This is a genomic window from Ralstonia chuxiongensis (genome assembly GCF_024158925.1).
Taxonomy (GTDB): Bacteria; Pseudomonadota; Gammaproteobacteria; order Burkholderiales; family Burkholderiaceae; genus Ralstonia; species Ralstonia chuxiongensis.
Window position 1 is genome coordinate 617859 of sequence record NZ_JAMYWC010000003.1, and the last position, 57671, is coordinate 675529.

The window sequence follows — 57671 nt, forward strand, 5'->3', positions numbered from 1 at the left end:
ACGACCGGCCGGCCCCGCATAGAGGTAGATGCGAGAGGCCAGCTTTCAACGTGACATGATGAGCGATACACAAAAACAACGCGTGCAGAAGATCGCCGGCGTCAAAGGCATGAACGACCTGCTGCCCAGTGACGCCCCCCTGTGGGAGCACTTTGATAACGCGGTGCGCAGCATGCTGCGCGCCTATGGCTACCAGCAGATTCGCACGCCGATCGTCGAGCAGACGCAATTGTTCGTGCGTGGAATCGGCGAGGTGACGGATATCGTCGAGAAGGAGATGTACACCTTCACCGATGCGCTGAACGGCGAGCAACTGACCATGCGCCCGGAAGGCACCGCTGCCGCCGTGCGCGCCGTGATCGAGCACAACCTGCTGTACGACGGCCCGAAGCGCCTATGGTACACCGGCCCGATGTTCCGCCACGAGCGTCCGCAGCGCGGTCGCTATCGCCAGTTCCATCAGGTGGGCGTGGAAGCGCTGGGCTTTGCGGGCCCGGACATCGACGCAGAAGTCATCCTGATGTGCCAGCGCCTTTGGGACGATCTCGGTCTGGTCGGCCTGAAGCTGGAGTTGAACTCGCTCGGTCAGGCGGAAGAGCGCGCTGCGCATCGCGCCGACCTCATCAAATATCTGGAAGGCTTCCAGGACATTCTGGATGAGGACGGCAAGCGCCGCCTGTACACCAACCCGCTTCGCGTGCTTGACACGAAAAACCCGGCGCTGCAGGAAATGGCCGCCGGCGCGCCGAAGTTGATCGACTACCTGGGCGACGAATCGCGCGCGCACTTTGAAGGCGTGCAGAAGCTGCTCAAGGCGAACAACATTCCGTTCACCATCAACCCGCGTCTGGTGCGGGGGTTGGATTACTACAACCTCACCGTCTTCGAGTGGACGACGGACAAGCTGGGCGCGCAGGGAACCGTGGCCGGCGGCGGCCGCTATGACCCGCTGATCGAGCAGATCGGCGGCAAGCCTGCCCCTGCATGCGGCTGGGCGATGGGGGTAGAACGCATCATCGAACTGTTGCGTGAGGAAAAGCTCGAGCCCGAAGCGCAAGGCTGTGACGTCTACATCGTCCACCAGGGCGATGAGGCGCAGGTGCAGGCGCTGATCGCGGCAGAGCGACTGCGCGATGCCGGCCTCGATGTCATCCTTCACGCCTCGCCGGAAGGCCGCAACGGTAGCTTCAAGTCGCAGTTCAAGCGCGCTGACGCAAGTGGTGCATCCTATGCGGTTATCATTGGCGACGATGAAGTCACCCAAGGTGTTGCGCAGATCAAGCCGCTGCGTGGCGATCCCGCCGCGGATGCCCAGCAGACCGTGCCGTCGGACCAACTGGTCGACCGCCTGATCGATGCCATGGTGGCCAACAACGACTAACCGCGACAGTGCGTTCGGCAGCGAACCACCGCGATTCACTTCCAATATTCAAGCTCTGCAAAGCATGGCCTACGATCTCGAAGAACAGGAACAAATAGAGAGCCTTAAGCACTGGTGGCGTGATAACGGCAACGTGATTACGTGGATCGCCATCGTGGTGCTGCTGGCTGTGGCCGGTTGGTTCGGCTGGAAAAATTGGCAGCGCAAGCAGGCCGGCGAAGCGTCCGTGCTGTACGAGCAGGTGCAGAAGGCCGTTGATGGCAAGGACGCTGAGAAGATCAAGCGCGCCGCAACTGACATGGAAGACAAGTTTGGCGGTACGGCCTACGCGCAGATGAGCGCGCTGGCCGCTGCCAAGGCGCTGTACGAAGCCAACGATGCGGCTGGCGCCAAGGCGCAGTTGCAATGGACGGTTGATCATGCGCGCGACGATGAATACAAGGCGCTCGCCAAGCTGCGCCTGGCTGGACTTTTGCTCGACGAGAAAGCCTACGATCAGGGCATCGCGCTAGTCTCCGGCGACGTTGCGCCGGCGTTCACCGCGCTGTACGCCGATCGTCGCGGTGATCTGCTGGCCGCGCAGAAGAAGAACGAAGATGCCCGCGCCGCCTACAAGCTGGCGCTGGAAAAATTCGGTCCGGCCGATGCTTCGGCGCGCCAGATCGTGCAGTTCAAGCTGGATGCCCTGGGCGGCGCCTGATTGGCGCACCCCGTGCAATTCAACGCATAACAAAAGGATCCCGATTTCATGATTCACGCACTTGAGCAGGGTGGTGTCGCGCGCGGTGTCGCACAGGCGGCACGCGTGGCAGTGCTGGCACTGGCAGCGACGGCTGTCCTTGGTGGTTGCTCGCTGTTCAGCAGCAAGAACAAGCATGAGCCGGCCAAGCTGACGGAAGTTCAGCAAGTGTTGGCTGTGCGCCAGGTGTGGAGCGTGAGCGTCGGCAAGAGCGGCCGCTACGTGATGCAGCCGGCGGTGGCGGGCAACAACGTCTATGTGTCGGCCGCCGGCGGTACTGTGACCGCCCTGGATGGCGCCACCGGTCGCACGGTCTGGCAAGGTAAGGCGGACGTCGACCTGACCTCCGGCCCTGGCAGCGATGGCACGCTGACAGCGGTGGCAGGTGAGAAGGGCGCGGTCATCGCGTTCGACGAAAAGGGCGCGCAGAAGTGGAAGATCGCCGTCAACGGTGAAGTCCTGACGGCGCCGCTGGTGGGCCAAGGATTGGTGATCGTCCGTACGACCGATGGCCGCGTCATGGGTCTGGATCCCAGCAATGGCGAACGCAAATGGATTTACCAGCGTTCTCCGTCGGCGCTGAACCTGCGCAGCAGTCTGCCGATGATTTTTTCCGGCGATAACATCATCCTCGGATTTGCAGGTGGCAAGCTGGGCGCGCTGTCGGCCAGCAACGGCGCCTTGCGCTGGGAAGCTGCCGTGTCGTATCCGCGTGGGGTATCGGAAATCGAGCGCCTGAACGATGTGACCGGGGCACCGTCGATCAACGGTTCGCAAGTCTGTGCAGCCAGCTTCCAAGGGCGCGTGGCGTGTTTCGATACGAGCACCGGCGCTCCGCGCTGGGGTCGTGATTTCTCGTCGCCGACCGGTGTGACGCAAGATGATGACGGGCTGTTCGCCGCTGACGAGAAGTCGGTGGTCTATGGTTTTAACGCACAAAATGGCGCCGATCTCTGGAAGAACGACGCGCTGCTGTGGCGCGACCTCGGTACGCCGCTGGCATTTGGCCGTGCGGTCATCGTGGGCGATTCCGAAGGTTGGCTGCATTTCCTGTCGCGTGATGACGGCAAGTTCGTCGCCCGCGTGAAAACCGATAGCAGTGCCATTGGTGCAGCACCCGTGGTGGTTGGCCAGACGCTGGTCGTGCAAACCCGCGGTGGCGGTGTCTACGGCTATCTGCCGAAATAACATTGGCCGCCGCGGCCCGGATGGGCTGTGGCGGCACACGCATCACATCGGGGCGGCATCGCCGCCTTGGACTTGCGCCCGCGTACTCCGCGGGCGTCTTGCATCTGTGTCATCAGGCATTCAGCCGTGCAGATGCCAACCGCAGTTGCAGCAATCAGAATTTGCCGTGGCGCCATTCGCGTGCGGCACACAAGCATGAAACCAGTCATTGCCCTCGTAGGGCGGCCGAATGTCGGCAAATCGACCCTCTTCAACCGTCTGACGCGCTCGCGTGACGCGTTGGTGGCGGATATTCCTGGCCTGACGCGCGATCGCCACTACGGTGAGGGCCGCGTGGGCGACCGTCCGTTCATTGCCATCGATACGGGCGGCTTCGAACCCGTCGCCAAGGACGGCATCGTTGCAGAGATGGCCAAGCAGACGCGCCAGGCCGTGGTCGAAGCCGATGTCGTGATCTTCATCGTCGATGGTCGTCTGGGGCTGGCGCCGCAGGATCGCGTGATTGCCGACTACCTGCGCAAAACCGGGCGCCGCATCCTGTTGGCCGTCAACAAGGCTGAAGGCATGCGCTACACCGCCGTCGCCAGCGATTTCTACGAGCTTGGCCTGGGCGATCCGGCTGCCATCTCGGCCGCGCACGGTGATGGGGTCAATGATCTGGTGGCCGAGGCGCTCGACCTGGCGTTTGCCGAGCGCCCTGAACTTGCCGAGGCAGCGGACGCGCACGGCCACGGCACCCGCATTGCCATCGTTGGCCGTCCGAACGTGGGCAAGTCGACGCTGGTGAACGCGCTCATCGGCGAAGAGCGTGTGATCGCGTTCGATATGCCGGGCACCACGCGCGACGCCATCTATGTGGATTTCGAGCGTAACGGCAAGCCTTACACGCTCATCGATACGGCCGGCTTGCGCAAGCGTGGCAAGGTGTTCGAGGCAATCGAGAAGTTCTCGGTGGTGAAGACGCTGCAGTCGATTGCCGACGCCAACGTGGTTGTGCTGATCCTCGACGCGCAGCAGGACATTTCCGACCAGGATGCACATATCGCCGGGTTCATCGTCGAGTCCGGACGCGCGCTGGTAATCGGCGTGAACAAGTGGGATGGCCTGACCGGCCATGCACGCGATCGAATCAAGCACGATATGGAGCGCAAGCTGCAGTTCCTGTCGTTTGCCAACGTGCATTACATCTCCGCCAAGGAGGGCACGGGCATTGGCGCGCTGATGAAGTCCGTGGATGCCGCTTACGCCGCCGCCATGGTCAAGCTGCCGACACCTAAGCTCACGCGCGTGCTCATGGAGGCAGTCGAGTATCAGCAGCCGCGTCGTGCCGGCGTCTCGCGCCCGAAGCTGCGCTACGCGCACCAGGGCGGTTCCAACCCGCCAATCGTGGTGATTCACGGCAACGCGCTGTCGAATATCCCCGAGACCTATCGCCGCTTCCTGGAGGGGCGTTTCCGAGAGGCGTTCCAACTGAAGGGCACACCGCTGCGGATCGAATTTCGTACGAACAAAAACCCGTACGCACAATCGAACGATTGAGCATCGCGCGGGCGGTGCTCGACGGCGGGGGCGTGTGACGCGGGGGCAGTCGAACGGGGGATCACCAAAAAGGCCGAGCCATTTCATATGGCGGGGTCATCGGTTTTCCGTTTGCTTTCCCTGATTTCTAAGGCTAAATTCTCGAGACATGGCGCTTGGTGTCTGCAAACCCAGGCGCCATTGGCGTCATTTGGACGCGTCTGGCCGACTCTTTTGACGAACTTTTTTTGCGTCGACTGCTTGAACCCGGGCTTCCTAGCCCCATAACCCACCACTAAACCTATAAATCTGGAGTGTGCCATGAGCAACAAAGGGCAATTGCTACAAGACCCGTTTCTGAATGCGCTGCGTAAGGAGCATGTGCCGGTGTCGATCTATCTCGTCAACGGTATCAAGCTGCAAGGCAACATCGAGTCGTTCGACCAATACGTCGTGCTCCTGCGTAATACCGTGACGCAGATGGTGTACAAGCATGCGATCTCCACCGTGGTGCCGGCCCGTGCCGTGAATTTCCGCGTGGACGAAGCGCCTGACGCCTGAGTCTGCTTCGCTCCCGCCGCCGTCCGCGCGGCGGGACGCACCCACCCCGTTTTTCCTTTCTCTATTCCCCCGTTTGGCATCTCATCCCACCTCCAGCTCGGAGCCGACGCGCGCCATCTTGGTCGCTGTCGATTTCGGCAAACATGATTTCCAGGAAAGTCTGAGTGAACTGGCGCTGCTGGCCTCCACAGCTGGCTCTGAACCTGTGCGCGCGGTTACGGGCAAGCGTTCCCGGCCTGATGCAGCGCTGTTCATCGGCGCAGGCAAGGCCGAAGAGGTGAGGATTGCCGCAGACGAGGAAGACGCGGAAATCGTCATCTTCAACCATGCGCTGAGTCCTGCTCAGCAGCGTAACCTCGAGCGCTTTTTCGGGCGCCACGTGGTGGACCGGACCGGCCTCATCCTCGATATTTTCAGCCAGCGCGCGCAAAGCCACGTCGGCAAGGTACAGGTGGAACTCGCTCGCGTGCGATATCAGGCGGCGCGTCTGGTGCGGGCGTGGAGCCACTTGGAGCGCCAGAAAGGCGGGGTCGGCCTGCGCGGCGGCCCGGGCGAGCGTCAGCTCGAGCTGGACCGGCGGATGTTGGACGAACGCGCCAAGCGGCTATCGTCCGAGTTGGACAAACTGCAGCGTCAGCATGACACGCAGCGCCGTTCGCGCAGCCGCAACGACGCGTTTTCCGTATCCCTGGTCGGCTATACCAACGCCGGCAAATCGACGCTGTTCAACGCGCTGACCAAAGCGCGCGCATACGCAGCCAACCAGTTGTTCGCCACGCTGGATACGACATCGCGCCGGCTGTACCTCGAAGGGCTGGGCAACGTGGTGCTGTCGGATACGGTCGGCTTCATCCGCGATTTGCCGACGCAACTGGTGGCGGCTTTCCGCGCGACACTGGAAGAGACCGTCCACGCCGACGTGCTGCTGCATGTGGTGGACGCCGCCAGCACCGTCAAGCACGAGCAGATGGAGCAGGTGGATCGCGTGCTGGATGAAATCAACGCCAGCGGCATCCCGCAGATTCTGGTGATGAACAAGATCGACGCGGCGGAGGAGTTGCGTGCGGCTGGCCCGCGCATCGAGCGCGACGAAACCGGCGCCGTGCGGCGTGTGTTCGTTTCTGCCATTGAAGGTACCGGGCTTGATCTATTGCGCGAGGCGCTGGTCGAGACCGCGATCCGCCTGCGGGAGAACCCTGCGTCGCATGGCGGCGATTTCGATCCGCGTTTCGATACCCGCCGTGATTCGCTGCCGGCGCACCGTGACGAACTGTCGCAAAGCTTGCCGAACAGCGGTTCTTCAGCCAAAGGTGACGAAGAGGGCTGATAGAATGCCCCGTCACTCCTTCGCAGTCAGCCAATCAGGACAAGCCCGACCGCTCATGCCCGAGATTTCGACCCAGTCTTCTTCCATAGCCTCGCCGCGTAACGTGCGAGGTTTGTGGCACCGCTTGCGTGTGCTGCTTTCGCTGAACGATCCTCGCTGGGGTCGCGGCGATGACAACAACGCCGAGCGCGAAGGCAAAGACGAGCCAAAGCGTCAAAGCAAGCCGCCTCAGGACGGCCCCCCCGACCTCGACGAGTTGTGGCGCGACTTCAATCGCCGCCTGAATAACCTGTTCGGTCGCAAGGATAGCGGTAACGGTAACGATGGCCCCACGCCACTGCGTCCGGGTAACGGCCGAAGCGGTTCAGGCCTGGGCGTCGGTGTGCTGCTGGCGGTGCTTGTTGGCCTGTGGCTGGCCAGCGGTTTCTTTATCGTGCAGGAAGGCCAGACGGGCGTGATCCTGCAGTTTGGCCGCTTCAAGTATCTGGCAACGCCAGGTATCAACTGGCGCTTGCCGTATCCGATCGAATCGCACGAGATCGTGAACCTGTCGGGTGTGCGCACGCTCGAAATCGGTCGGACTACCCAGATCAAAGACACGAACCTGAAAGACTCGTCGATGCTCACGCAGGACGAAAACATCGTCGACGTGCGATTCTCGGTTCAGTACAACATTGCCAACCCCGTCGACTACCTGTTTTACAACCGTACGGACCGCGGCGGCGATGAAGAACTGGTGACGCAGGCGGCTGAGACGTCGGTGCGCGAGATCGTCGGCCGCAACAAGATGGACGCGGTGCTGTACGAAGGTCGCGATGCCGTTGGCCGCAACCTAGCCGAGTCGATTCAACGCATCTTGTCGGCGTACAAGACCGGCATCCGAATCCTTAGCGTCAACGTGCAGAGCGTGCAGCCGCCCGAGCAGGTGCAGGCCGCGTTCGATGACGTGACCAAGGCGGGCCAGGACCGCGAGCGTGCCATCTCCGAAGGTCAGGCTTATGCCAACGACGTGGTGCCCCGCGCCAAGGGTACGGCCGCACGTCTGGGTGAAGAGGCGCAAGGCTACAAGGCACGGGTCATCGCACGTGCGGAAGGTGATGCGGCTCGCTTTGCGTCGGTGCAACGCGAATACGCGAAGGCGCCGCAGGTCACGCGCGACCGTATTTATCTGGAAACCATGCAGGACATTTACGCCAACTCGACCAAGGTGCTGGTCGATCAGAGCAATGGCAGCCTGTTGTATCTGCCGCTGGACAAGCTGATCGCGCAAACGCAGGGCGATACATCGCGTTCGGCTGCCGCGCCTGGTGCGTCGCCCCAGGATAGTGGGTCTGCGCAAGGCGTGCCGACTCCCTCCAACCCGTCACCGGCCAATGACGCAGACTCGCGCTCGCGCGAAGCACTGCGCAACCGTGACCGTGATTCGCGCTAACAGGAGGGCACTATGAATCGTCTGATTTCTGCCTTCGTGGCGCTGGTCATTGCCCTGGCGGTGTTCTCGTCGGTGGTGTTCGTGGTGGACCAGCGGCAGTACGCCGTGGTGTTCGCCTTTGGTGAGATCAAACAGGTCATCAAGGAGCCGGGGCTGCATTTCAAGCTCCCGCCGCCGCTGCAGAACGTGGTGTTCATGGATAAGCGCCTGCAGACCATCGATGTGGCCGGCGCCGATCGTTTCATCACGGCTGAAAAGAAGAACCTGCTGGTCGACTGGTTTGTGAAGTGGCGCGTGTCCGATCCGCGTCTGTTCTACGTGAGCTTCAAGGGCGATAATCGCCTCGCGCAGGACAGCATGACGCAGAAGATCAACTCCATCGCTCGCGATGAGTTTGCGCGCCGCACCGTGTCTGACGTGGTATCGACGGATCGTGAAGCGGTGATGCAGAGCATCCTCAAGGGCGTGCAGGAGTACGGCAAGTCGGTCGGTGTAGACATCATCGACGTGCGTCTGAAGCGGGTGGACCTGCTGGCCAGCGTGACCGAATCGGTCTACCGCCGCATGGAAGCCGAGCGCAAGCGCGTGGCCAACGAGCTGCGTTCGACGGGTGCTGCAGAGGGCGAGAAAATCCGCGCCGATGCCGATCGTCAGCGCGAAGTCGTCCTTGCCGATGCCTACCGCGATGCGCAGAAGATCAAGGGTGAGGGCGACGCTCGCGCCGCTGACATTTACGCCGATGCGTTTGGCCGTGATCCGCAGTTCGCCGCATTCTGGCGCTCCATGGAGGCGTATCGCGCATCGTTCCGCGATCGGAAGGACGTGATGGTGCTGCAGCCGAACAGCGATTTCTTCAAATACATGCGCAGCCCGAACGGCGGCGGTTCGGCGCCAGCGCCGGCTGCCCAGACGGGGCGCCATCGCTAGTACAATGCGTCGCTGATCATTTGAGGCGGACAAACCCCGGCTTGCCGGGGTTTTGTTCGTTCGCCAACCGCACCCCATGGAAGAGTCACTCCCCACCGTTTTGCTGGCAGCGTGCGCGCTGGTGCTCGTAGTCGAGGGCATCTTGCCGTTCGTGGCACCACGGGCTTGGCGGCGCGCTTTCCAGACGCTGACCGAGCTGCCGGACGAAAAGCTTCGCGTGATCGGCCTAGTGTCGATGGCGATTGGCCTCATCCTCCTGCGGTTGCTGCATCGCTAGCGCACTGCCTGCGTTTTTACAAATTTCTGCTGTACCAAGACTCCCGAGCGAGACCGCCATGCCGACCAATTGGCTGCTGCCTGAATCCATTGCTGATGTGCTGCCTTCCGAGGCGCGCAAAATTGAAGAGTTGCGCCGCCGCATGCTCGACCTGTTCCGTACTTACGGCTACGAACTGGTCATGCCCCCCATGCTGGAGTACATCGAGTCGCTGCTTTCGGGCACCGGTCACGATCTGGACCTGAAGACGTTCAAGCTGGTCGATCAACTTTCGGGCCGCACCATCGGCCTGCGCGCCGACATCACGCCGCAAGTCGCCCGTATTGATGCCCACTTGCTGAACCGCGCTGGCGTGACGCGTCTTTGCTATGCGGGATCGGTATTGCATACGCGCCCGAGTGGATTCCACGTCACGCGCGAGCCGCTGCAGATTGGGGCCGAAATCTATGGCCATGCAGGCCTGGAAGCCGATCTGGAAATTCAGGAGCTGATGCTCGCCGCGCTATCGGGCGCGGGGCTGGCCGATGTACGCCTGGACCTTTGCCACGTTGGGGTGGTGGCGGCGTTGCTGGAACAATCGCCGGTTGCTGTCGGCCTTCAGGACGACCTCTTCACGGCGCTCGCAGCCAAAGATGTGCCTGCTCTGCGTGCCATCACGGCTGATCTGCCGCCGGTGCAGCGCGACGCCATCAACCTGCTGCCGGCACTGTACGGTGGTGTTGATGTGCTGGGCCGTGCGCGTAAGAAGTTGCCCGCGTTGCCCGCCATTGGCCGCGCGCTGGACGATTTGGCTACGCTGGCCGAGCGCGCAGGCGGTGCGACCGTCAATATTGACTTGGCCGACCTGCGCGGCTACCACTACCACAGCGGTGTGATGTTTACTGCCTATGTGGCCGGTGTGCCAAATGCCGTGGCGCGTGGCGGTCGGTATGACAAGGTCGGAGAGGCTTTCGGCCGTGCTCGCCCGGCGACCGGCTTTTCGCTGGACCTGCGTGAGGTCGCCGGCATTTCGCCGGTGGAGGCGCGCGCCGCTGCCATCCACGCACCCTGGTCGGGCGATGCCAAGCTTCGTGAGGCGATCGCTGCGCTGCGCGCGGCGGGCGAAATTGTCATCCAGTCGCTGCCGGGCCACCCGGAAGATCTGGAGGAGTTCGCTTACGATCGGCAACTCGTTGAAGAGGGCGGTCGCTGGATCGTCAAGCCCCGCAACGCTTCGGTCTGAAGTTGTTGCATAACGTTGTGTAAATACCCGGTAATTCCAGGGAAGGCCCTGGCAACAAGGGTAGAATACGTTTTTAACCCATCTGCAAATTCAACATGTCCGCACCAGCAGTGAGCCAAGGACGCAATGTCGTCGTCATCGGCACCCAGTGGGGTGACGAAGGTAAAGGGAAAATCGTCGATTGGCTGACCGATCATGCGCAAGGCGTGGTTCGTTTCCAGGGCGGACATAACGCAGGCCATACCCTCATCATCGGCGGCAAGAAGACGATTCTGCGTCTGATTCCGTCGGGCATCATGCGCGATGGCGTCGCGTGCTACATCGGCAACGGCGTCGTGCTCTCGCCTGAAGCGCTGTTCAAGGAAATCGACGAGCTGGAATCGGCCGGCGTGCAGGTGCAGAACCGCCTGCGCATTTCGGAAGCAACCAACCTGATCCTGCCGTACCACGTGGCCATCGACAAGGCGCGCGAAGCCAAGCGCGGCGCCGCCAAGATCGGCACTACCGGTCGCGGTATCGGCCCGGCATATGAAGACAAGGTGGCCCGCCGCGCGCTGCGTGTGCAGGACCTGTTCGACCCGGCTTACTTCGCCGAGCGTCTGCGCGAGAACCTCGACTTCCACAACTTTGTCCTGACGCAGTACCTGAATCACCCGGCGCTGGATTTCCAGCAGACCCTGGACGAGATGCTGTCGTATGCAGGCCGCATTGCCCCGATGGTGACGGATGTGTCGGCCGAACTGTTTGCCGCTAACGCTGCCGGCAAGAACCTGATGTTCGAAGGCGCGCAAGGCACGCTGCTCGATATCGACCACGGCACGTATCCGTTCGTCACGTCGAGCAACTGCGTGGCAGGCAATGCCGCTGCGGGTGCGGGCGTTGGTCCGGGCCAGCTGCATTACATCCTTGGCATTACCAAGGCGTATTGCACGCGCGTGGGTTCCGGCCCGTTCCCGAGCGAGCTGTATGACGCGGACAACCCGGCGCGCCAAGATCCGATCGGCGTGCGTCTGGCCAATGTCGGCAAGGAATTCGGCTCGGTCACGGGCCGGCCACGCCGCACTGGCTGGCTGGATGCCGCCGCCCTGCGTCGTGCGATCCAGATCAATGGTGTGTCGGGCCTGTGCATGACCAAGCTCGATGTGCTGGATGGCCTGGAAACCCTCAAGCTGTGCGTCGGCTACATGCTCGATGGCAAGCAAATCGACATCCTGCCGCGTGGCTCCGATGCCGTGGGGCGTTGCCAGCCGATCTACGAAGAATTCCCGGGCTGGAACACCTCGACGTTCGGACTGAAGGAGTGGGACGCGCTGCCCGAGACCGCCCAGGCTTACCTGAAGCGCGTCGAGGAAGTGGCTGGCATTCCGATCGCCATGATCTCGACCGGTCCTGACCGCGACGAGACCATCCTGCTGCGTCATCCCTACAAGGACTGACGCGGTGCTCTCAGATTCGCCCGGTGATTCGCCGGGCGAATTTGCATGGAGCGCCGTTTTTCATAGAACACGATAGCGGCAACTCACGCCGCATTCACGATACGAAGAGGTACACCATGAACCAGCCGATCAACGACGACTCGCACCTGTGGGTGTCTTGGGATGACTACCACGGCCTGATCGAGCGCCTGGCGCTCGTCGTGCACGAGTCGGGCTGGAAGTTTGACAAGATCCTGTGCCTGGCGCGCGGCGGCTTGCGCGTTGGCGATCAGCTTTCGCGCATTTACGACCTGCCGTTGGCCATCCTGGCGACCAGCAGCTATCGCGAAGCCGCTGGCACACAGCAGGGAGATCTCGACATCGCGCAATACATCACCATGACCCGTGGCGAGCTGTCGGGCCGCGTGCTGTTGGTGGATGATCTGGTGGATTCGGGCATCACGCTGGAGCGCGTTGGGCGTCACCTGAAGGAGCGCTATCCGGCCGTGACTGACGTGCGTACCGCTGTGCTGTGGCACAAGGCATGCTCGAAGATCAAGCCTGATTATGCCGTGCAGTTTCTTGCGACCAATCCGTGGATCCATCAGCCGTTCGAGGAGTACGACACGCTGCGCCCGCATAACTTGGCGGCCTGGATCAAGCGCGGCAAGTCACGTTCAGCCGGCAACGGCGAGGCGCCGGCAGTTTGAGACGTTGGTCGATTGCGTCGAGGCGCGAATGGAGTGGCGTGTGCGGCTTGCGTCGTGCGTGCCACTTCGGTAACCTGCTGTCACGGGCTGCAATATTGGCCCGAAACCCGCGTACGGATTGGCTTTGCAGGAGTTGCCCAATGCCAGGTACGCGGTTGATCGAAGCGAGGTGTGTCTTTGTGGATGCACTGGGCTTCGAGCCCACCCAGCGTTTGGGGCAGGTGAGTCCGGTGATTCTGGCTCAGCCCTGGCGCGATAGCCAAGACACAATGCACGTCGCACTTCGCGGAATGTCGCATCAGCAACTGAACAACGGCAATCCGGCCGCGGAAAAGAAAAACGGCGCAACTTGCGTTGCGCCGTTCCTAAACTCTGGTGCCCAGGAGAGGACTCGAACCTCCACGGAGTTACCCGCTAGTACCTGAAACTAGTGCGTCTACCAATTCCGCCACCTGGGCAGGTGTGCGTGTACCGAAGCTGTAATTATTACGGGGTCCAGCGATCCTGTCAACACTCTAGAAGAAAAAATTGAATCAACCGACTTATCCGATCCCAAGCCGCGAGGAAATCCTCGGTGTGCTGCGCACGTCGGGGTCTCCGCTGTCTGCTACCGATATTGCCAAGACGCTGTCTGTCACGCGCAAGGAGCATGACGGCTTTATCAAGCGTCTGACCGCCATGGAGCGGGATGGTCAGATCGAACTCAACCGCAAGGGGCGCTACGAACTGGCGCACCAGCCCAACTTCATCGAAGGGCGCGTGATTGGCCATCGCGATGGCTTCGGCTTCTTCGTGCGCGATGACGGCGAGCCCGATATTTTCCTGCCCGAGCGCGAGATGCAGAAGGCCATGCACGGTGACCGCGCCTTGGTGCGTGCCGTCGGCTATGACCGCCGCGGTCGCTCGGAAGGGCAGATCGTCGAGATCCTGCAGCGGGCCAACAAGCGCGTCATCGGGCGGTTGCTGTCGGAAAGCGGCACGCTGGTTGTGGCGCCGGAAGACAAGCGCCTGGGCCGCGACATCCTGATCGCCCCTAAGGGGCAAGGCAAGGCCAAGGTCGGCCAAGTGGTAAGCGTTGAGATCCTGGAATATCCGGACCGCTACGTACAGCCGATCGGCCGCGTGGTCGAAGTGCTGGGTGAGATTGACGATCCTGGCATGGAAATCGAAATCGCCGTGCGCAAGTACGGCGTGCCGCACGAGTTTTCTGAGCCGACGCAGCGCGAGGCGGAAGCGCTGCCCGACGTGGTCCGTGATGCCGATCTGGCTGGTCGCATCGACTTGCGCGATGTGTCGCTCGTCACCATCGACGGTGAAGATGCACGCGACTTCGATGACGCCGTCTACGCGGAGCCTGTCAAGATCGGCCGCACCAAGGGCTGGCGTCTGATCGTGGCGATTGCCGACGTGTCGCATTACGTGCGGCCCGGACATCCGCTGGATGCAGACGCCATTGATCGCGCGACCTCGGTCTATTTCCCGCGCCGCGTGATCCCGATGCTGCCGGAGAAGCTCTCCAACGGCTTGTGCTCATTGAATCCGGAAGTGGACCGTCTGTGCATGGTCTGCGACGCGGTGATCACGGCCAAGGGCGAGATCAAGGCTTATCAGTTCTACCCGGCGGTGATGCATTCGAAGGCACGCCTGACCTACAACGAGGTCTGGGCGATTCTGTCGAACGTGAAGGGTCCGGAGGCTGCCAAGCGGGCGCCGCTGGTGCCGCATCTGCAGGACCTGTACGAGCTGTATCAGACGCTGCTCAAGGCGCGCCGCGAGCGTGGCGCGATCGACTTCGACACCACCGAGACGTACATCGTTTGCAACGCGCAGGGCAAGATCGAGCAGATCCTGCCGCGCACCCGCAACGACGCGCACAGGCTGATCGAGGAGTGCATGCTGACGGCCAACGTCTGCGCGGCCGAGATGCTGGAGAAGTACAAACATCCGGCGCTGTACCGCATCCACGCTGGGCCGACGGAAGAAAAGCTGCAGGCGCTGCGAGCCTTCCTGAAAACGAGCGGCTTGACGCTGGGCGGTGGCGACAAGCCGCAGGCTGCCGATTACGCCGAACTGATGGAAAAAGTGGCAGCGCGTCCAGACGCGCCGATGCTGCAGACCATGCTGCTGCGCTCGATGCAGCAAGCGGTTTACAGTCCGGACAACATCGGCCACTTTGGCCTTGCGTATGAGGCATATGCGCACTTCACCAGCCCGATCCGCCGCTATCCGGATTTGCTGGTACATCGCTCCATCAAGGCGATCCTGCATCGCACGCGCTACGTGCCGGCGATGGCACCGGGCGTTCAGTTGAATAGCGCGCTGTCGCCCAAGGCGCGCCGTTTGCAAGCCGAAGCCGAGAAAGGCGTGCCGGCTGCGGTCGTCAACAAGGCCAAGACAGAAGCGATCTGGAATGAACTGGGCGTGCACTGTTCGACCAACGAACGTCGCGCCGACGAAGCCTCGCGCGATGTCGAAGCCTGGCTCAAGTGCTATTTCATGCGCGACAAGCTCGGCAACGAGTTCTCGGGCACCGTCAGCGCTGTCACATCGTTCGGCATCTTTGTGCAGCTCGACGAGCTGTACGTGGAAGGCTTGGTACACGTGACCGAGCTGGGCAGCGATTACTTCCAATACGACGAAGCCCGCAACGAACTGCGCGGCGAACGCACAGGCATCCGTTATCGCCTGACCGACCGCGTGCGCGTGCAGTTGCTGCGCGTGGATCTGGATGCCCGGAAGATGGATTTCCGCCTGATCCAGGAGCCTTCAACCAAGGCGCTGCGCCCGGCCAAGGTGACCGGTGCGCCGGAAGCCGCGACCGCGCGTCAGCCCGCCGGGGCAACGCCGGCGCCCTCGGTTGGCCGCAAGAAACCGCGCCAGTTAGCCGCATTGCTGGGCGGTACGGCCAAACCGGAGGAGTCGTTCGACGAGACGCTCGATCGCGTTATCGAAGAGCAGCCGGTGTTCGAGCCGGGTGGCCGTGCGCTGCCCCCGGGCCATGCCCACGCCAAGCCAGCGCGCAAGAAGCAGCCGGCGCGCAGCACGAAGCCCAAGGGCGGCGCCAAGACCGCCGCGCCGCGCAAGGCAGCAGGCCAGGCCCCGCGCAAGACCAAGGGGCGTTAAAGCGGGCGGGGAGCGTGGGTAGACGGGTACAATCGCGCCATGTCTAAATCCAAGCTCCTCATCGGCTTTCATGCCGTTACCGCCCGACTGCGTCACGGCGCCAAGTCGATCGACGAAATCTACTTCGAGGCCAACCGCCGCGACCGCCGCATGCAGGATTTCCTGAAAGTGGCGGAAGCAGCGGGCGTGCGTCTCATCCCCGCTGACGCCGACCGCCTGCGCGGCATCGCCGGCACCGACCGCCACCAGGGCGTGGTTGCCAAGGCAGAGTCACTGTCGCTGGCGCTCAATCTCGATGAACTGCTCGACGGCATTGAAGGTACGCCGCTGCTGCTGGTGCTCGACGGTGTGACCGATCCGCATAACCTGGGCGCGTGCCTGCGGGTGGCCGATGCTGCCGGCGCGCATGCCGTGATTGCACCGAAGGACCGCAGCGTTGGCATCAACACGACGGTCGCCAAGGTGGCCAGCGGCGCGGCCGAAACTGTCCCGTACATCACCGTGACCAACCTGGCGCGCACGCTGCGCGAGCTGCAGGAACGTGGCGTGTGGGTGATCGGCACGGCAGACGAAGCCGAACAGGATCTCTATCAGGCAGACTTCAAGGGCCCCATTGCCATCGTGATGGGCGCCGAAGGTGAGGGCATGCGTCGCCTCACGCGCGAAACGTGCGACGCGCTGGTCAGCATTCCGATGGCGGGCAGCGTGGAAAGCCTGAACGTGTCGGTGGCCAGCGGCGTGTGCCTGTTTGAAGCTGTGCGCCAACGCGCAGCGGCACCAGCCAAGAAGTAATGCGTGTCGAACCCACGGCCGCATCCGATGCGGCTGCATTGGCCCAGGCCCACGCCTGGGTCGAGGCCGCCCAGCACGTCATGGTGCTGACGGGGGCTGGCGTTTCGGCCGAGTCCGGCGTGCCCACGTTTCGTGATGCATTGACCGGCCTGTGGTCGCGCTTCAACCCCGAAGACATGGCCACCGAGGCCGCGTACCGCAAGCACCCGCGCATGGTGTGGGACTGGTATCAGGAGCGCCGCGAGCGCGTGCTGCAGGCGCAGCCGAATCCCGCCCATCTGGCGGTTGCCGCGCTGGCCAAGCGCAAGAAGGTGACGCTCGTCACGCAGAACGTCGATGGCTTACATCAGCGCGCCGGCAGCGAAGGCGTGATCGAGCTGCATGGCAACCTGTTCGCCAACAAGTGGCTTGGCGGCTGCGGCAAATGCGATGTCGCCACGGCCGAGCCGGGCCGGCCGCCGCGTTGTGCGACGTGCGGCGCGATGTTGCGCCCCGGCGTGGTGTGGTTTGGCGAGCAACTGCCGCTCGTGGCGAACTACCGCGCTGAAGAGGCCGCCAACACGTGTGACGTATGCCTAGTGGTGGGCACGTCCGGCATGGTGTATCCGGCGGCCGGGCTGCCGGGGTTGGCAAAGGACCACGGCGCCAAGGTGATCGTCGTGAATCCGGAGCCTAGCGCGCTGGATGCAACGGCCGATCTGGTGATCCACCAGCCGGCGGGCGTGTGCTTGCCCGCCATGCTGGGATAAAGCGCGCGTTCTTCTTACGCTGCCACGCGCAGCGGCTCAATCAACGCTTCCAACTTGACTGCGTCCGCCGCAAACAGGCGGATGCCTTCGGCCAACTTTTCGGTGGCCATGGCATCGGCGTTCATCTGCCAGCGGAACGATTTCTCGTCGGCCGGCAGGCGCACGATGTTGGCGGCGTTGGCATTGTCCGGCGAGAGCTTGCGTTCGACCGGCGCGTCGGACTGCTGCAACTGGGCGAGCAGATCCGGGCTGATGGTCAGGAGGTCGCAGCCGGCCAGTTCAACGATCTGCGAGATGTTGCGGAAGCTCGCGCCCATCACTTCGGTCGGGTAGTCGAACTTCTTGTAGTAGTTATAGATGCGCAGGACAGACTGCACGCCCGGGTCGTTCGCTCCGCCTTGCGCGACCGGGTCCCAGTTGGCGCCGGCGTCCTTTTTGTACCAGTCGTAGATGCGGCCGACAAAGGGCGAGATGAGCTGCACGCCCGCTTCCGCACATGCCACCGCCTGGGCCAGCGAGAAGAGCAGCGTCATGTTGCAGCGGATGCCTTCGGTGCGGAGCTGATCCGCCGCGCGGATGCCTTCCCACGTCGACGCGATCTTGATCAGCACGCGTTCGCGCGCCACGCCCCGCGCCTCGTACAACGAGATCAAATGTTTGGCCTTGGCGACCGTCGCCTCGGTGTCGAACGACAGGCGCGCATCGACTTCGGTCGACACGCGGCCCGGGATGATCGACAGGATTTCGCAGCCGAATGCCACGAGCACGGCATCGATGATGTCTTCCACACTGTCGCTGCGGGCGTCGCGCACGGCTTGTTCCAGCAGCGGGCGGTATTCGGCTTTCTGCACGGCTTTGAGGATCAGCGACGGATTGGTCGTTGCATCGTGCGGCGCGTAGGCGCGCATGGCCTGGAAATCGCCTGTGTCGGCGACGACGGTGGTGAACTGCTTGAGTTGATCGAGCTGAGTCATGAAGCGAGTCCGAAGTACGTTCCAGCGTTGCGCTGGAGGTGGAAAGGTGAATCGATTGTACTCCGCAGGTTTGGCTCCGCCAGCCGGCCGAGAGCCATCGAATTGATCCGGTACACTACCGGGTTTTCCGATCCCGACCGAGTTTTGCGATGACGCAGGATGAACTGAAGGCGCTGGTGGCGCAGGCTGCAGCGGATTACGTATTGGCCAACGTGCCCGAGGGCGCCGTGCTGGGTGTCGGCACCGGCTCGACGGCCAACCTGTTCATCGACGCCATGGCGCCGCATAAGGCGCGCTTTGCTGGCGCGGTGTCCAGTTCCGAGGCGTCGACGCGTCGGCTGCAGGGCCATGGCTTCACGGTGCTCGATTTGAACGAAGTCGATGTCATTCCCGTCTACGTGGACGGCGCTGACGAAATCGACGCCTCGGGCGCCATGATCAAGGGCGGTGGCGGTGCGCTCACGCGTGAAAAGATCGTTGCCTCGGTTGCCAGCGTGTTCGTCTGCATTGCTGACGGCAGCAAGCTTGTTGAGGCGATGGGCACCTTCCCGTTGCCGGTTGAAGTGGTGCCCATGGCACGCGCCGCCGTGGCCCGCCAACTTGCTGCGCTGGGTGGCCAACCGCGTCTGCGCATGACCAAGGAAGGCCAGATCTACAAGACCGACAACGGCAACGTGATCATCGATGTGGTGGGCCTGCGCATTGCCGATCCGAAGGGTCTCGAATCGATCGTCAACGATATTCCGGGCGTGGTGACGGTCGGCCTGTTTGCAAAGCGCGGCGCCAACGTGCTGCTGCTGGGAACGGAAGCGGGTGTGCAGCGGCGCGATTTCTGATCGCTAGCCATTTCTCAGCGAAAGGCTGCTCATGTAAATGGGCAGCTTTTTTTTATGCTTGTTGCGGCACTTTGGATTACCGTTGACCAAACAAAAAGCCGTTCAGTTTGCGCTGAACGGCTTTGTTTTTGATCGCGGCAAATCAGGCCGAGGGCGGCGGCACGTAGCCGGCAGCCTCGTCTGCGCCGTCGCCAAAGAAGTACTTCTCGGTCTGCTTGAGCAGGTACTGGCGTGCGCGCGAATCGGCCATGTTCAGGCGGTTTTCGTTGATCAGCATGGTCTGGTGCTTGAGCCAGCCAGCCCAGGCTTCCTTCGAGACGCTTTGCCAGAGTTTCTTGCCCAGTTCGCCGGGCAGGGGCGGGAAGTCGAGACCTTCGGCTTCCTTGTTGAGCTTGACGCAGTGGACCATGCGGGCCATGGGGATTCCTTTTGTGTGGCGGGAGCGCCGCTCAAACGCGACGCAGGTGCCGCTATTGTAAAGGCCGCGCGCCGCCGGGCTTGGATTCCACGACGCGCGCCAAGGGTTTAGAGCTTCTTCATCAGCACCATCGATCGCCGCTGCCAGTTGTAGAGCTTGCGGCGGTCTTCCGGCAGATCGTCCACGCCGGCACGCACGAAACCGCGCTTGAGGAACCAGTGTTCCGTCCGCGTGGTGAGCACGAACAGGCGCTTGAGGCCCAGCGCACGTGCGCGCACTTCGGTGTGCTTGAGCAGACGCTCGCCGTCGCCGGTGCCTTGGCTGTCTGGGGAGACGATCAGACAGGCCATTTCGGCCATGCCGTCCTTCGGATACGGATACAGCGCCACGCAGCCAAAGATGATGCCGTCGTGCTCGATGACCGAGAAGTTGGCGATGTCGCGCTCCAGCAGACGGCGTTCGCGCGGCACCAGCGTGCCGTCAGCTTCCAGCGGCTCGATGAGCGAGACGATGCCGCCCACGTCGTCCAGCGTGGCCTCGCGCAGGTATTCCAGATCGGTGTGCGACACCATGGTGCCCACGCCATCGTGCAGGAACAGCTCCAGCAGGATGCTGCCGTCCAGCGCGAACGGGATTACGTGTGCCCGGCGCACGCCGCCGCGCATCGCCTTGACGATGTGCTGCAGGTAATAAGCCGTGTCGTGCGACAGGCTGCCGTCGCGCAGGCGCTCGATGGCCGTTTCCATCGACAGGTCCTGCTGCAGCTTGCCCACGCGGTCCGTGATGCCGGGCAGCTCCGTGATGAAGATGAGCTTGTCGGCCTTAAGCGCCGTGGCGGTGTTGGCGGCCACGTCTTCCATCGACAGGTTGAACGCCTGGCCCGTGGGCGAAAAGCCCAGCGGCGACAGCAGCACGATCTTGCGGTTGGACAGGGAGTGCTGGATCGACTCCGCATCGATCTTGCGCACCAGCCCCGTGTGTTGGAAATCCACGCCGTTGACGATGCCCACCGGCCGCGCCGTCACGAAGTTGCCGGATACCACCGACATGCGCGCGCCGGCCATCGGAGTGTTGGGCAGGCCTTGGCTGAAGGCCGCTTCGATATCCAGACGCAGTTCTCCGGAGGCCTCCTTGGCGGATTCCAGCGCGGCGGCGTCCGTCACGCGTACGCCATCCACGAACTGGGTTTTCACGTTGCGCAGGGCAAGCTGTTCTTCCACCTGCGGGCGCGAGCCGTGCACGAGCACGATGCGCATGCCCATCGCATGCAACAGCGCGACGTCGTTGACGAGTGCGCCCAGCATGCCGGCCTGGACCAGCTCGCCACCGAAGCCGATCACGAAGGTCTTGTCGCGGAAGGAGTGAATGTAAGGCGCCACCTCGCGCAGCCAGTCCACGAACTGCTGCTGTTCGGGCGTGGGCGGAATTGGGGCGACGTCGACAGGGGCGGGCGTGTGCGCCGCCAGCGAAACGCCGGAGGCGGGGGCGGAGGAGCGAGCGGTCACGGACGGAGGAGGAAAAGCGGCACGGGGCGCGGGCCGGCGTAGGAAAGATGCGCGGATTATAATCCCGCCCGATGTCAGATTCCCACGCCCAGCCGCCCCGGCCACGCCCGGCGGCGCCTTCCCCGAAATCGCCGAAAGACACGCAGCCGCCCGAGCGCAAGCCCGGCGGCAATGGTCGTCCGCCGCGCCGCCAAAAGCCCACGCCGGAAGAGCTCGCCGCGGCGCTGGAGGCGCGCCGCGCACGTGCCAACCGCGTACCCCCGATTACGTTTCCCGAAGCGCTGCCCGTGTCGGCCCGGCGCGACGAGATCGCCCAGGCCATCGCCGCCAACCAGGTGGTGATCGTCTCGGGTGAGACCGGCTCGGGCAAGACCACGCAATTGCCGAAGATCTGCCTGTCGATCGGGCGAGGCATTGGCGCGGGCGGTACCGGGCTGATCGGCCATACGCAGCCGCGCCGGATTGCAGCCACGTCTACGGCCAAGCGTATCGCGCAGGAAATCGGCACGCCGGTGGGCGAGCACGTGGGTTTTCAGGTGCGCTTCAACGACACGCTCTCTGCGGGGGCGTCGGTCAAGCTGATGACTGACGGCATCTTGCTGGCCGAGACGCAGAACGATCCGCTGCTGCGCGCCTACGACACGATCATCATCGACGAGGCGCATGAACGCAGCCTCAACATCGATTTCCTGATCGGCTATCTCAAGCAGCTTCTGCCGCGCCGGCCCGACCTGAAGGTGATCATTACCTCGGCGACCATCGACGCGCAGCGGTTTGCCGAGCACTTTGCTGGCCCAAAGGGGCCAGCGCCTGTCATCGAAGTCAGCGGCCGGTTGTATCCGGTCGAGGTGCGCTACCGGCCGATTCAGCGCGACGAGAAGGACAAGGAGCGTGATCTCTACGAAGCGCTCGTCGATGCGGTGGACGAACTGGCCCGCGAAGGCTCGGGCGACGTGCTGATCTTCCTGCCGGGCGAGCGCGAGATTCGCGAGGCGGCCGAGGCGCTGCGCAAGCACCATCCCGCGCATACCGAGATTTTGCCGCTGTTTGCGCGCCTGTCGGTGCAGGAGCAGGAGCGTGTGTTCCGGCCGTCCAACGCGCGTCGCATCGTGCTGGCGACGAACGTGGCCGAGACCTCGCTGACGGTGCCGGGTATTCGCTATGTGGTCGATACGGGGCTGGCGCGTGTCAAGCGCTATTCGTATCGCAACAAGGTCGAGCAACTGCAGATCGAGCCGGTGTCGCAAGCTGCGGCCAACCAGCGTGCTGGTCGATGCGGCCGGGTGGCCGATGGCGTTTGCATCCGCTTGTATGAAGAAGCGGATTTCATTGCGCGGCCGCGTTTTACCGATCCGGAGATCCTGCGTTCTTCGCTGGCGGCGGTCATTCTGCGTATGAAGGCGCTGCGGCTGACGGACGTCGAACAGTTTCCCTTCATCGAGCCGCCGCTCGGCCGCGCGATTGCCGACGGCTACCAGCTCCTGCAAGAACTCGGTGCCGTCGACGACGAAAACGCGCTGACTCCGCTGGGCAAGCAGGTCGCTCGCCTGCCGCTGGACCCACGCGTGGCGCGGATGATCCTGGCCGGCCGCGACCACCAGTGCCTGCGCGAGATGCTGATCATCGCAAGCGCCTTGTCCGTGCAAGACCCACGGGAGCGCCCGCAAGAACTGCAGCAGCAGGCGGATCAGGCGCATCGCCAGTTTGCCGATGAGAAATCGGAGTTCCTCGGCTGGGTGAAGCTGTGGAAGTGGTTTGAAGAGGCCGTCGCGCACAAGAAGTCGAACAAGCAGCTGCAGGACCAGTGCCGCTCGCATTTCCTGTCGCACGTGCGATTGCGTGAGTGGCGCGACGTGCATTCGCAGCTGCACACCACGGTGGCGGAGCAGGGCTGGAAGCTCAATGAATCCGATCCGACCTATGAGCAGTTGCACCTGGCGCTGCTGACGGGGCTGCTCGGCAATATCGGTGTGCGCATCGAAGAGGCGGATGGGAAAGGCCGCGAATACCTCGGCGCGCGCGGTATCAAGTTTTTCCTGTGGCCGGGTTCAGTCATTGCGCGCAAGGCGGGCAAGTGGGTCGTTGGTGGCGAGCTGATCGAAACCAGCCGCCTGTTCGGCCGCACACTGGCACGCATCGAGCCCGAATGGGTGGAGAAGGTCGGCGCGCACCTCTTGAAGGTGTCGTGGAGCGATCCGCACTGGGAAAAGAAGGCCGGACAGGTGATGGCCTTTGAGCGTGGCACGCTGTACGGCCTGCCGATCTATCAGCAGCGTCGCGTGCACTTTGGGCCGATGCAGCCGAAGGAAGCGCGCGAGATGTTCATCCGCCGCGCGCTGGTCGATGGCGAATTCGAAACGCGTCTGCCGTTCTTCACGCACAACCAGCGCCTGGTGCGTGAGATCGAAAACCTCGAACACAAGTCACGCCGGCAAGACGTGTTGGTGGACGACGAGCTGATCTACGCGTTCTACGACAGCCAGATTCCGGCGGACATCTACAACACCGTATCGTTCGAGCGCTGGTATGCCGAAGCCGCCAGCGCAAGCGGCAAAAGCGGCCAGAAGCTGCTGTACCTGAATCGCGATGACCTGATGCGGCACGAAGCGGCCGGCATCACGACCGACCTGTTCCCGAAGGTGCTGCCGATTGCCGGCATCGACATGGGCCTGACGTATCACTTTGAGCCCGGCAGCCCGCGCGACGGCGTAACGCTCACAGTGCCGCTGTACGCGCTCAACCAGGTGCCCGCGCAGCGCACCGAATGGCTGGTGCCGGGCATGCTAAAGGAGAAGGTGCATCTGCTGCTGAAGAGCCTGCCGCAGAAGCTGCGCCGCCATTGCGTGCCGCTGCCGGACTACGCCGCCGGATTCGTCTCGCGCGTGCGGTTGGGGGATGGCGACCTGCTCGACCGCTTGATCGCCGACGTGCGCGAGCAGACCGGCATCGCGCTCAAGCGCGCCGACTTCAAGCTCGAAACGCTGCCCGCACATCACTTCATGAATTTCAAGGTGATCGACGAGCACGGCCGCCAGCTCGACATGGGTCGCAATCTGGCCCAGTTGCGCGCGGAACTGGGCGGGCGCGCGCAGCAGACATTCCAGTCGATCGCCGCGCAGGATGCTGCCGTGGCTGGAGCCCAGAACGAGGGTGCTAAGCCCGGCAAGGCAGGCAAGTCGGAAGCCCCGGCAAACGCCGCGCTTTACTCGGGCCTGACCACCTGGAATTTTGGCGAGCTGCCGGAACTGCTGGAGGTGCGCAAAGGCAGCCAGACGCTGTTCGGCTATCCGGCACTCGTCGATGCCGGTGACCACTGCGATGTGGAAGTCTTCGATGATCCGGCGGAAGCCACGCGCATCCATCGCCTGGGCTTGCGGCGGTTGTTTGCAATTCAGCTGCGCGAGCCGTTGAAGTACCTGGAAAAGAACATCCCGGGCCTGTCGCAAATGGCAATCCAGTTCATGAACCTGGGCACGCAGGATGATCTGCGCGACCAGATCCTGGATGCCACGCTGGAGCGCGCCTGCCTGCAAGACCCGCTGCCCACCGATGACGCCAGCTTCGGTGCCCGTAAGGACGAAAGCCGCGCGCGCCTGACGTTGCTGGCGCAGGAGATCGCGCGGCTGGTTGGCGCCATCCTGGCCGAATATGCGCAACTGCCGCGCAAGCTGCAGATCGCCAAGCCGTTTGCCGCCGCCACCGCCGATATCGACGCGCAGATCAAGACGCTGATGCACAAGCGCTTTATCGAGGCGACGCCGTACGCGCAGTTGACGCACTTTCCGCGATACCTGAAGGGCATCGCGCTGCGCATCGACAAGCTCAAGGCTGACCCGACGCGCGACACCCAGCGGATGCAGGAGATGGCGCCGCTCGTCCAGCAATACCAACGCGCGGAAAAGGCCCTGCGGGTGCAAGGGCAGGGCGGCAATGATCCACGCATGGAGGAATTCCGCTGGATGCTGGAGGAGTTGCGCATCGCCCTGTTTGCACAGGAGTTGCGCACGCCGGTGCCGATGTCGGTCAAGCGCCTGCAGAAGGTGTGGGAATCAATGCAGCGATAGCTGCAATGCGTTGTTGGGAGCGGGGAAAGTTCCCGTTTTCTTTTTTTGATTTGTGTCAGCGACGGCGTAAATGCGAGCGTTAAAATGGCTGGCTAAGTTGCTGAATCTTCTCGATATGTCTGCCTTGCGCGCCTCGTTTGCCTCCCGTTGGTTTTCCACGCTTGTCGTGTCGGCCGCTGCTTTAATGGCAGCGCATGCGGCGCGTGCTGAAGTCGTCACCGTGCTCAACTCGGGCGACGCAAGCGTCTCTCTGATCGACAAGGACACCCGCAAGGTGCTCGAGACGTTCCCGATCGGCAAGGAGCCGCACCACCTGATCGCCACGCCTGACGAAAAATCGTTGATCGTCGCCAACGCAGTCGGCAACGAACTGGTGTTCCTCGATCCCGTGACCGGCAAGATTCAGCAGCGTGTGCCGCGCATCGACGATCCGTATCAGATCGGCTTCTCGCCGGACCAGAAGTGGTTCCTGACCACCGGCAACCGGCTGGACCGCATTGATATCTACCGCTGGGACGGTCACGCGCTGACCATCGCCAAGCAAGTGCCCGCGGCCAAGACGCCGAGCCACATTGCCTATACCGCCGACAGCAAGATCGCGTTCGTCACCCTGCAGGATTCCAACGAGGTGATGGCCATCGACCTGCCCACGCAGACCGTGATGTGGCGCATGACCATTGGCTCCGCACCGGCCGGGGTGTGGGTCACGACCGACCAGAAATACCTGCTGGTTGGCATGACCGGCGCCGATTACGTCGAAGTGATCGACTGGCACAACCGCACCAGCGTCAAGCGCATCCCGACCGGCAAGGGCGCGCACAACTTCCGCGCGCTGGGTGACAAGCGCCACTTGTTCCTGTCGAACCGCGTGTCGGGCACGATCAGCATCATTGATCAGCAAACGCTGACCAAGGTGGGCGACATCACCGGCCTGCCGCCTGGCCCCGACGACATGGAATTGACCGCCGACGGCAAGCAGCTTTGGGTGACCTGCCGCTGGGCTAAACGCGTGGCGATCGTCGACGTGGCAAGCCGCAAGGTCGTGGAAGAGATCAAGGTCGGGCGCTCGCCGCACGGCATTTACTTCCGCACGCGCGCTCCGCTGATTTGAGCATCACGACGATGAAATCCCGCCTGTCGATGTTGCGCACGTTCGCTGCCACGGCAGCGCTGGGCCTGTGCGCGCTCGCCACGGCCGCACCCGGTGGTGTGAATGCCGGTGCGTGCAAAGGTACCGTCTACCTGACATTCGACACCGGCAGCATGAGCCAGGCGCAGTTGATTGCTGACACACTGCGCCGCCATCGCATCCACGCCACGTTCTTCCTTGCCAACGAGAAGACCATCCACGGCGACAGCACGCTGGACGACGGCTGGGCGCCTTACTGGAAATCGCTTGCCGCCGACGGCCACGCATTCGGTACGCACACCTTCGATCACGTCTACTACAAGGGCGAGGCGGGTGCGGGCAAGGTCCGCTTCCGCCCTCAGTTTGGCGAGCAGGGCGGCCGCAATGTCTTGTGGGGCGAGCCTGAATTCTGTGCGGAACTGAAATACAGCGCCGCGCGCTTCAAGGCCATGACCGGTCAGCCGATGGACCCGTTGTGGCGCGCGCCGGGTGGTCACCTTTCGGCAACGACCGAGGCCTGGGCCAAGCAATGCGGGTTTGCCCACGTGGCATGGGCGCCCGCCGGTTTCCTGGGCGATGAGTTGCCGTCCGAGCGTTATCCGAACGACGCGTTGCTGCAGAAGGCGCTGTCCAACTTGCGCGATGGCGACATCACCATGGCGCATCTGGGCATCTGGTCGCGCAAGGATCCGTGGGCGCCAGCGGATCTGGAGCCGCTGATCACCGGCCTGGAGCGCAAGGGTTTCTGCTTTGCCACGCTGCGCGATCATCCGCAGTACAAAGCCTGGTTTGCTGCTCACCCGGCACACACGGCAGCCCGCTGACATGTTTGACTGGATCGCCGACACCTTCACGCAGGCCCAGGATGTGCTCTTCCAGCACGTCGTGATGCCGATCACTTATGCGGTCGGCCTGGGTGGTTACGTTGAAGATGCGTACCCCGGCACTGAGTGGTTGCTGATGGGGCTCGTGCAGATCGCCGTGCTGCTGCTGATTTTCCGTCCGCTGGAGCGCTGGCGCCCCGTGGAGCCGATGCATGACCGCAAGGCCGTGCGCGCCGATATCTTCTACACGCTGTTTCACCGCCTGGGATTCTTTCCGCTGCTGCTGTTCTTCACGCTGCAGCCGTTGATCGACGGCCTCGACGGCAGGCTGCGGTTCTGGGGCTGGGCGCATCTGAATGTGGAAGACTGGTGGCCAGGCGTCACGTCGGTTTCCATCGTCAGCTTTCTGATCTATCTGGTGTTGTTCGACCTGCTCGACTACTGGTATCACCGCCTCTCGCACAAGTTTCACTGGTGGTGGAACCTTCATTCGCTGCATCACAGTCAGCAACAGATGACGCTCTGGTCCGATGACCGCAACCACATCCTCGACGATGTGCTGCGCGGCGCGGTTTTTGCCATCGCGGCGCTGGCCATTGGGGTGGAACCCTCGCAGTACGTGTTGCTGGTCGCCATTTCGCAATTGCTGCAAAGCCTGCAGCATGCCAACGTGCGGCTGCATTTCGGCTGGCTGGGCGACCGGCTGCTGATCTCGCCGCGCTTTCATCGTATGCATCACGCCATTGGGCTGGGGCACGAGGTGCCAGGTAAACCCGGCGTGCTGGGTGGCTGCAATTTTGGCGTGCTGTTCCCGTGGTGGGACATGCTGTTCGGCACCGCCATCTTCTCGCCGGAGTACCACGCCACCGGTATCCGCGATCAACTTCCCGCACCGCAAGGGCGCTCGCGCGACTACGGGCGCGGCGTGCTGCGTCAGCAGTGGCTCGGCCTCAAGCGCTTGTTCGGCCGAGCGTAAAGCGCACGTGCGGCGGCACCAGCGTCGTCTCTGCGCGCTGTGCTAGGCTGTTCGCTCCCTGATTTCCCGATTTCTGCATGAACGACCTGATTCGCTCATTTGGCCGGGCGCTGCTCTCGCAACTGCATCCGCGCATGCTGTTCCTGACAGTGCTGCCTTTCGTCGTGGCCGTGGTGGTCTGGGGCGGAGTGCTGTATTTCGGCTGGGATGCCATGAACGGCATGGCCCGCAACGCTGTGGAAGGCTGGGCCTTCATGGGCTGGATCAAGAGCGGCCTCAACGCCATCGGCATGGCCGGGTTGTGGTCGGCCATTGCGCCGTTGCTCGTGATCACCTTGTTGGTGCCGGTGATCGTCGTATCGATTCTCGTGCTGGTGAGCGTGGCGTCGGTGCCGGTGGTTATGCGTTTTCTTGATCGCAGCTATCCGCAGTTGGAGCGTCACAAGGGCGGCTCGGTGTTGGGCAGCCTGATGCATGCGCTGCTATGCACGCTGGTGGTCATCGTGGTGGCCATCGTCACTCTGCCGCTGTGGCTGATTCCACCGTTTTTTGCACTGATTCCACCCTTGTTGTGGGGTTGGCTCACGTACCGGTTGATGACGTACGATGCGCTGGCTGACCACGCTACAGCCGAAGAGCGCCGCGCGATCATGCAGCGCTACCGGCTGCCGCTCCTGGGCATTGGCGTGGCGGTTGGCATGCTGGGCTCGGCGCCGACGCTGCTGTGGGTATCGTCGGTGGTGACGATTGTGCTGTTCCCGATCATCGCCATCGCCGTCATCTGGTTGTATGTGCTGATCTTCATTTTCTCAGCACTCTGGTTCGGTCATTTCTGCTTGCGTGCGCTCACGCGCCTTCGCGCTGAAGCGCCGCCTGCGCGCATGGTCGAGGCCAGCGTGATCGAAGTCACTACCATTGAACTACCTCGCGAATAATCAGAAACCATCGGAACTGACATGGCTTTCGGCATGATCATCATCGGCGACGAGATTCTCTCCGGCCGCCGCGAAGACAAACACCTGCGCAAGTTGATCGAAGTGCTCGGCGAGCGCGGCCTAGCGTTGGAGTGGGCGGAATACGTCGGCGATCAACCCGCGCGCATCACGAGCGTCCTCAAACGTACCTTCGCCAGCGATGACGTGGTGTTCTGCACTGGCGGTATCGGCGCAACACCCGATGACCACACACGCCAATGCGCAGCTGCTGCGCTGGGCGTACCGTTGGAGCTGCATCCGGAAGCGCGCGAGCAGATCACGTTGCGCATTTCCGAGTCGGCCAACGGTGACCCGGTCAAGGGCGATGTCTCCACGCCCGAAAACCAGCACCGCTTCAAGATGGGCGAGTTTCCGCAGGGCGCACGCATCATCCCGAACAGCTACAACCGTATCCCCGGTTTTTCGGTGGTGCATCACCATTTCATGCCGGGTTTTCCGGTGATGGCGTGGCCGATGATGGAGTGGGTGCTTGACACCTATTACGCCGACCAATTCCACCGCGCGCCGCGCGAGGAGCGCTCGTTCCTGGTGTTCGGCTTGCCGGAGTCGCGGCTTACGCCGCTGATGGAACGCATCGAAGCTGAGTTCGATGGTGTGAAGGTTTTCAGTCTGCCCAGCGTGGGCGATGCAGCGCGCGGTGAGCGCTATGCCCGCTCGCACATCGACCTGGGCGTTAAGGGCTCACCGGACGCTGTGGTGCGCGCCTATGTGTTGCTGCGAGAGGGCGCGTTGGCGCTGGGTGGCGAGATTTTCGAGGCGGACGCCCCCCCGGCGTCCTGACGCCCAGCAGCGTGCCTCAAGCGCCGTGCCAGGGCAGGCCCCGGAAGCACCAGCCTTCCACGGTCTTGCGATGGCCTTCGGTGTCTTTTGCGCCCTCAAAACCTTCCAACACATCCATCGCTGCCGCATAGCCTGCTTGCGCAGCCGCTGCTGCCGCGTGCTTGGAGCGCGCGGCGCTGCGGCACAGGAACAGCACCGGCGCATCTTTCGGCACGGCGGCTTCCAGCGCGCTCAGGAAGTTGGCGTTGCGCACACCGCCCGGATACTGATTCCACTCCACATGCACAAACTGGCTTGGCGAAATGTCCGGCGTGCCAACCCAGTCGAGTTCGGCACGCGTGCGCACATCCACGAGTCGCGCTTGCGGGTCGGCGGCCAACAATGCGGCAGCCTCTTGCGGCGACAGTGCGCCGAAGTACGGCAGTTGGTCTGCCTCGCGGCGGGCGGCAGCAGCCTCGAGCAGGGACTCGCGGGTCAGCGTGATGGCAGTCATGATGGGCAGGAACGGGTGAAAGGGTAAACGATCATTCTAGCGCGGCCGTCACATGACGCGGGCGAAAATCCCCGTAGTGGTGCGCGCACATCCCATGTGCACACAAATAGTGCAGCTTGGGGCGATATGCACCGTTGTGGTGCGTTGACTATGCTGCTTGAACAGCGTTAGCTCGATCAGCGGGCAGCGCGAGCATGAGGTCGGCCGGATTGCCGGCGCGCGCGCACCGTGTCCCGGCATGGGCTGGCGCGGCGCTGCACTGTTTGCGGGAGTGGATGCCCGATGTCGGACCGGAATTGGCATAGTTTCTGCTAAGATTCCCGCGGTCTTTTTCGGGGGCGTCCGTTCGTGTCGGACGACCTTGCTGGAAAGAAGATGTTTCGGAGTGAGGACGAATTGCAGCCGATGTGCAGCGATCCGTCACACAACCGGCTCACAATACTTTGCGTTATTGCGCTACCAGGAGAATGGCATGTCCCAAAGCATTGCAGACGTGATGAAGCTCGTGAAGGAAAACGACGTCAAGTTCGTCGATTTCCGCTTCACAGATACCAAGGGTAAGGAGCAGCACGTCTCGGTCCCCGTTTCGCACTTCGACGAAGACAAGTTCGAAAGCGGTCACGCATTCGACGGCTCGTCGATCGCCGGCTGGAAGGGCATCGAAGCGTCGGACATGCTGCTGGTGCCGGATGCAAACACCGCACACGTCGACCCGTTCTACGAAGAGCCGACCCTGGTCCTGACCTGCGACGTGGTCGAGCCGTCGGACGGCAAGGGCTACGACCGCGACCCGCGCTCGATCGCCAAGCGTGCTGAGGCCTACCTGAAGAGCACCGGCCTGGGCGACACCGCCTACTTTGGCCCGGAACCCGAATTCTTCATCTTCGACGGCGTGACCTGGAACATCGACATGCAGGGTTGCTTCGTGAAGATCGATTCCGAAGAAGCTCCGTGGTCGTCGGGCAAGGAGTTCGAACACGGCAATTCGGGTCACCGTCCGGGCAAGAAGGGTGGCTACTTCCCGGTTGCTCCGATCGATACGTTCCAAGACATGCGCTCGGAAATGTGCCTGATCCTGGAATCGCTGGGCATTCCGGTTGAAGTGCACCACCACGAAGTGGCAGGCCAAGGCCAGAACGAAATCGGCACGAGGTTCAGCACGCTGGTGCAACGCGCCGACTGGACCCAACTGCAAAAGTACGTGATCCAGAACGTCGCACACACCTACGGCAAGACCGCAACGTTCATGCCGAAGCCGGTCGTGGGCGACAACGGTTCGGGCATGCACGTTCACCAGTCGATCTGGAAGGACGGCCAGAACCTGTTCGCAGGCAACGGCTACGCAGGTCTGTCGGAATTCGCGCTGTACTACATCGGCGGCATCATCAAGCACGCTCGCGCGCTGAACGCCATCACCAACCCGGGTACGAACTCGTACAAGCGTCTGGTGCCGGGCTTCGAAGCTCCGGTCAAGCTGGCCTACTCGGCACGCAACCGCTCGGCTTCGATCCGTATTCCGTACGTTGCGAACCCGAAGGGCCGTCGTATCGAAACGCGCTTCCCGGATCCGCTGATGAACCCGTACCTGGGCTTCTCGGCACTGATGATGGCCGGTCTGGATGGCGTGCAGAACAAGATCCACCCGGGCGAAGCTGCCGACAAGAACCTGTACGACCTGCCGCCGGAAGAAGACGCAAAGATCCCGACCGTGTGCTCGAGCCTGGATCAGGCCCTCGAATACCTGGACAAGGATCGCGAGTTCCTGACCCGCGGTGGTGTGTTCTCCAACGCCATGCTGGACGCCTACATCGAGCTGAAGATGGAAGAAGTCACGCGCTTCCGCATGACGACGCACCCGCTCGAGTTCGAGATGTACTACTCGCTGTAATCTGCGAGCGCCCCGGGCAATGTGTCGGGGCGAAGAGACGGTTGTGAGAGGAGGGGCGGCGCAGGTCGCCCTTCCTTTTTATGAGCGGAGTTTTGTGGCTAGAATGAGCGTCCGCCGGACTCCGGCGCCCGATCGACGTATCCGCCAGGTTCCACTCATGTCCCGTCCTTCCCCACGCATCGCATCCGGACTGTTTGCCGCGGCTGCGGCGGTGTTTGCCACGCTGTCCGTGCAGGCGCCCGCGTACGCCGATGATGTCTATTTGTGCACCGGCCCGAACGGCGTGCCGGAGTACCGTAACAGCGGCAACGTGAAAGGCTGCAAGAAGTTGACGCTGCCCGATGTGGTGACCGTCCCAGGCACGCGCAGCCCGCGCAGTGCAGGAGCCGCGCCCGCGCCGGCACAAAATAATGCAGGCGGTGGTTTCCCCCGCGTGGACAACGCCACGCAGAAGGCGCGTGACGGCGAACGCCGCCAGGTGCTGGAGGCCGAGCTGGCAGACGAGGAGCGCAAGCTCCAGGCGTTGAAGACCGAATACAACAACGGTCAGCCCGAGCGCCAGGGCAACGAACGTAACTATCAGAAGTATCTGGACCGCACCGCGCAGTTGAAGGGCGACATCGAGCGCAGCCAGGCCAATGTCGATTCCATCCGCCGGGAGCTGGGCAATCTCAAGGACTAGATAAACCATGCGTCGACTGATCCGCAAAGCGGCACGCCGCGATGAACAGGAACAGACGACGCCATCCGCGCCGTCAGCCTCCGCCCTCGGGCTGGAGGTCTCCGAAGGCGAGCCCCTCGACGGGCCGCCGCTGATTCCGTTCTCACATGGTGCACCGCCGTCGTTCCCCGGGCTCGATGCGGTGCCCAATCCCATCCTCTTCGTCCGCCATCCGGCGCTGACGATCTTCTACGCCAATCCCGCCGCTGAAGCCGCCCTGGCCGTGTCCCGCCGCCAGTTGGTGGAGATGTCGCTGTACGAGCTGTTTGCCGATCCGTCGGAGTTGGCCGAGATGATCGCCACCGTGGCAGCGCGCCAGTTCGACGCCAAGCGGCGCGACGTGTCGCTCGACCGTGTAGGCCATGAGCCGCTGCATGCGCATGCCGTCGTGGGCGCGCTCGATTTTGCGCCGGGCTCGGTGCTGCTTGAGCTGCTGCCCAACGAGCAGAAGATCCGCAGCGAGCGCGAAGAGCGTCTGCTCGATCTGACCTCCGCCAACAAAGAGCTGATCCGCAACCTTGCGCATGAGATCAAGAACCCGTTGGGCGGCATTCGCGGCGCGGCGCAGCTGCTGGAGTTCGAGCTGCCGGAGCGCTCGCTGCGCGAGTACACGCAGGTGATCATCAAGGAATCGGATCGGTTGCAGACGCTGGTCGACCGCCTGCTGGAGCCGCACCGGCATCCGCATATCGTTGGCGATGTGAACATCCACGAGGTGCTGGAGCGGGTGCGCTCGGTGGTGCTGGCGGAGTTTCCGCAGGGCTTGCGGATCGTGCGGGACTACGACGCGAGCCTGCCGGAGTTTCGAGGTGATAAGGAGCAACTCATCCAGGCCGTGCTCAACATCGTTCACAACGCGGCGCACGCGCTGGGCCCTCGCATCGCGCAGGGCGACGGCGAAATCATTCTGCGCACGCGCGTGGCACGCAAAGTTACGATTGCGAAACGTCTTTACAAGCTGGCATTGGACTTGCATGTAGTGGACAACGGTCCTGGTATCCCGGACGACATCCGCGAGCGAATCTTCTTCCCGCTGGTGTCCGGAAGGGAGGGGGGAAGTGGGCTGGGCCTGACACTCGCGCAGACGTTCGTGCAGCAGCACGATGGTCTGATCGAATGCGAGAGCAGGCCGGGTCAAACGGATTTCCGCATTCTCGTGCCGCTGCACTGAAGCGTCGCAGCTTCAACAACGCAGCGCGAGACGGCCCAGGCGAGACGAAGTCAAGCAGACGAACCAACACATGAAGCCAATCTGGATAGTCGACGACGATCAATCCATCCGCTGGGTCCTTGAGAAGGCGCTGGCGCGTGAGAGCCTGCTTTCGCGCAGCTTTACCAACGTGCGCGACGCGCTCAACGCGCTCGACGAAGAAACGCCGCAAGTCCTGATCTCCGACGTCCGCATGCCGGGCGGCTCGGGGCTGGATCTGCTGCAGGCTATCAAGGCCAAGCACCCGGGGCTGCCGGTCATCATCATGACCGCGTATTCGGACCTGGACAGCGCCGTGGCGGCGTTCCAGGGCGGAGCGTTTGAATACTTGGCTAAGCCGTTCGACGTGGATCGCGCGGTCGAGCTGATCCGCCGCGCGCTGGAAGAGAGCCTGCGCGAGGAGGAAATCGACGACCGCCTGAGCGATGCGCCTGAGATTCTCGGGCAGGCGCCGGCCATGCAGGACGTGTTCCGCGCGATCGGGCGGTTGTCGCAGTCCAACGTGACGGTGCTGATCACCGGCGAATCCGGCACGGGTAAAGAGCTGGTGGCCCGGGCGCTGCATAAGCACAGCCCGCGCGCGAGCGGTCCCTTTATCGCGCTGAATACAGCAGCAATTCCGAAAGATCTGCTGGAATCCGAACTGTTCGGCCATGAGCGTGGCGCCTTCACGGGCGCGCAGACCATGCGCCGCGGCCGCTTCGAGCAAGCCGAGGGCGGCACGCTGTTCCTCGATGAAATTGGCGACATGCCGTTCGATCTGCAGACGCGGTTGCTGCGCGTGCTGTCGGACGGACACTTTTATCGCGTGGGCGGTCACAACCCGCTCAAGGCCAACGTGCGCGTCATTGCGGCCACGCACCAGAATCTTGAAACGCGCGTCAAGGACGGCCTGTTCCGCGAGGACTTGTTCCACCGCCTGAACGTGATCCGTCTGCGCTTGCCGGCGCTGCGTGAACGCCCGGAAGACATCACGCTGCTGGCGCGCCATTTCCTGCAGAAGAGCGCCAAGGAGTTGGGCGTGGAGCCCAAGCGTATGTCGGACGATGCGCTGGCGCATATCGCCACGCTGCCGTTCCCGGGCAACGTGCGGCAACTGGAAAACCTCTGCAACTGGCTGACCGTGATGGCGCCGGCGCAGACCATTGAAAGCAAGGATCTGCCCACCGATCTGGTGCGTGGCAACGCGCAGATGCTGCCTGCCATGGGCGATGCCCAGGCGCGCCCGGCCTTCATCGGCGAGCCGTCGCATGGTGGCGAACAGTATGGCGTTACGCCGTCGGTCGATGCGTTGCTTTCGACGACTTCAGTGGGCGCATCCATCTCCGCAGGCTGGGAGCGCGCGCTCGCGGGTGAGGCCAAGGCCATGCTCGAAGCAGGTCAGCCTGACGTGATGGACGCGCTTACGCGTCGCTTCGAGAAGGCGATTCTGGAGGCTGCGCTTGGTGTCACGCGCGGGCGCCGCGTCGAGGCGGCAACGCGCCTTGGCATCGGCCGCAACACCATCACACGCAAATTGCAGGAGCTTGGCTTCGACTGACGCGCTGTCAGCAGGGCCAGTCCACCGAATATCGTCGAGCTTGGCGATTGGGATTGGGCGGATTTCCGATAAGGGAGTCCGCCCTTTTTTTGTGTGCCGCGAATGCGTGCCGCGCTTAGTGCAGCTTGTGCTTCAGCTGCGACAGTTCTTCATGCGCGCGCATCACGGCAGATTCCACGGAGTGGTCGACCTTTCCGGTGGCGTTTTGGCAGGCCATCTTCGCGCGGTCGGAGCAGGCTTCGAGCTTGTCGATGGCCTCGACGAAGGTCTGCTGATCTTCAGCACCTTCGAGCCGCGAGTGGCACTGGCGGGCCTGGTCGTCCAGTTGCTGGATCGATTGCTTCAGCGAGTCAGGCACGTCCTTGTGCGAGGCGCAGGTCCGGGCCAGTTCGGCGATGGTGCTTTCCGCATGTTCAAAACGCTGGCGCAGTTTCTCTGTTTGCATGGAGGGCTCCTGTCGGTTGCGTAAAAAAGGGCGTTGGCACCGTATGCACCGTTATGAGGCAGTCACATGGTGCAAAGCGGTGCAACGCCCAATTTCGGCGCAAGCGGCGTGCCGCGTGCGGCAAGCGACACCGGATCTCCAGGTCGTGTTGCGGTGCGAGGATGCCGCGTCAGTCGCGTGGCGCGGGCAGGGCCAGGGAGCGCGCTTCCAGGATGCGTTCAGCGACTTCGGCAAAGCCGCCACCCCCCTCGGCCTCTGTAAGGTAAGCGGGCGGCACGGGCAGCGTATCGATCACGTCCAGCACATTGGCCACACCCACCGAGAGCGGGAAGAACTCGAACATTGCAGCATCGTTGGCCGAGTCGCCCACGAACACCCAGCGTTCATGCTCGGCATGCAAGTCGATACCGAATGCACGGCGCGCGAGCGACACGCTGGCGCTCAGCTTGTCGTGCTTGCCGAACCAGCCGTTGACGTGAATCGAACTGACCGTGGCATGCATGCCGTGCGTGCGCATGATGTCGACGATGTGTTGCACGGCGTGTTGCGGCAGCGGCGGGACTTGCTCGGCATGATCGACAGCGAGATCCGCTGCGTGCCAAGCCTGGTCCGTCGCCAGCGCTGACCCCGGCACGGCACGCCGGATCTCCGCAGCGACTTCACGGATGCGCTCCAGATTGCGCGCGCGCGTTTGCGCGTCGTCCACAAAGTCGGTGGCCAGATGTCCACGCGAATCGACACGCATGGCAAACGCACCGTTCTCGCCGATCACCGCATCAACAGGCCAAAGCCGCGCGATGACTTCGCACCAGGCAATCGAGCGGCCGGTGACCGGCACGACCTTGACGCCGGCACGATGCAAGCGCTCCAGCGCCGAGTACGTCTGCGCGGGAAGCTTCCCCCTCGTGGTGAGGGTGCCATCCACGTCGGTGAAGACGCCGGTGATATTGCGCAGTGCATCATCCGAGAGTTGATGCAGGGCCTGCGGAACACGCCGCTCAGCAATGACGGGCGTGGTTTCAGGCGAGTCGGGAGCGGCAGGAGTGGTGGGTGGGGCGAGCATGCTGCGGGTGCAAAAGAGAGTGTCTTGAATCCATTCTAACGGCCGTTGCAAGCCAAACCTTGGAGGGATTTCCCGATTTCTTTGTGACAGAAAGGGAAGTAACATCCCGCTGTCATAAAAATGACCGACCGTGCATATACAGTCGGCGCACCGTGGGCGGAGCGAGGGAGCCCGCCGGGTCGAAACCAGGAGAAATCATGTCGATCAAGAAGATTGCGGGGGCCGCAGCAGTACTGGCCGCGTGTACGTTTGCGCAAGGCGCGTACGCGGTGACGGAAATCCAATGGTGGCATTCGATGGAAGGCGCCTTGAACGACAAGGTGAACGAGATCGCCACCAAGTTCAACGCGAGCCAGTCCGACTACAAGATCGTGCCGGTCTACAAGGGCCAGTACGATGAATCGCTGGCTGCGGGCATCGCGGCATTCCGCGCCGGCAACGCACCGGCCATCCTGCAGGTGTTCGAAGTTGGTACCGCGACGATGATGAACGCCAAGGGCGCCATCGTGCCCGTGGCCAAGGTCATGAAGGACGCCGGCGAGAAATTTGATCCGAAGGCCTACGTGCCTGCTGTGGCTGGCTACTACACGTCGAACAAGGGCGAGATGCTGTCGTTCCCGTTCAACAGCTCGACGACGATCATGTATTACAACAAGGACGCCTTCAAGAAGGCCGGCCTTGACCCGAACAAGCCGCCCGCAACGTGGCAGGAAGTGGCCATCGATGCGGCAAAGCTCAAAGCCGCCGGCGTGCCCTGCGGCTACACGACCGACTGGCAATCGTGGGTGCATCTGGAGAGCTTCTCGGCCTGGCACAACGTCTCGTTCGCCACAGAGAACAACGGTTTTGGTGGCGCAAAGGCTCGCTTGAACTTCAACGGCCCGGTGCAGATCAAGCACATCCAGAACCTGCTCGACATGGAGAAGAAGGGCTACTTCACCTACGCCGGCCGCAAGGACGAGCCGAAGGCGAAGTTCATCGCGGGTGAGTGCGCCATGCACACGGGTTCGTCGGCAGCGCTGGCGAACATCCGCAAGAACGCCAAGTTCAACTTCAGCCCCGCTCCGCTGCCGTACGAAGCCGGCGTGCCGGGTGCCCCGCAGAACACGATCATCGGCGGCGCTTCGCTGTGGGTGATGGGCGGCCACAAGGCCGAGGAGTACAAGGGCGTCGCGAAGTTCTTCTCGTTCCTGTCGCGTCCGGACGTGCAAGCCGACTGGCACCAGTCGACGGGCTATCTGCCCGTTACCCTGGAAGCGTATGAGCTGACCAAGAAGTCCGGCTACTACGACAAGAACCCGGGCGCTGACGTTGCCGTCAAGCAGATGATCGTCAAGACGACCGACAAGTCGCGCGGCATTCGTCTGGGCAACTTCCCGCAGATCCGTCAGGTGATCGACGAAGAGCTGGAAGCCGTCTGGGCCGGCAAGAAGACGCCGAAGGAAGCGCTGGACACGGCTGTGTCACGCGGCAACGAGCTGCTCGTCCGCTTCGAGAAGACCGTCAAGGAATAAGCGCCTATTAGGCGCTCGTCTAAACCGCCGGCCTCGTGCGCTCGCACAGGCCGGCGGTGCGTTTTTGGAATGTCGCATGGAAAAACGCGTCGTTTTCCGGTCGCGCTGGCTGCCGTATGTGCTGGTGGCCCCGCAGATCGTCATCACTCTGGTGTTCTTCTTCTGGCCCGCAGGGCAGGCGTTATATCAGTCGCTGCTGCGCCAGGATGCCTTCGGCATCAACCTCGAATTCGTGGGGCTGGAGAACTTTCGTGATCTCTTCAATGATCCGACGTACCTCGGGTCGTTCCAGACCACAGCGGTGTTCGCCATTGGCGTCGCGCTGGTGGGTCTGGGCACCTCGCTGGCGCTGGCGTACTTTGCCGATCGCGCGCTGCGTGGCGCCACGTTCTACAAGACCCTGCTGATCTGGCCGTACGCCATTGCGCCGGCCGTGGCGGGCGTGCTGTGGAGCTTCCTTTTCAACCCCTCGCTGGGCATCGTGTCGTTCGTGATCCGCAAGATGGGCGTGGACTGGAACTTCGTGCTCAACGGCGGGCAGGCGCTGACGCTGGTGGTCATCATCGCGGCGTGGAAGCAGATCAGCTACAACTTCCTCTTCTTCCTGGCGGGGCTGCAGAGCATTCCGAAGTCGCTGATCGAAGCGGCCGCCATTGACGGTGCCGGACCCTGGAAGCGCTTTTGGTCGATCGTTTTTCCGCTGCTGTCGCCCACCACGTTTTTCCTGATGGTGGTGAACGTCGTGTACGCGTTCTTCGACACCTTCGCCATCATCGATTCGGTCACGCAGGGCGGCCCGTTCAAGGCGACGGAGACGCTGGTGTTCAAGGTCTATCAAGACGGCGTGCGCGGTCTCGATATCGGTGGATCGGCGGCCCAGTCGGTGATCCTCATGGCCTTGGTGATCGTGCTGACGATCGTCCAGTTCCGTTACGTTGAACGCAAAGTCCAATACTGACAGGAGGGCATACGCACCATGATTGAACGCCGTCCATTCCTGGACTTCCTCACCCACGTCGTGCTGATTCTCGGTGTGATCGTCGTGGCCTTTCCGGTGTACGTCGTCTTCGTCGCGTCGTCGTTGACGGCCGAAGACGTGCTGCAAGCACCGATGACGCTGATCCCCGGTCCGCACCTCATCGAAAACTACCGCACGGTGCTCACGTCGGGCATGGGCAACTCGGCTACGCCGGTCGGCACCATGCTCATGAACAGCCTGATCATGGCGCTGGGCATTTCGCTCGGGAAGATCGCGATTTCCATCATCTCGGCGTTTGCGATCGTCTATTTCCGCTTTCCGATGCGCAAGACATTCTTCTGGCTCATCTTCGTCACGCTGATGCTGCCGGTGGAAGTGCGGATTCTGCCTACGTACAAGGTGGTGTCGGATCTCGGCATGCTGAACAGCTACCTTGGTTTGACGATTCCGATCATCGCGTCGGCCACGGCCACGTTCCTGTTCCGGCAGTTCTTCCTGACGATTCCCGACGAACTGGCGGAAGCCGCGCGCATCGATGGCGCCGGCCCGCTCAAGTTCTTCTGGGACGTGGTGCTGCCGCTCTCGCGCACCAGCATCGCGGCGCTGTTCGTGATCCAGTTCATTTACGGCTGGAACCAGTACCTCTGGCCGCTCCTGATCACGACCGAAAAGAGCATGACGCCCATCGTGCTGGGCGTGACGCAAATGATCTCCCGCTCCGGCGATTCCGCCACCGACTGGAACCTGCTGATGGCCACCGTGATGCTGGCCATGTTGCCGCCTGCGGCAATCGTGATCGGCATGCAGCGGTGGTTCGTGAAGGGCCTCGTCGAAACCGAAAAGTAAAAGAAGCAAGATGGCAAAACTTTCGTTACGCAACGTCCAGAAGCACTACGCCAACCTCCAGGTCGTGCACGGCATCGATATGGAAATCGGCGACGGGGAGTTCATCGTCATCGTCGGGCCGTCGGGCTGCGGCAAGTCCACGCTGCTGCGCATGGTGGCGGGGCTGGAGCCGATCACCGGCGGCGAAGTGTGGATTGGCGACCGCGTCGTCAACGAACTGGAGCCGGCCGAGCGCGATATCGCGATGGTGTTCCAGAACTACGCGCTGTATCCGCACATGAGCGTGTTCGACAACATGGCCTACGGCCTGAAGATTCGGGGCTTGCCCAAGAGCGATATTCAAGCGCGTGTTGAGCAGGCCGCGGGCATTCTCGAACTCGGCAAGCTGCTCGATCGCAAGCCGCGCCAGCTCTCGGGCGGTCAACGCCAGCGTGTGGCCATGGGCCGCGCGATCGTGCGTGAGCCGGCTGTGTTCCTGTTCGACGAACCGCTCTCCAACCTGGATGCCAAGCTGCGAGTGCAGATGCGCTTGGAGCTGAAGGATCTGCATCGCCGTCTGCGCACGACGAGTCTTTACGTCACGCACGATCAGGTCGAAGCGATGACGTTGGCCGATCGCATGATGGTGCTCAACGGCGGCCGGGTCGAGCAGATCGGCACACCGCTCGAGGTGTACTCGCGTCCGGCCAGCACGTTCGTGGCGGGCTTCATCGGCTCGCCGCCGATGAACCTCGTGCCCGTGTCGCGCAATGCTGGTGGCGGCACGCAGATCCGCGTGGATGGTGCGAAGGAGGGCGATGCTGCCGCCACGCTAGGCCATCTGCCGATGGGGCTGCACCTGCCCGAACACGCGCTGATGGGATTGCGCCCCGAACATATCGAGTCGTGCTCGGCTGATCAGGCCATCGCCTTCATCGACGTGCGCGTGGTCGAGGCCCTCGGTGCGGATGCGTTCGCGTACGGCACGCTGGCTGGTCATCCTGTCGTGGTCCGCCTGGAACCGCACGCCAGCGTAAAGGCCGGTGACAAGCTGCCGATCACCGCGGCGGCCGAGCACTTGCACTGGTTCGACCCGCAAACCACGCGCCGCATCGAGGCTCTGGCATGACGGGCGCACACGCCTTGCCGGCATGGCCGTATCTGCGTGCCATTGCGCACCGCGGTGCGGGCAAGCTGGCGCCGGAGAACACGCTGGCAGCCTTCCGCCATGGCGCATCGTTCGGCTATCGCATGTTCGAATTCGATGTGAAGCTCTCCGGCGACGGCGCGTCGGTCCTGTTGCACGACGCCACGCTGGATCGCACCACGAACGGCGCAGGTCGCCTCGATGCGCTCACGCTTGGCCAGATCGCGCAACTGGACGCAGGCAGTTGGCACAGTCCCGCCTACGCCGGCGAGCCGGTGCCGACGCTGGCAGCCATCGCGCGCTACCTTCGCGCCAACAACTTCCTCGCCAATATCGAGATCAAACCGGTGCCAGGCGCAGAGTGGCGCACGGGCGCCGCTGTTGCGCTCGACGCCCGCACGCTGTGGGCCGGCGCCGACGTGCCGCCGCTGCTGTCTTCGTTCTCCGAAGAAGCGCTGGCCGCCGCGCGCGAAGCTGCGCCGGAATTGCCCCGCGCGTTGCTGCTCGACAAACTGCCCGCCGATTGGCTCGTTCGCCTGCGCGCATTGGATTGTGTTGCTCTCGACGCCAACCATCGCGAACTCACGCCAGAGATCATTGACGAGGCACACGCCGCAGGGTTTCGCGTCTGCTGCTACACGGTCAACGACCTGGATCGCGCGCAGTTGCTCTGGAGTGCGGGACTGGACGGCTTGATCACCGATTGGGTCGACCGTATTTCGCCCGCCTGAATGTGATCAAAGCATGGCTTTGACGTGGCATAACAACGGTCCTTTGTCACGTCAAAGAATCAGAATATTGCTTATAAACATGCTATGCTTCCCACCCGTGAAGACTTAGGTCCTTCCCGCACAACTTGTCTGTAAAAGCTGTCTCGGTACCTCCTTTCTGCATTACGCGATCCGGTCCGACCAGGTGATTTCAGGCGATTTAGTTTGCGATCCGCTAACCGGTCAAGCCGTGTCGCGGAAGGTTGATGAACCCGCTGAACTCCGGCAGACCCGGAGAAAAGTGAGCGCCCCATGACAGAGCTGTATAAGCAGTACCTGGACACTTCGTACCTGTCCGGCGGTAACGCCGCCTACGTTGAAGATCAGTACGAAGCGTACCTTCAAGATCCCACGTCCGTTAGCGAGGCATTGCGCGCGTACTTCGATGCGCTGCAGAACGTCCCCGCTGTCGACGGTTCCAACGCCCGGGATATCCCCCACGCCCCCATCGTCACGTCGTTTGCTGAGCGCGCCAAGGCTGGCCCGATCAAGACGATTGTCGCGTCTGCCGATTCCGATATGGGTCGCAAGCGCGTGTCGGCCACGCAGCTGATTGCCGCGTACCGCAATGTGGGCCTGCGTTGGGCTGATCTTGATCCGCTTAAGCGTCAGGAGCGCCCGCCGGTGCCGGATCTGGACCCGGCTTTCTACGGTTTCACCGAGGCCGACCAGGACATCATCTTCAATGCCAGCAACACGTATTTCGGCAAGGAATCGATGAGCCTGCGCGAGCTGGTCAACAACCTGCGCGAAACGTACTGCGGCTCGATCGGTGCCGAATTCATGTACATCAGCGACCAAGCCCAAAAGCGCTGGTGGCAGGAGCGTCTGGAAACCATCCGCTCCAAGCCGACGTTCTCCGCTGAAAAGAAGAAGCACATCCTGGAACGCCTGACGGCCGCTGAAGGCCTCGAGCGCTTCCTGCATACCAAGTACGTCGGTCAGAAGCGTTTCTCGCTTGAAGGCGGCGAAAGCTTCATCGCGGCCATGGACGAACTGATCCAGCATTCCGGCGCCAAGGGCGTGCAGGAAATCGTGATCGGCATGGCCCACCGCGGCCGTCTGAACGTGCTGGTCAACACGCTGGGCAAGATGCCCGCAGACCTGTTTGCCGAATTCGAAGGCAAGCACGTGGACGATCTGCCCGCTGGCGACGTGAAGTACCACAAGGGCTTCTCGAGCGATGTGACCACGCCGGGCGGCCCCGTCCACCTGTCGCTGGCGTTCAACCCGTCGCACCTTGAGATCGTCAATCCGGTCGTGGAAGGTTCGGTCAAGGCGCGTCAGGAGCGCCGCGGCGACAAGCACGGCGCGCAAGTGCTGGCTGTGCAAGTCCACGGTGACGCAGCCTTCGCTGGCCAGGGCGTCGTGATGGAAACACTGAACCTCGCGCAAACGCGCGGTTACGGCACGGGCGGCACGATCCACATCGTCATCAATAACCAGATCGGTTTCACGACGTCGGACCCGCGCGACTCGCGCTCGACGCTGTACTGTACCGACGTGGTCAAGATGATCGAAGCGCCGGTCCTGCACGTGAACGGTGACGATCCGGAAGCCGTTGTGCTCGCCATGCAACTGGCCGTGGATTACCGTACCGAGTTCCAGAAGGACATCGCGGTCGACATCATCTGCTTCCGCAAGCTCGGCCACAACGAGCAAGACACGCCGGCGATGACGCAGCCGCTGATGTACAAGAAGATCGGCACGCACCCCGGCACGCGCAAGCTCTACGCAGACAAACTCGTCACGCAGAACACGCTGAAGACCGAAGAGCCGGACACCCTGGTGCAGGAATTCCGCGCCGCCATGGACGCGGGCAAACACACGGTCGACCCGGTGCTGTCGAACTTCAAGAACAAGTTCGCTGTGGACTGGATGCCGTTCCTGAACCGCAAATGGACGGATGCGGCCGACACCGCTGTGCCGATGGCGGAACTCAAGCGTCTGGCCGAGCGCATCACCGCCATCCCCGATCATTTCAAGCTGCACCCGCTGGTTGAGAACGTCGTTAACAACCGCGCCAAGATGGGCAAGGGCGAGCTGTCGCTGGACTGGGGCATGGGCGAGCACCTGGCCTTCGCATCGCTGGTGGCGTCTGGCTACCCGGTGCGTATCACTGGCCAGGATGCTGGTCGCGGTACGTTCACGCACCGTCACGCAGTCCTGCATGATCAGAATCGCGAGCGTTGGGACGCTGGCAGCTACATCCCGCTGCAGAATGTGTCGGAGAGCCAAGCTCCCTTTACGGTGATCGACTCGGTGCTGTCGGAAGAGGCCGTGATGGGCTTCGAGTACGGCTATTCGTCGGCTGAGCCGAACACCATGGTGATCTGGGAAGCCCAGTTCGGCGACTTCGCCAACGGCGCACAGGTGGTGATCGACCAGTTCATCTCGTCGGGCGAAGTGAAGTGGGGCCGTGCCTCGGGCCTGACGCTGATGCTGCCGCATGGCTACGAAGGCCAAGGTCCGGAGCACAGCTCGGCACGCCTGGAGCGCTACCTGCAGCTCTGCGCAGACCACAACATGCAAGTGGTGCAGCCGACCACGCCGGCGCAGATCTTCCACCTGCTGCGTCGCCAGATGATCCGGATGTTCCGCAAGCCGCTGATCATCCTGACGCCGAAGTCGCTGCTGCGCAGCAAGGATGCTGTGTCGCCTCTGTCGGATCTAGCCAAGGGCCATTTCGAGACGGTGATCGCCGATACGGCCGAAGATCTGAATGCCGCCAAGGTCAAGCGCGTCGTGGCCTGCTCGGGCAAGGTCTACTACGACCTGGTCAACGCCCGTAAGGAACGTGGCCAGACCGACACGGCCATCATCCGTGTGGAACAGCTCTATCCGTTCCCGCACAAGGCGTTCGCAGCCGAGCTGAAGAAGTATCCGAACCTCGCCGAAGTGGTGTGGTGCCAGGACGAGCCGCAGAACCAGGGTGCCTGGTTCTTCGTGCAGCACTACATCCTGGAGAACATGACCGAAGGACAGAAGCTGGGCTACGCAGGCCGCCCGGCATCGGCATCACCGGCCGTGGGCTACTACGCGAAGCACAACGAGCAGCAGAAGGCGCTGATCGATGCCGCGTTTGGCAAGCTCAAGGGCTTCGTGCTGAACAAGTAAGCGACATCTGCACCAAGGCGGCAGCTTCGGCTGTCGCCTTGACGCATCTTCGCTACCGAATTCCACCGTATATCGAATTAGCGCGGCTCCCGAAGAAGAGGAGCATGTGCACATGAATCCAAGGAAGCACCGAAATGGCTATCGTTGAAGTCAAGGTCCCGCAGTTTTCCGAGTCCGTTGAAGAAGGCACGCTGATCTCCTGGAAGAAGAAGCCGGGCGAAGCCGTGGCCCAGGACGAAATCCTGATCGAAGTCGAGACCGACAAGGTCGTGCTGGAAGTGCCGGCCCCGTCGGCTGGCGTGCTGGCCGAAGTGCTGGTGGCGGACGGCGCAACCGTGACGTCGGAACAGCTGCTGGCCAAGATCGACACCGAAGGCAAGGCAGGCGCCGCCGCTCCGGCTGCTGCTGCACCGGCTCCCGCAGCCGCTGCACCGGCGCCGGCTGCTGCCGCTCCGGCTGCCGCTGCCGCGGGTGGCGTGGCCATGCCGTCGGCTGCCAAGCTGATGGCTGAGAACAATCTGTCGGCTGGCCAAGTGGCCGGCACGGGCCGCGATGGCCGCATCACCAAGGGCGACGTGCTGGGTGCCGTGGCTGGTGGCGCCAAGCCGGCTGCCGCTGCTGCTCCGCAAGCCGCACGTCCGGCGCTGCAGCAGGTTGCTGCGCCGGTGGACTTCGCCGCTCTGGGCGACCGCCCGGAAGAGCGCGTGCCGATGAGCCGCCTGCGCGCCCGTATTGCCGAGCGCCTGGTGCAGTCGCAATCGACCAACGCCATTCTCACCACCTTCAACGAAGTCAACATGAAGCCGGTGATGGACTTGCGCGCCAAGTTCAAGGACCAGTTCGAGAAGACCCACGGCGTGAAGCTGGGCTTCATGTCGTTCTTCGTGAAGGCCGCTGTCCACGCACTCAAGAAGTACCCGGTGATCAATGCGTCGGTTGATGGCAACGACATCGTCTACCACGGGTACTTCGACATCGGTATCGCTGTCGGCTCGCCGCGTGGCCTGGTGGTGCCCATCCTGCGCAATGCCGACCAGATGAGCCTGGCCGATATCGAGAAGAAGATTGCCGAGTTCGGCCAGAAGGCCAAGGACGGCAAGCTGACGCTGGACGACCTGACCGGCGGTACGTTCTCGATCTCGAACGGCGGCACGTTCGGCTCGATGCTGTCGACCCCGATCATCAACCCGCCGCAATCGGCCATCCTGGGCGTGCATGCCACCAAGGACCGCGCTGTGGTGGAGAACGGCCAAGTCGTGGTTCGTCCGATGAACTACCTGGCCATGTCCTACGACCACCGCATCATCGACGGCCGCGAAGCCGTGCTGGGCCTGGTCGCCATGAAGGAAGCGCTGGAAGATCCCGCACGCCTGCTGCTGGACCTGTAATCGACGCGTTGATGACCTGAGATGCCGCTGCCCATTGGGTGCGTCGGCGTCCGAATCGAGGATTTCTCCATGAGCAAAGAATTTGACGTGCTGGTGATCGGCGCCGGCCCCGGTGGCTACATCGCCGCCATCCGCGCTGGCCAGCTGGGCCTGAACGTGGCCTGCTGCGAAGACAACGCCTACGACGATCCGAAGGGCGAGCCGCGCCTGGGCGGCACCTGCCTGAATGTTGGCTGCATTCCCTCGAAGGCGTTGCTGGCCTCGTCGGAAGAGTTCGAGAACGTGAACCACCACCTGGCCGACCACGGCATCACGGTGGAGGGCGTCAAGGTCGACGTGGCCAAGATGCTCAAGCGCAAGGACGACATCGTCGGCAAGATGACGAAGGGCATCGAGTTCCTGTTCCGCAAGAACAAGGTGACGTTGCTTAAGGGTCACGGCAAGTTCGTCGGTAAGACCGACGCGGGCTATCAGGTCGAGATCGCAGGCAAGGCCGGCACGGAAGTCGTGACCGCCAAGCACGTGATCATCGCCACGGGCTCGAAGGCTCGCCATCTGCCGGGCGTGAAGGTCGACAACGTGACCATTGCCGACAACGAAGGTGCACTGAAGTTTGGTGAAGTGCCGAAGAAGCTGGGCGTGATCGGTGCTGGCGTGATCGGCCTGGAGTTGGGCTCGGTGTGGCGCCGTCTGGGCGCCGAAGTGACGATTCTCGAAGCGCTGCCGAGCTTCCTCGGTGCGGCTGACGAATCCGTTGCTAAGGAAGCCAATAAGCTGCTGACCAAGCAGGGCCTGAAGATCAACGTCGGCGTGAAGGTCGGCGAGATCGAATCGTCGGGCAAGGGCGTGAAGGTGAACTACACCGACGCTGCCGGCGCTGCGCAAGTGCTGGAGTGCGACAAGCTGATCGTGTCGATCGGCCGCGTGCCGAACACCGACAACCTGGGTCTGGAAGCGATCGGCCTGGCGGCGGATCAGCGTGGCTTTATCGAGGTGGACGAACACTGCGCGACCAAGCTGCCGAACCTGTGGGCGATCGGCGACGTGGTGCGTGGCCCGATGCTGGCGCACAAGGCAGAAGACGAGGGCGTGGCTGTGGCCGAGCGCATCGTTGGCCAGAAGCCGCACATCGATTACAACTGCATTCCGTGGGTCATCTACACCTACCCGGAAATTGCGTGGGTGGGCAAGACCGAGCAGCAGCTCAAGGCCGAAGGCCGCGAGACCAAGGCCGGCCAGTTCCCGTTCATGGCGAATGGCCGTGCACTGGGCATGGGCGCATCCGATGGTTTCGTGAAGGTCATCGCCGATGCGAAGACCGATGAAATCCTGGGCGTGCACATCGTGGCAGCCAATGCTTCGGACCTGGTTGCCGAAGCCGTGGTGGCGATGGAGTTCAAGGCTGCAGCTGAAGACATCGGCCGTATCTGCCATCCGCACCCGTCGATGTCGGAAGTGATGCGCGAAGCTGCGCTGGCGGTCGACAAGCGTCAGCTCAATATGTAAATCGCAAGCCGCAAGGCAAGCACGATGCCCGGTGAATCCACAAGATTGCCGGGCATCGGTCCATTTGGGCCCGCAAATGGTGCCCCAAGCAGATTAAGCAGATGAACGTTCAGGAAACCTACCTACAGGAACTGAAGGCGCGCGGCTATCAGCCCGACGAAGCGCAACAACGCGCCGTCGATCGCCTGCAGCGGTGCTACGACGAATGGGTTGCCTACAAGGCCCGTCGTTCGACTGCGCTGCGCAAGATGCTCGTGCGCCCGGATTTGCCCCGTGGCGTCTACATGTGGGGCGGGGTGGGGCGCGGCAAGTCGTTCCTGATGGATGCGTTCTATAGCTGCGTGCCGTTGGTGCGCAAGACGCGCCTGCACTTTCACGAGTTCATGCGCGAAGTGCATCGTCAACTGGAAGAACTGCGCGGCCGCGCTGATCCGCTGGACGAACTGGCCCGTCGCATCGCCAAGCGCTACCGCTTGATCTGTTTTGATGAATTCCACGTCAGCGACGTTGCCGACGCGATGATCCTGCACCGCTTGCTCGATCAGCTGTTTGCCAACGGCGTGCAGTTTGTGATGACGTCCAACTATCGGCCCGACTTGCTGTATCCGGACGGTCTGCACCGCGACCGCGTGCTGCCGGCCATTGCGCTGCTGCAGGAGAAGCTCGACGTCCTCAACGTCGACGCGGGCGTCGATTACCGCAAACGGGCGATGGAGCAGGTGCAAGCGTATTACACGCCGTTGGGCGCCAAGGCCAACTCGGCGTTGCGCGATGCGTTTGCGGCAGTGGCGGAAGTGCCGAACGAATCGCCGGTGCTGCGCATCGAGCACCGTGAGATTCGCGCTGCGCGCAAGGCTGGCGGCGTGGTGTGGTTCGACTTCGCCACGCTGTGCGGTGGCCCCCGCTCACAGAACGATTACCTGGAAATCGCCTCGCGCTTTCACACCGTCATCCTGGCCGATGTGCCGAAGATGACGCCGCGCATGGCGTCCGAGGCGCGCCGCTTCACGTGGCTGATCGACGTGTTCTACGATCACAAGGTCAAGCTGCTGATGTCGGCGGAGGTGCCAGCGGACGAGTTGTACACCGAAGGCCAGATGGCCAATGAATTCCAGCGCACCGTGTCGCGTATCGTCGAGATGCAGTCGCGCGAATACCTCGAGGCACCTCGCCGCGAAGTCGACACGTCACTGACCTGATCTCGCTCGCTGCCGCGTGCCTAGTGTGACGTCGGCGGCGGGTTGCGATGCGACGGCGGTGCTTGTGAGGGCCGCAGGCTAGCGCCAAAGAAGTCCTGCGGCAGGCGCTCGGTCTTGCGGTTGACGTTGCGGAACGCGCCCTCCACCAGCATGGGGGCGACGTTGCTCACGTCGGTTTGCGAAGCCATGGTCACGTCTTCGGTAAAGCCGCGTTCGCACAGCTCGCGGCCCGACACAGAATCAAGCAACCACGCTTTCATCATGCCGGTCTGCGACGCCTCGCGATAGATCGCGCGGGCGGCGAGCGCTTCGGGCGACAGCGCTTGTGGCAAGAACCCCGCTACCGTTTCCGACAGGTGATGCACGATCGCACCGGCGGCCAACCAGTCTTCGAGCGCCGGGCGCAGGCTGCCATCAGCCCAGCGTTCTCCTGACGCCACCACGGCCACGCGGCGGCCCAGTCGCGATGCGGCTTCTGCCACCGCGCGCGCGTTGCGCAGGCAACCTGCAAACGTCGGTGTCGATCCGGTGGCGAGCGCGAGCGTCGCCCCATTGGGCGAGGGCAGGACCAGGTTGCTGCCGATTGGCAATTCACGGAGCGACGCCGGCGAGAGCGTATACCCCGCCTGGCTCCGGTTGTAGCCCGCCAGCATGGCGCCGGCGCGGCGCGCGAAGGTTTCAGCACTGGCGTCGCGCCATGGGTACGGATAGATGCGTGCCCCGCGCGCCACGGCCACATCCACACAGGTACAGAAGGACAGCACGTCCACCACGATGACGGCGTCGCAATGTGGCGCCAGCGCGGATGCTCCGTGCTCGCCCCATTCACAGTGGATGTTGTACAGGCTGAATTCGGTTGCCATGTCGCGCCCTCCTGTTTGCCTGGTGCAGCTATTTACTATAGGCGGCCGATTTTCTTTATGGGAGGGTTTGCATGGGTGAGGTGCGCTGAGAATCGCATTTCCGGTGGAGTCTTATTGCGCCGTGCTTGATGCGCATCAAGGGCGCGCGGGGGGATGCTGGCTAGCATCGTCCCCATAATGACGACGATATTCGCCCCCAATCATCCAACCGCGCCGGTTGACGGCATAGGCTCGCCTATCGGCCCGAGCGGGGTGGGCGCGTCGCACGTCACCTGCTATCACTGCGCTTCGCCATTGGACGGCGCCACCGCTGTCCGTGCCGACATTGGCGGCAAGTCTCGGGAATTTTGCTGTGCCGGCTGTCAGGCTGTCGCGCAAACGCTGCACGCCTCCGGCATGGGCCACGTCTATGACGGCCCCATCGCCTTCGCCAAGCCCATCGAAGGTGACCGTCGCACCGAAGCCGAAGCCGTTTGGGCGACCTACGATCTGCCCGTCATGCGGGAGCGCTTCGTACGCACACGCGCTGACGGTGCGGAAGAACTTTCCCTTGCTATCAGCGGCATGCGTTGCGCTGCGTGTGTATGGCTGATCGAGCGTGCGCTCTCCCGAGTGCCGGGCGTGCGCGAAGCCACCGTCAATTACGCCACGGAACGCGCGCGCATCGTCGGAGATGCCGGGGCGATGCGGCTGTCTGCGGTGTTCGCCGCCATTGCCGACGTCGGATACGAAGCGTGGCCCGACCAGCCATCCGCCCGCCGCACTGCCGAGGCGCGTGAACGCCGCAGCCTGCTGATCCGCTTGGGGCTGGCGATGCTCGGGATGATGCAAGTGATGATGTACGCGTGGCCGGTTTACCTGCACGGCAGCGACATCCCCGTGAGCCAGACGCGCCTGATGCAGTGGGCCAGCCTGATGCTGACCGTGCCGGTGGTGTTGATTTCTGCGCGGCCCATTTTCGTCAATGCGTGGCGGCAAGTACGGCATGCGCACGTCGGCATGGATGTGCCCGTGGCGCTGGGGGTCGGCGCGGCGTTCGTTGCCAGTGTGCTGGCGACCTTGCGCGGTCATGGCGAGACGTACTTCGATTCCGTGACGATGTTCGTCGCTTTCCTGCTGGCGGCGCGCTATCTCGAACTGCGTGCGCGCCAGAGCGCGGCTTCCGGTGCCGAAGCGTTGGTGCATCAGTTGCCGGCCACTTGCCGGCGCTTCAACGCCGAAAGCGGCGTGCTCGAGACCATCCCCGTTGCAGCCTTGCAGCAAGGCGATTGCGTGGAGGTGCGCGCCGGTGAAGTTCTGCCCGCCGACGGCACCATTGAACGCGGCACCACCGAGATCGACGAATCGCTTCTCTCCGGTGAAAGCGTGCCGCGCCCGCGCGACGTGGGCGCGACCGTGCTCGCGGGCAGCTACAACGTCGTCAGCGCAATTCGCGTGCGTGTGAACCGCGTGGGCGCCCAGACGCGCCTTGCCGCCATCGTCGATCTGCTGGAACGCGCCTTGACGGACAAGCCCCGCATGGCTGAACTCGCCGATCGTGTGGCCGGGCGCTTTGTGGCAGTGCTGCTCGGCTGGGCGCTGCTGACGGCGATCGCGTGGTGGTGGATCGATCCGACACGCATGTTTGCCGTCACCGTGGCGGTGCTGGTGGTGAGTTGCCCCTGCGCGTTGTCGCTGGCTACGCCGTCTGCGCTGGCCGCGGCCAGTGGTGCGCTGGCACGGCGCGGTGTGCTGGTCACGCGCGGCCACGCCATCGAGAGCCTGGCAGCCGTGACGGACGTGCTGCTCGACAAGACCGGCACGCTCACCGAGGGGCGTTTGCGCTTGCTGAGCATCGAGACCTTCGCCGATGTGGATGCCGAGCACTGCCTCGCATTGGCGTGCGCGATGGAGCAATCCGAGAATCATCCGATCGCCCAGTCGTTGCGCGCCGCCACCTCCGCTGAAATGCTGTTGCCAACGTTGGGGCGCGTGACCAATGTGCCGGGGCAGGGCGTGTATGCCGTGGCTGATAACCAGTTGGTGCGTCTTGGCACGCAGTCGTTCGCAGCAGCGTACTACGCAGATCAGCCGGTTGCTTCCATTCGTTACGGCACGGAAGCGCCGATGGAGGAAGTGCCGCCGGCGGCCGCATGCACGTCGATCTGGCTCGGCCGCGACGGCCAACCACTCGCGCGCTTCACGCTGGCCGATACGCCACGTACCGATGCGCCCGCATGCCTGAGCGCGTTGCGTGCACAAGGATTGCGCCTGCATCTCGTTTCCGGCGATGCGCCTGAGACCGTGCACTGGTGGGCCAACCGCCTTGGCATCGACCGCGCGGTGGGCGGCGCAAGCCCCGAAGACAAACGTGCCTACGTGCGCAAGCTGCAGGCAGACGGCGCCCGCGTGCTGGCGGTCGGCGACGGCATCAACGACGCGCCCTTGCTCGCGCAGGCGCAGGTCTCCATCGCCATTGGGTCGGGTGCGCCCCTGGCCCAGGCCGGCGCGGATGCCATCCTCACCGAGCCGCGCCTGTTTGCCATTAGCGAGGCCGTGTCAATTGGCCGTCGCACGTTGCGCGTGGTGCGCCAGAACCTCGGCTGGGCCGTCACCTACAACGCGATCAGCATTCCGCTCGCCACGCTGGGGTGGTTGTCGCCGCTGGTAGCGGGCATCGGCATGTCGGTGTCGTCGTTGCTGGTGGCGCTCAATGCGTGGCGTTTGTCGCGCGCCGTTTAAGGAGCCGAAATGGAAACGCTGTTCCTGCTGATTCCGCTGTCGCTGATGTTGGTGGTGGCGATTGTCGGGGTGCTGTGGTGGGCCGTCGGCTCGGGCCAGTACGACGATCTCAAGGCGCCTGCTGAATCGATTCTGCTGGACCCTGATACCCCGGCGCGTGACGCAATGTCGCGGGACGGAACTACTTGACCACGTTGGCTGGGGTGTCTTGACGCACGTCAAGACTCGAATATCGCCCCATTCTTAACATGACCCTATCAAACCAACACTCTCGGGGAGCAAGCATGCAATCGTCCAGCGCGTTGCAGCCCACCCAGACCTTCAATTACCGCGTTGTTCGCCAGTTCTCGATCATGACGATCGTCTGGGGCATCGTCGGTATGGCGGTCGGTGCGCTGATCGCGGCCCAGTTGATCTGGCCGCAACTGAATTTCGGGGTGCCTTGGCTGACCTATGGTCGGCTGCGTCCTCTGCACACGAATGCCGTCATCTTTGCGTTTGGCGGCAGCGCTCTGTTTGCGACGTCTTACTACATCGTGCAGCGTACCTGCCAGGTGCGTCTGCTTTCCGACAAGCTTGCCGCCTTCACGTTCTGGGGCTGGCAGGCAGTGATCGTGGCAGCCGCCATCACCCTCCCGCTGGGCTACACAAGCTCGAAGGAATACGCCGAACTCGAATGGCCGATCGACATCCTGATCACCGTGGTGTGGGTGGCTTACGCGATCGTGTTCTTCGGCACAATCGCCAAGCGCAAGACCCGGCACATCTACGTGGCCAATTGGTTCTTCGGCGCCTACATCATCACGATTGCTCTGTTGCATATCGTCAACAACGCTGAATTGCCGGTGTCGATGTGGAAGTCGTACTCGGCTTATGCCGGCGTGCAGGATGCGATGGTGCAATGGTGGTACGGTCACAACGCAGTGGGCTTCTTCCTGACCACCAGCTTCCTGGGCATGATGTATTACTTCGTGCCCAAGCAGGCCGAGCGTCCGATCTATTCGTATCGCCTCTCGATCGTCCACTTCTGGGCGCTGAATTTCACCTACATGTGGGCGGGTCCGCACCACCTCCAGTACACGTCGCTGCCCGACTGGGCGCAGTCGCTGGGCATGGTGTTCTCGCTCATTCTGCTGGCGCCGTCGTGGGGCGGCATGATCAACGGGATCATGACCCTGTCGGGTGCCTGGCACAAACTGCGCACCGATCCGATCTTGAAGTTCCTCGTGGTGGCACTGTCGTTCTACGGCATGGCGACGTTCGAGGGCTCGATGATGTCCATCAAGACCGTGAATGCGCTGTCGCACTACACCGACTGGACGATCGGCCACGTGCACTCCGGCGCCCTGGGCTGGGTGGCAATGATCACCATCGGCTCGATGTACTACATGATCCCGCGCCTGTTTGGCCAGCAGAAGATGTACAGCACGCGCCTGATCGAGGTGCACTTCTGGGTGGCGACCATCGGCGTGGTGCTCTACATCGCCGCCATGTGGGTTGCCGGCGTGATGCAGGGCCTGATGTGGCGCGCCACCGAGGCTGACGGCACGCTGACCTACAGCTTTGTCGAAGCGGTCAAGGCAACGTACCCGTTCTACCTGATTCGCTTGGCTGGCGGCCTGTGCTTCCTGGGCGGCATGCTGCTGATGGCATTCAACGTGTTCAAGACCATCCAGGGCAGCAAGGCAATCGATGCACCGATTCCTCAATCGGCCCAGACCCCGATGGTCGCAGCTCAGTGAGGAGGGGAACATGAGCAATCAATCCAACAAGTTTTTCTCGCACGAGACGCTGGAAAAGAACATCGGCTTGCTGATCGTGATGACGCTCGTCGTCGTCAGCATTGCGGGCCTGGTGCAGATCTTGCCGCTGTTCTTCCAGCATTCGACCACTGAACCGGTCAAGGGCATCGCCCCGTATTCGCCGCTGCGGCTGGCGGGGCGCGACATCTACATCCGCGAAGGCTGCGTTGGCTGCCACTCACAGCAAGTGCGTACGCTTCGCGCCGAGACCGAGCGCTATGGCCACTATTCGCTGGCTGGCGAGTCGGTGTTCGATCACCCGTTCCTGTGGGGTTCCAAGCGCACGGGCCCGGATCTGGCGCGCGTTGGGCAGCGCTATTCGGACGACTGGCATCGCATCCACCTCCGTGATCCGCGTGAAGTGGTGCCCGAGTCGAACATGCCGTCATATGCGTGGCTCTCGAAGACGCCGCTGGATAACAGCGACATCGAGAAGAAGATGCATGTCCTGCGTCAGCTGGGTGTGCCGTACACGGATGCCCAGATCGCCGGGGCGCGCGAGCAACTCGCGGGCAAAACGGAAGAAGACGCCGTGGTCGCCTATCTGCAAGGCCTTGGCGTGGAGCTGCGTAACGTCCGGGACGTGGCTGTTGCTCCGGCCGCCGCGCCTGCCACCGTTGCAGCGAAGGAGTAAGCCATGGCCACGCTGAGTGCAATTGCGACTGCCGTCTTCCTCGTGCTGTTCGTCTGCATTACCTGGTGGGCATTCTCCGCGCATCGCCGCGGTGCGAATGCGGAATCGGCCATGCTGCCGTTCCTGCTGCCCGATGAGGCCGAGGTCGCCGGTGCGCACGCAGACGCGTCGCGCCCGCATCAATAAGGACACAGAATCATGAGCGACTTCATTTCGGAGTTCTGGGGGTATTACATCGCAGCGATCGCCCTAGTCGGCATCGTGTGGTGTGTCTGGTTGCTGTTTTCGCAGCGGCGCATTCAGATTGCGCCCGGTCATAGCGCGGGCGAGGACACCGGCCATGTATGGGACGGCGACCTGCGCGAACTGAACAATCCGCTGCCACGCTGGTGGATGTGGATGTTCCTGCTGTCGTGCATCTTTGCGTTGGGGTACCTGATCCTCTACCCGGGGTTGGGTTCATACGGCGGCGCGCTTGGTTTCTCGACACGGGGCGAATTGGCGGCGCAGCGCGCTGCAGCCGATGCACAGGTCCGTCCGGTCTATGAGCGTTATGCCAGCATGGACATCAAGCAGATCGCCGCCGACCCGCAGGCCCATGAGATTGGCCAGCGCCTGTTCCTGAACAACTGCGCGCAGTGCCATGGCTCCGACGCTGGCGGCTCGAAGGGCTTCCCGAACCTGACCGACAGCGACTGGCTGTACGGCGGCGAGCCCGAGACGATCCTGACCACTATCACCAAGGGGCGTCACGGTGTCATGCCCTCGCTGGCTGCGGTGGTGGATGGCAACCAGGCTGTCAACGTGGCCAACTACGTGCGCTCGCTGTCGGGCCTGTCTTACGACCCGATCAAGGCAGCGCGTGGTGAACCGACGTTCAAGTCGGTCTGCGCGGCCTGCCACACGGCAAGCGGCAAGGGCAATCAGACACTTGGCGCACCTAACCTGACCGACCGCGTCTGGCTGTACGGCAGTTCGGAAGCAACCATCGTCGAGACCATCCTCAAGGGTCGTGACAACACGATGCCGGCACACGAGAACCTGCTCTCACCAGAGAAGATCCGCATGCTGGCGGCCTACGTCTGGGGTCTGTCGAATAGCAATACGAGTCACGAGCAATGAGCGACAAAGAACCAGCCTGGCGCCCGATGACGCCCGCCACCGCGGCGGCGGGCGCCGACGACGCCCCCACCGAGCAGATGCTCTATGAGGTCCGGCGCAAGATTTATCCGCGCGCCGTGACCGGCGCCTTTGCGCGTTGGCGAGTCTGGCTGGTTCTGGCCACGCAAGCCATCTTTTATGGCTTGCCGTGGTTCCAGTGGAACGGTCGCCAAGCGGTGCTGTTCGACCTGGGCGCCCGCAAGTTCTACCTCTTTGGCCTCGTATTGTGGCCGCAGGATGTCATCTATCTGACGTTGCTGCTGGTGCTGTCGGCGCTCGCGCTGTTTCTATTTACGGCGGTGGCGGGGCGGCTCTTTTGCGGCTATGCCTGTCCGCAGACGGTCTACACCGAGATTTTCATGTGGATCGAGCGGCACATCGAAGGAGATCGCTTCGCGCGCATCCGCCTCGACGGTGAGCGTTGGAGCCTGCGCAAATTCCGCCTGAAGGCCGCAAAGCATTCGGCCTGGATCCTCATCGCCCTGTGGACGGGCTTTACCTTCGTGGGTTTCTTCACGCCGATCCGCGATCTGGGCATGGAGACCTGGACGCTGTCGCTCGGTCCTTGGCAGACATTCTGGATGTTGTTCTACGCATTTGCGACGTGGGGCAACGCTGGTTTCATGCGCGAGCAAGTCTGCCGCTACATGTGTCCCTACGCTCGTTTCCAGAGCGTGATGGTCGATCCCGATACCTACGTCGTCACGTATGACACGCAGCGCGGCGAGCCGCGCGGCAGCCGTTCGCGCAACGCCGATTTCGAAGCCCAGGGTCTGGGTGCTTGCGTCGACTGCAGCATCTGCGTGCAGGTGTGCCCGACCGG

At 62.9% G+C, this 57671-nt stretch carries 49 protein-coding genes and 1 tRNA gene (1 of these 50 only partly in view); 42 read left to right on the forward strand and 8 right to left on the reverse strand.

The annotated features are described in order from the left end of the window. Positions 1-58 precede the first annotated feature (58 nt). From hisS to NKG59_RS12260, 12 genes are all read left to right on the forward strand, one after another. The gene (gene hisS / locus NKG59_RS12205) at positions 59-1381 is read left to right on the forward strand and encodes a histidine--tRNA ligase (RefSeq protein ID WP_156158386.1); all 1323 of its coding nucleotides are present in this window, start codon (positions 59-61) and stop codon (positions 1379-1381) included. A gap of 64 nt (positions 1382-1445) precedes the next feature. Continuing rightward, positions 1446-2081, forward strand: coding sequence for a YfgM family protein (locus tag NKG59_RS12210; protein ID WP_253537087.1), 636 nt, complete (start codon positions 1446-1448; stop codon positions 2079-2081). Positions 2082-2129: 48 nt separating this feature from the next. Beyond that, positions 2130-3308, forward strand: coding sequence for an outer membrane protein assembly factor BamB (bamB, locus tag NKG59_RS12215; RefSeq protein WP_045204254.1), 1179 nt, complete (start codon positions 2130-2132; stop codon positions 3306-3308). A 195-nt stretch (positions 3309-3503) separates the two neighbouring features. Then, a complete protein-coding gene (gene der / locus NKG59_RS12220) occupies positions 3504-4847 on the forward strand; it encodes a ribosome biogenesis GTPase Der (RefSeq protein WP_253537090.1) in 1344 nt (447 codons plus the stop codon). A 300-nt stretch (positions 4848-5147) separates the two neighbouring features. Next, positions 5148-5387, forward strand: a complete 240-nt coding sequence (hfq, locus tag NKG59_RS12225) for an RNA chaperone Hfq (RefSeq protein WP_004626316.1) — start codon at positions 5148-5150, stop codon at positions 5385-5387. 73 nt (positions 5388-5460) lie between these two features. Continuing rightward, positions 5461-6714, forward strand: a complete 1254-nt coding sequence (hflX, locus tag NKG59_RS12230; RefSeq protein ID WP_045204252.1) for a GTPase HflX — start codon at positions 5461-5463, stop codon at positions 6712-6714. Positions 6715-6769: 55 nt separating this feature from the next. Next, a complete protein-coding gene (gene hflK / locus NKG59_RS12235) occupies positions 6770-8146 on the forward strand; it encodes an FtsH protease activity modulator HflK (RefSeq protein ID WP_045204251.1) in 1377 nt (458 codons plus the stop codon). A 12-nt stretch (positions 8147-8158) separates the two neighbouring features. After that, complete coding sequence (gene hflC, locus NKG59_RS12240; RefSeq protein ID WP_045204250.1) at positions 8159-9073, forward strand: protease modulator HflC; 915 nt, start codon at positions 8159-8161, stop codon at positions 9071-9073. A gap of 76 nt (positions 9074-9149) precedes the next feature. Beyond that, positions 9150-9350 (forward strand): DUF2065 domain-containing protein, encoded by a 201-nt coding sequence (locus tag NKG59_RS12245; RefSeq protein WP_045204249.1) that lies wholly within the window; start codon positions 9150-9152, stop codon positions 9348-9350. A 58-nt stretch (positions 9351-9408) separates the two neighbouring features. Then, positions 9409-10572: an ATP phosphoribosyltransferase regulatory subunit gene (locus NKG59_RS12250; RefSeq protein ID WP_253537093.1), complete on the forward strand. Its 1164-nt coding sequence runs from the start codon at positions 9409-9411 to the stop codon at positions 10570-10572. Between the two features lie 95 nt (positions 10573-10667). Further along, a complete protein-coding gene (locus NKG59_RS12255) occupies positions 10668-12008 on the forward strand; it encodes an adenylosuccinate synthase (RefSeq protein WP_045204247.1) in 1341 nt (446 codons plus the stop codon). 116 nt (positions 12009-12124) lie between these two features. Next, positions 12125-12697, forward strand: coding sequence for a phosphoribosyltransferase (locus NKG59_RS12260; RefSeq protein WP_045204246.1), 573 nt, complete (start codon positions 12125-12127; stop codon positions 12695-12697). Between the two features lie 373 nt (positions 12698-13070). Here NKG59_RS12260 and NKG59_RS12265 read toward each other — a convergent pair. Then, positions 13071-13155, reverse strand: a tRNA-Leu gene (locus NKG59_RS12265). 70 nt (positions 13156-13225) lie between these two features. On the opposite strand from NKG59_RS12265, the gene rnr reads away from it, so the two are divergent. The 3 genes from rnr to NKG59_RS12280 are packed head-to-tail and all read left to right on the forward strand — an operon-like array spanning position 13226 to position 17361. Continuing rightward, complete coding sequence (gene rnr / locus NKG59_RS12270) at positions 13226-15820, forward strand: ribonuclease R (protein WP_045204245.1); 2595 nt, start codon at positions 13226-13228, stop codon at positions 15818-15820. Between the two features lie 39 nt (positions 15821-15859). Beyond that, positions 15860-16612, forward strand: coding sequence for a 23S rRNA (guanosine(2251)-2'-O)-methyltransferase RlmB (gene rlmB, locus NKG59_RS12275; protein WP_045204244.1), 753 nt, complete (start codon positions 15860-15862; stop codon positions 16610-16612). Next, positions 16612-17361: an SIR2 family NAD-dependent protein deacylase gene (locus NKG59_RS12280; RefSeq protein WP_253537097.1), complete on the forward strand. Its 750-nt coding sequence runs from the start codon at positions 16612-16614 to the stop codon at positions 17359-17361. Before rlmB ends, NKG59_RS12280 begins: the two co-directional genes overlap by 1 nt. 14 nt (positions 17362-17375) lie before the next feature. Here the strand turns inward: NKG59_RS12280 and tal are convergent, their stop codons facing one another. Next, entirely contained in the window at positions 17376-18335 is a 960-nt protein-coding gene (tal, locus tag NKG59_RS12285; RefSeq protein ID WP_253537100.1) for a transaldolase, read from the reverse strand. A gap of 149 nt (positions 18336-18484) precedes the next feature. Between tal and rpiA the strand changes: the two genes are divergently transcribed. After that, positions 18485-19171: a ribose-5-phosphate isomerase RpiA gene (rpiA, locus tag NKG59_RS12290; protein WP_253537103.1), complete on the forward strand. Its 687-nt coding sequence runs from the start codon at positions 18485-18487 to the stop codon at positions 19169-19171. Between the two features lie 142 nt (positions 19172-19313). Here rpiA and NKG59_RS12295 read toward each other — a convergent pair whose 3' ends face one another. Next, positions 19314-19589 carry an oxidative damage protection protein gene (locus tag NKG59_RS12295; protein WP_004626344.1) on the reverse strand — a complete coding sequence of 92 codons (276 nt, stop codon included), beginning with the start codon at positions 19587-19589 and terminating at the stop codon, positions 19314-19316. Positions 19590-19696: 107 nt separating this feature from the next. Then, entirely contained in the window at positions 19697-21094 is a 1398-nt protein-coding gene (argA, locus tag NKG59_RS12300; protein WP_253537106.1) for an amino-acid N-acetyltransferase, read from the reverse strand. Between the two features lie 71 nt (positions 21095-21165). Between argA and hrpA the strand changes: the two genes are divergently transcribed. From hrpA to NKG59_RS12330, 6 genes are all read left to right on the forward strand, one after another. Beyond that, positions 21166-25158, forward strand: a complete 3993-nt coding sequence (gene hrpA, locus NKG59_RS12305) for an ATP-dependent RNA helicase HrpA (protein WP_253537108.1) — start codon at positions 21166-21168, stop codon at positions 25156-25158. A gap of 115 nt (positions 25159-25273) precedes the next feature. Continuing rightward, the gene (locus NKG59_RS12310) at positions 25274-26269 is read left to right on the forward strand and encodes a YVTN family beta-propeller repeat protein (RefSeq protein WP_253537111.1); all 996 of its coding nucleotides are present in this window, start codon (positions 25274-25276) and stop codon (positions 26267-26269) included. Positions 26270-26280: 11 nt separating this feature from the next. Beyond that, positions 26281-27111 carry a polysaccharide deacetylase family protein gene (locus tag NKG59_RS12315; RefSeq protein WP_253537114.1) on the forward strand — a complete coding sequence of 277 codons (831 nt, stop codon included), beginning with the start codon at positions 26281-26283 and terminating at the stop codon, positions 27109-27111. Position 27112: 1 nt separating this feature from the next. Next, the gene (locus tag NKG59_RS12320) at positions 27113-28087 is read left to right on the forward strand and encodes a sterol desaturase family protein (RefSeq protein WP_253537117.1); all 975 of its coding nucleotides are present in this window, start codon (positions 27113-27115) and stop codon (positions 28085-28087) included. Between the two features lie 77 nt (positions 28088-28164). Next, positions 28165-29022: an EI24 domain-containing protein gene (locus tag NKG59_RS12325; RefSeq protein WP_253537120.1), complete on the forward strand. Its 858-nt coding sequence runs from the start codon at positions 28165-28167 to the stop codon at positions 29020-29022. Positions 29023-29043: 21 nt separating this feature from the next. Beyond that, a complete protein-coding gene (locus tag NKG59_RS12330; RefSeq protein ID WP_253537124.1) occupies positions 29044-29862 on the forward strand; it encodes a competence/damage-inducible protein A in 819 nt (272 codons plus the stop codon). A gap of 16 nt (positions 29863-29878) precedes the next feature. Here NKG59_RS12330 and NKG59_RS12335 read toward each other — a convergent pair whose 3' ends face one another. Further along, positions 29879-30355, reverse strand: a complete 477-nt coding sequence (locus tag NKG59_RS12335; RefSeq protein ID WP_253537127.1) for a rhodanese-like domain-containing protein — start codon at positions 30353-30355, stop codon at positions 29879-29881. Between the two features lie 472 nt (positions 30356-30827). Between NKG59_RS12335 and NKG59_RS12340 the strand changes: the two genes are divergently transcribed. The 4 genes from NKG59_RS12340 to ntrC all read left to right on the forward strand — a co-directional run bounded on the left by NKG59_RS12340 (position 30828) and on the right by ntrC (position 35714). After that, positions 30828-32243, forward strand: coding sequence for a 3-hydroxylaminophenol mutase (locus tag NKG59_RS12340; RefSeq protein WP_045204233.1), 1416 nt, complete (start codon positions 30828-30830; stop codon positions 32241-32243). A gap of 157 nt (positions 32244-32400) precedes the next feature. Then, positions 32401-32925 carry a DUF4124 domain-containing protein gene (locus NKG59_RS12345; protein ID WP_253537130.1) on the forward strand — a complete coding sequence of 175 codons (525 nt, stop codon included), beginning with the start codon at positions 32401-32403 and terminating at the stop codon, positions 32923-32925. 7 nt (positions 32926-32932) lie between these two features. Then, positions 32933-34135, forward strand: a complete 1203-nt coding sequence (gene glnL / locus NKG59_RS12350) for a nitrogen regulation protein NR(II) (protein WP_253537133.1) — start codon at positions 32933-32935, stop codon at positions 34133-34135. 70 nt (positions 34136-34205) lie between these two features. After that, the gene (gene ntrC / locus NKG59_RS12355; protein ID WP_253537136.1) at positions 34206-35714 is read left to right on the forward strand and encodes a nitrogen regulation protein NR(I); all 1509 of its coding nucleotides are present in this window, start codon (positions 34206-34208) and stop codon (positions 35712-35714) included. 115 nt (positions 35715-35829) lie between these two features. On the opposite strand, the gene NKG59_RS12360 is transcribed toward ntrC, so the two are convergent. Both NKG59_RS12360 and NKG59_RS12365 read right to left on the reverse strand, forming a co-directional pair. Continuing rightward, positions 35830-36159, reverse strand: coding sequence for a hypothetical protein (locus tag NKG59_RS12360; protein ID WP_024975937.1), 330 nt, complete (start codon positions 36157-36159; stop codon positions 35830-35832). 169 nt (positions 36160-36328) lie between these two features. Continuing rightward, positions 36329-37222 (reverse strand): HAD family hydrolase, encoded by an 894-nt coding sequence (locus tag NKG59_RS12365; RefSeq protein WP_253537139.1) that lies wholly within the window; start codon positions 37220-37222, stop codon positions 36329-36331. Positions 37223-37419: 197 nt separating this feature from the next. Between NKG59_RS12365 and ugpB the strand changes: the two genes are divergently transcribed. From ugpB to zapE, 9 genes are all read left to right on the forward strand, one after another. After that, positions 37420-38736, forward strand: a complete 1317-nt coding sequence (gene ugpB, locus NKG59_RS12370; RefSeq protein WP_045204227.1) for a sn-glycerol-3-phosphate ABC transporter substrate-binding protein UgpB — start codon at positions 37420-37422, stop codon at positions 38734-38736. 76 nt (positions 38737-38812) lie between these two features. Continuing rightward, on the forward strand, positions 38813-39694 hold the full coding sequence (gene ugpA / locus NKG59_RS12375; RefSeq protein ID WP_024975934.1) for a sn-glycerol-3-phosphate ABC transporter permease UgpA: 882 nt from the start codon (positions 38813-38815) through the stop codon (positions 39692-39694). An 18-nt stretch (positions 39695-39712) separates the two neighbouring features. Beyond that, positions 39713-40561, forward strand: coding sequence for a sn-glycerol-3-phosphate ABC transporter permease UgpE (gene ugpE / locus NKG59_RS12380; protein WP_253537143.1), 849 nt, complete (start codon positions 39713-39715; stop codon positions 40559-40561). A 10-nt stretch (positions 40562-40571) separates the two neighbouring features. Continuing rightward, positions 40572-41669, forward strand: coding sequence for a sn-glycerol-3-phosphate import ATP-binding protein UgpC (locus NKG59_RS12385; protein ID WP_045204225.1), 1098 nt, complete (start codon positions 40572-40574; stop codon positions 41667-41669). Further along, on the forward strand, positions 41666-42418 hold the full coding sequence (gene ugpQ / locus NKG59_RS12390; protein ID WP_253537145.1) for a glycerophosphodiester phosphodiesterase: 753 nt from the start codon (positions 41666-41668) through the stop codon (positions 42416-42418). Before NKG59_RS12385 ends, ugpQ begins: the two co-directional genes overlap by 4 nt. Positions 42419-42709: 291 nt before the next feature. Further along, positions 42710-45574, forward strand: a complete 2865-nt coding sequence (locus NKG59_RS12395; RefSeq protein ID WP_253537148.1) for a 2-oxoglutarate dehydrogenase E1 component — start codon at positions 42710-42712, stop codon at positions 45572-45574. A gap of 134 nt (positions 45575-45708) precedes the next feature. After that, positions 45709-46962: a 2-oxoglutarate dehydrogenase complex dihydrolipoyllysine-residue succinyltransferase gene (odhB, locus tag NKG59_RS12400; protein WP_024975929.1), complete on the forward strand. Its 1254-nt coding sequence runs from the start codon at positions 45709-45711 to the stop codon at positions 46960-46962. 69 nt (positions 46963-47031) lie between these two features. Next, positions 47032-48468, forward strand: a complete 1437-nt coding sequence (lpdA, locus tag NKG59_RS12405; RefSeq protein WP_045204222.1) for a dihydrolipoyl dehydrogenase — start codon at positions 47032-47034, stop codon at positions 48466-48468. A 101-nt stretch (positions 48469-48569) separates the two neighbouring features. Continuing rightward, positions 48570-49667, forward strand: coding sequence for a cell division protein ZapE (gene zapE / locus NKG59_RS12410; RefSeq protein WP_253537151.1), 1098 nt, complete (start codon positions 48570-48572; stop codon positions 49665-49667). Positions 49668-49687: 20 nt separating this feature from the next. Here zapE and NKG59_RS12415 read toward each other — a convergent pair whose 3' ends face one another. Beyond that, positions 49688-50530, reverse strand: a complete 843-nt coding sequence (locus NKG59_RS12415; protein ID WP_045204220.1) for a 2-phosphosulfolactate phosphatase — start codon at positions 50528-50530, stop codon at positions 49688-49690. Positions 50531-50707: 177 nt separating this feature from the next. On the opposite strand from NKG59_RS12415, the gene NKG59_RS12420 reads away from it, so the two are divergent. The 7 genes from NKG59_RS12420 to ccoG all read left to right on the forward strand — a co-directional run. Further along, positions 50708-53251, forward strand: coding sequence for a heavy metal translocating P-type ATPase (locus tag NKG59_RS12420; RefSeq protein WP_253537154.1), 2544 nt, complete (start codon positions 50708-50710; stop codon positions 53249-53251). A 9-nt stretch (positions 53252-53260) separates the two neighbouring features. Further along, complete coding sequence (gene ccoS / locus NKG59_RS12425) at positions 53261-53440, forward strand: cbb3-type cytochrome oxidase assembly protein CcoS (protein WP_024975924.1); 180 nt, start codon at positions 53261-53263, stop codon at positions 53438-53440. A gap of 95 nt (positions 53441-53535) precedes the next feature. After that, positions 53536-54993, forward strand: coding sequence for a cytochrome-c oxidase, cbb3-type subunit I (gene ccoN / locus NKG59_RS12430; RefSeq protein ID WP_232042545.1), 1458 nt, complete (start codon positions 53536-53538; stop codon positions 54991-54993). A 10-nt stretch (positions 54994-55003) separates the two neighbouring features. Beyond that, complete coding sequence (ccoO, locus tag NKG59_RS12435) at positions 55004-55687, forward strand: cytochrome-c oxidase, cbb3-type subunit II (protein WP_012435344.1); 684 nt, start codon at positions 55004-55006, stop codon at positions 55685-55687. Positions 55688-55690: 3 nt separating this feature from the next. Further along, positions 55691-55873, forward strand: coding sequence for a cbb3-type cytochrome oxidase subunit 3 (locus NKG59_RS12440; RefSeq protein ID WP_045204217.1), 183 nt, complete (start codon positions 55691-55693; stop codon positions 55871-55873). 12 nt (positions 55874-55885) lie between these two features. Further along, complete coding sequence (gene ccoP / locus NKG59_RS12445) at positions 55886-56809, forward strand: cytochrome-c oxidase, cbb3-type subunit III (protein WP_045204216.1); 924 nt, start codon at positions 55886-55888, stop codon at positions 56807-56809. Further along, positions 56806-57671: the 5' portion of a cytochrome c oxidase accessory protein CcoG gene (gene ccoG / locus NKG59_RS12450; protein ID WP_045204215.1), read on the forward strand. The gene runs 598 nt beyond the window's last position; 866 of the gene's 1464 nt are visible here — the first part of the coding sequence; the start codon lies at positions 56806-56808; its stop codon lies off the right edge, out of view. The genes ccoP and ccoG overlap by 4 nt, the downstream gene beginning before the upstream one ends.

Coding starts and splice junctions, on each gene's coding strand:
- hisS (WP_156158386.1), top strand. CDS start 59: ATGAGCGATACACAAAAACAACGCGTGCAGAAGATCGCCGGCGTCAAA.
- NKG59_RS12210 (WP_253537087.1), top strand. CDS start 1,446: ATGGCCTACGATCTCGAAGAACAGGAACAAATAGAGAGCCTTAAGCAC.
- bamB (WP_045204254.1), top strand. CDS start 2,130: ATGATTCACGCACTTGAGCAGGGTGGTGTCGCGCGCGGTGTCGCACAG.
- der (WP_253537090.1), top strand. CDS start 3,504: ATGAAACCAGTCATTGCCCTCGTAGGGCGGCCGAATGTCGGCAAATCG.
- hfq (WP_004626316.1), top strand. CDS start 5,148: ATGAGCAACAAAGGGCAATTGCTACAAGACCCGTTTCTGAATGCGCTG.
- hflK (WP_045204251.1), top strand. CDS start 6,770: ATGCCCGAGATTTCGACCCAGTCTTCTTCCATAGCCTCGCCGCGTAAC.
- hflC (WP_045204250.1), top strand. CDS start 8,159: ATGAATCGTCTGATTTCTGCCTTCGTGGCGCTGGTCATTGCCCTGGCG.
- NKG59_RS12245 (WP_045204249.1), top strand. CDS start 9,150: ATGGAAGAGTCACTCCCCACCGTTTTGCTGGCAGCGTGCGCGCTGGTG.
- NKG59_RS12250 (WP_253537093.1), top strand. CDS start 9,409: ATGCCGACCAATTGGCTGCTGCCTGAATCCATTGCTGATGTGCTGCCT.
- NKG59_RS12255 (WP_045204247.1), top strand. CDS start 10,668: ATGTCCGCACCAGCAGTGAGCCAAGGACGCAATGTCGTCGTCATCGGC.
- NKG59_RS12260 (WP_045204246.1), top strand. CDS start 12,125: ATGAACCAGCCGATCAACGACGACTCGCACCTGTGGGTGTCTTGGGAT.
- rlmB (WP_045204244.1), top strand. CDS start 15,860: ATGTCTAAATCCAAGCTCCTCATCGGCTTTCATGCCGTTACCGCCCGA.
- NKG59_RS12280 (WP_253537097.1), top strand. CDS start 16,612: ATGCGTGTCGAACCCACGGCCGCATCCGATGCGGCTGCATTGGCCCAG.
- tal (WP_253537100.1), bottom strand. CDS start 18,335: ATGACTCAGCTCGATCAACTCAAGCAGTTCACCACCGTCGTCGCCGAC.
- rpiA (WP_253537103.1), top strand. CDS start 18,485: ATGACGCAGGATGAACTGAAGGCGCTGGTGGCGCAGGCTGCAGCGGAT.
- NKG59_RS12295 (WP_004626344.1), bottom strand. CDS start 19,589: ATGGCCCGCATGGTCCACTGCGTCAAGCTCAACAAGGAAGCCGAAGGT.
- hrpA (WP_253537108.1), top strand. CDS start 21,166: ATGTCAGATTCCCACGCCCAGCCGCCCCGGCCACGCCCGGCGGCGCCT.
- NKG59_RS12310 (WP_253537111.1), top strand. CDS start 25,274: ATGTCTGCCTTGCGCGCCTCGTTTGCCTCCCGTTGGTTTTCCACGCTT.
- NKG59_RS12315 (WP_253537114.1), top strand. CDS start 26,281: ATGAAATCCCGCCTGTCGATGTTGCGCACGTTCGCTGCCACGGCAGCG.
- NKG59_RS12320 (WP_253537117.1), top strand. CDS start 27,113: ATGTTTGACTGGATCGCCGACACCTTCACGCAGGCCCAGGATGTGCTC.
- NKG59_RS12325 (WP_253537120.1), top strand. CDS start 28,165: ATGAACGACCTGATTCGCTCATTTGGCCGGGCGCTGCTCTCGCAACTG.
- NKG59_RS12330 (WP_253537124.1), top strand. CDS start 29,044: ATGGCTTTCGGCATGATCATCATCGGCGACGAGATTCTCTCCGGCCGC.
- NKG59_RS12335 (WP_253537127.1), bottom strand. CDS start 30,355: ATGACTGCCATCACGCTGACCCGCGAGTCCCTGCTCGAGGCTGCTGCC.
- NKG59_RS12340 (WP_045204233.1), top strand. CDS start 30,828: ATGTCCCAAAGCATTGCAGACGTGATGAAGCTCGTGAAGGAAAACGAC.
- NKG59_RS12345 (WP_253537130.1), top strand. CDS start 32,401: ATGTCCCGTCCTTCCCCACGCATCGCATCCGGACTGTTTGCCGCGGCT.
- glnL (WP_253537133.1), top strand. CDS start 32,933: ATGCGTCGACTGATCCGCAAAGCGGCACGCCGCGATGAACAGGAACAG.
- ntrC (WP_253537136.1), top strand. CDS start 34,206: ATGAAGCCAATCTGGATAGTCGACGACGATCAATCCATCCGCTGGGTC.
- NKG59_RS12360 (WP_024975937.1), bottom strand. CDS start 36,159: ATGCAAACAGAGAAACTGCGCCAGCGTTTTGAACATGCGGAAAGCACC.
- NKG59_RS12365 (WP_253537139.1), bottom strand. CDS start 37,222: ATGCTCGCCCCACCCACCACTCCTGCCGCTCCCGACTCGCCTGAAACC.
- ugpB (WP_045204227.1), top strand. CDS start 37,420: ATGTCGATCAAGAAGATTGCGGGGGCCGCAGCAGTACTGGCCGCGTGT.
- ugpA (WP_024975934.1), top strand. CDS start 38,813: ATGGAAAAACGCGTCGTTTTCCGGTCGCGCTGGCTGCCGTATGTGCTG.
- ugpE (WP_253537143.1), top strand. CDS start 39,713: ATGATTGAACGCCGTCCATTCCTGGACTTCCTCACCCACGTCGTGCTG.
- NKG59_RS12385 (WP_045204225.1), top strand. CDS start 40,572: ATGGCAAAACTTTCGTTACGCAACGTCCAGAAGCACTACGCCAACCTC.
- ugpQ (WP_253537145.1), top strand. CDS start 41,666: ATGACGGGCGCACACGCCTTGCCGGCATGGCCGTATCTGCGTGCCATT.
- NKG59_RS12395 (WP_253537148.1), top strand. CDS start 42,710: ATGACAGAGCTGTATAAGCAGTACCTGGACACTTCGTACCTGTCCGGC.
- odhB (WP_024975929.1), top strand. CDS start 45,709: ATGGCTATCGTTGAAGTCAAGGTCCCGCAGTTTTCCGAGTCCGTTGAA.
- lpdA (WP_045204222.1), top strand. CDS start 47,032: ATGAGCAAAGAATTTGACGTGCTGGTGATCGGCGCCGGCCCCGGTGGC.
- zapE (WP_253537151.1), top strand. CDS start 48,570: ATGAACGTTCAGGAAACCTACCTACAGGAACTGAAGGCGCGCGGCTAT.
- NKG59_RS12415 (WP_045204220.1), bottom strand. CDS start 50,530: ATGGCAACCGAATTCAGCCTGTACAACATCCACTGTGAATGGGGCGAG.
- NKG59_RS12420 (WP_253537154.1), top strand. CDS start 50,708: ATGACGACGATATTCGCCCCCAATCATCCAACCGCGCCGGTTGACGGC.
- ccoS (WP_024975924.1), top strand. CDS start 53,261: ATGGAAACGCTGTTCCTGCTGATTCCGCTGTCGCTGATGTTGGTGGTG.
- ccoN (WP_232042545.1), top strand. CDS start 53,536: ATGCAATCGTCCAGCGCGTTGCAGCCCACCCAGACCTTCAATTACCGC.
- ccoO (WP_012435344.1), top strand. CDS start 55,004: ATGAGCAATCAATCCAACAAGTTTTTCTCGCACGAGACGCTGGAAAAG.
- NKG59_RS12440 (WP_045204217.1), top strand. CDS start 55,691: ATGGCCACGCTGAGTGCAATTGCGACTGCCGTCTTCCTCGTGCTGTTC.
- ccoP (WP_045204216.1), top strand. CDS start 55,886: ATGAGCGACTTCATTTCGGAGTTCTGGGGGTATTACATCGCAGCGATC.